We start from the raw sequence: 56,941 nt of genomic DNA, 5'->3' as shown, positions 1-56,941 counted from the left end.
TCCACGCCCACCGACAGCAGCGAGATTGCCTCGTCCTCGCTCAAGTTCCGCATCGTCATAAGAAAGCGCCGCGCCTTGCGGAAGCAGTCGCGCATCGCGCTGTCGATGGAGGAGCGCTTGTAGACCTCGCTCTGCGCCTTCGACCCCAGATCGCGAAGGTAATCGGGATTGGAAAAGCCCAGGATCACCCATTCGGTGGCGGTCTCGATCATCGGATAATCAAGCTCGCGGATGTAGGGCTGCGATGCCTTGGCCGGGTGCAGGATCACCTGGATCACCGCCGTCATCGAACATTCGATCGCGGTGCCGCACAGCTCGGAATCACCCTGGCTCGCATGCGGGTCGCCCAGCGAAAGCAGCCCGCCCGGCACCGACACCGGCAGGAACACGCTCGCCCCCGGCCCCAGCCGCCAGTTGTCGATATTGCCGCCGAAATTGGCGGGCGGAACCGAATCGACCAGATCGGCATGCGCCGGCGCAAGCGCGACAACGCCGAAATGCGGGCGCACCGGAATTTCGATGTCGCGCAGCACGTTGAAGTTCTTCTCGATTGTCTCGGGATCGACCGGCACGCCGGGGTAATCGTACATCGGGTGGATCACTCCCGATGGGTCCTTCTGCGGCGTCCAGCGATAGTTGTAGACCGCATGTGCCACCGCCTGGCCGTGGCCCTTTTCGACCTCGTAGATCGTCACGACCTCGCGCTGCTTCGGCTCGGTCAGCAGGTCGGAATAATGGAAGCCCCAGTAAGCCGACACGTTGCTGCCGAAGGCGCGGCCCAGATAGCGTGGATTACGGCTGGGCCGCGGATCGATATCGAGGATGCGCACCTGCACCACGTCGCCCGGTTCGGCACCGGCGATGTGGATCGGTCCGGTGCAGATATGCACGCCGAAGCCTTCACCGGGCCCCCGGCCAACCACCGAGGCGTCGAGCGGCCCCGCCCCGCGCCGGTCCACCACCTTGCCCTCGGCGGTCCAGCGATAGATCGCCTCGGCCGCGGCGTCGCCCTCGATCATGCGCTCGGCATCGTCGTTGGCGTGGTGGGTCAGTGTTTCGATAGTGACATAGTCACCTGACCGGACGTTGAGCGCAGGCTTCAGGTTCCGGCTGAAATAGCCCCAGTGGATCGTGTCGGGCCGCACCGGCAGCATGTGGTGGCGCACGCCCGGCCCCTCGTCGACCTGCACATCCTCGACCGCGTCGCCTGCCTCTAACGATAGCGCGGGGCCATCGTCGCGCTCTTCCCCTGGATTTTCGCCGCCGGTATCGCGCGCGTTCTCGCGCCGCACGCTGGGGCGGCCGCGCCGGGGATTGAGCGCATTTTCATCGGGTAGCGCACCAACCTTGCGATATTCGCGCGGGCTCATCCCGTACTGTTCGCGGAACGCCCGGCTAAACGAGGCCGAATCGTTGAAACCCCACTGGAACAGGATTTCCGAGATCGACCTTTGCGCATGGAGCGGACTGCCAAGGTCCAACCGGCAACGTTCCAGCCGGCGCACCTTGACGAACTGGCTGAAGCTTTCGCCCGCACTTTCGAACAGCTTCTGCAAATAGCGCGGCGAGATGCGGTGCTCGGTCGCGATCTGGTGGATCGACAGGTTGGGATCGGACAGCCGCATCTCTATCGACTGGAACACACGCTCAAGGATTGCGGCACGCGCGCCGGCCGCGCCGCCCAATTCCTTGACCGGCGCCTTGTCGAGCAGCGTGGCGGCGATGAATTCGGGCAGCGCCAGTTCCACCGGGCGAATCTGATCGTCGGACACGTCGACGATGGTATCCGCCACCGAACGCAGCAGCGCCGAAAGCATGCGGCCAATGGCCTCGTCCGCGATCAGGTTGCTGATCTGCGATGGCAGTGCCGAGCGGGAGCGCAGCGCGGGCAAGGCATGCGGCACCTTGACCAGCAGAAGGCGATGGTCTGCCGGAAGGTCAATCTCGGTCCGGCTGTTGCCCCCGCCATAGACCATGTCGCCTTCAGCGAGGTCCATCGTCACCGCGCCCTGCCGTGCGGTCAGTTTCCCTTCCAGCAGCAGGACGATCCAGAAACATGGTGCCTCCTGCGCGAAATCGATCGCCAGGCGCTGCGCGGTGCCGGTAATGCGGCAGAAATGGATGCCCTGCCCGCTGGTGAAGCTGACCAGTTCGCCATAGACGTCCTCGGCCACCTCGACGAGTTCGAGCGAAACGCGGCGCAGCGAAAAGCGCCAGGCGTCCTGTCGTTGCTCGCGGGGGTAGGCATTGGTGGTAAACCGCAAGGGTCTTGTCCCTCATCCGATGGCGCGACCGCGTCAGCCCGTTCGGGCTACGCTTATTGTGCAATGCAGCATACGCCGCGCGACGCGGTCGGCAACACCGCGATTTGTCGTATTGCGATCCGTCCGGATACGAGACAGGTCCGGCGTCACACCGCCCTAACCGCACCCCGCTTCTTGCCGGTCAGCCGGTCGTAGGTTTCGCGATAGCGGTGCACCAGCCACTTGTTGAACTGCCCTTGCGCGCCTTCCTGCCAGGAATAGCGACCGCGCGGGGCAAACCGCGATCGCAGCCCCACTTGCACCAGTTCGTCGACATGCAGGTCCTGCGCGATGATATGGCCAGAGGCGCGGACGTTCATGTCGAGCTTGTGGTCGAATGCCGGGTCAGCCATCGCGCCGGGCGCGAACAGGAAGCCGGTGTCCATCTCCAGCGTCTCTGGCCCCGTTGGGCGCAGGATCAGGTAGATCACCATGTCGCTCATCATGACGAGACTGAGCGTCGGCGGGATGTTGGCGAAGGTCATCCGCATGCGCGCTTCGTCGGAAAGGCCGGGGAACACCGGCAACACCGCCCGCTGCGTGGCGTTGAAGCTCGCATCCATGTGCAGCGTGCCGTTGAAGCGCAGGAAGCCGGCATCGGCGGGATCGGCATCGGGAAACTCGGCAAGGCCCGAGGGCACGAAATCGTGCAGCGGCCCGTGGTGCAGGCGGCTGGCGTGGTATCCGTCGTTGTTGTTTTCGAACATCACCTTCCAGTTCCACGGCAACGTCGGCGCGGGATCCGGGCGCGGCCCTTCCGCGCTGGCAAGGTCATATCCCGCGATCGCGTCGGCAACAGCCGTCAGCCGGGGTGTCAACGGCGCGGCATCGGCATCGAAGTTGATGAAGATGAAACCGTTCCACAGCTCCACCTTGAAGTTTGGCAGCCCGAACTGCGCGCGGTCGAAGTTGCAGGTCTTGTTCATCGCCGGCGCCGCGACCAGTCTGCCATCCAGCGCGTAGCTCCAGTGGTGGTAGGGGCAAAGGAAACCGCGCGCGTTGCCGCTGCCTTCGGCCACCAGCATGGCACGGTGCTGACATACTGCCGACATCGCGCGAATTTCGCCTTCCTGAGTCCGCGCCACGATGATCGGTTCGCCGATGATCTGCGTGGTGAAGAAGTCGCCCGCGTTGGCAACCCAATCGGCCCGGCCGACGCAAAGCCATTCGTGATTGTAGAGCGCTTCCTGCTCGAAAGCGTAGAAATCGGCATCGGTGTAGCATTCGCTCGGCAGGGTTTCCGCATCGGCCAGGTCGACGGCCGAGCTTTCGAGCGAGCGGATGAAGCTGTCGGACGGAAGGCGCACGCGAAGTCTCCTGAAATCAGTTGCCGTTCGGGATCGTCCTTCCGCTCTAGATCGCCGGCTCGGGTCCGGTCTTGCGTGTCAGGGCACGGATTCTTGAAATCCCTGCCCTGACGCGAAGCTGCACTTGTATGCGCCGCAGGCTAAGGTGTCGCCGCCCTATTCGCGGGTGTAGTCGGCGGGCACCTGCGGATCGGGCCCGGCCTTGCCCCACAGCACGATCTCGTTGCCCCACGGATCGCGGAAGGCGTGGTTGTAGCCGTTGAACGTCTGCCAGTAATGGTTGCGCCACAGCGTCACCGCCCCGCGCTCCTCTGCCGCCGCAAGGATACGCTCGGCGCTGTCGCCGTCGCCGATCAGGATCCAGATGCGCGGGGCGCGGCCCCCGCTTGAAAGCGTGCGCGGTTCGACGCCGGCGCTGTCGGGATGAGGACGGGCATTGGCGGCATCGAAGATGCCAAGGTGCAGGTTGCCGATCTGGCTTTCGCTGCCATCGGGATTGAGGAACTGCCCGCCCGGCACCATGCGGTGGTAGACGCCCGCCGGCTTCTCATCGTTCTGCCAGCCGAACACTTCGGCATAGAATCTGGCGGCGGCGGCGGGATCGTCGCTGGGCAGATCGACGAAGATCAGGGTGTTGGGCGTGGACATCGCGGCGCTTTGCTCCGTTGCAATTGCTGGGTTTCGCCTTGTGCCGGACCGGCCTCCTGGGCGGCTTGGCAGCGCGCGCCTCGATTGTTGATTGCACGTCCATCGCGGACGCATCGTTCGCACCTGCAAAATCTATGGGCGCACCCGAACAAGACCGGAGCGGGGCTCACGGCCGACAAGGACAGCCGTTTACCGCTCACCACCAACGAGGCACAGAGGCATGGGTCTGGTCTGTTCACACGGCAAGGAACACGGCACGCACGCACCGGGCGCGCTGCATCATCTCAAGGCGACACCGCAAACCGTGCACTGGGGCTACTTCTCGCCCGACCTTGCCCCCGCGCTGACGGTCAAGTCGGGCGACCTGATCATGGCCGAGGCGATCACCCACCATGCCGGGGACGCGCCCGAACTGATGTTCGACGAAGGTGTCGAGCGCATCTTCCGCGAAATCGACCCGACCACGCGCGCGCCCGGCGTGCACATCATGACCGGGCCAATCTACGTGGAAGGCGCGGAACCGGGCGACATGCTCGAAGTGCGCTACCTGCAGATGACGCCGCGCAACAACTACGGGTCGAACCTCGCCGCCAACTGGGGTCACCTCTACCAGGAATTCGGCGAAAAGGAGCGGGTGACGATCTACGAGCTGGACCCCGTCGCCAACACCGCCCATGCGCTCTATGCCTATGACTTTCCCGGCAAGTACCTGGTGCCGGGCACGATCACCAACTGCCCGGTGTGCGATCGCCAGCCGGCGCTGCCCGGCATCACCATCCCGGCACGCCCGCACCTCGGCACCGCCGGCGTGGCCCCTGCGGTGAACGAGCCCGTCAGCACCATTCCCCCCGGCCTGCACGGCGGAAACATCGACAACTGGCGCATCGGCGCGGGCGCGACGATGTACTACAAGTGCCAGGTCGCGGGCGGACTGTTCTCGATCGGCGATCCCCACGTCAGCCAGGGTGATGGCGAAATTTCCGGCACCGCGATCGAATCCTCGCTCAACTGCCTGTTCCAGATCGTGCTGCGCAAGGACTTCGATTTCCCCTCGCCCCTACTGGAAACCCCGCAGAACTGGATCGTCCACGGCTTCGGTGAAGATCTCGACGCGGCCATGAAGAATGCGTCGATGGACATGCTCCACCTGCTCCACGAACATCAGGGGCTCAGCAAGGACGATGCCTATTCGTTGATGAGCGTGGCGACGGACTTCGGCGTGACCCAGGTGGTCGATGGCACGCTGGGCGTCCACGCCCGGATCGAGCGCCGCCTGTTCCCGCAGAAGGGCACGGTCACGGATATAAGCTGACCATTGGGACTAACCGGCGGCGGCGCCTCGTCAGGACCGGACGAGCGCCGCCTCCACTTCGGCGCGGGTTGGCATCGAAGCCGCCGCGCCGACCCGCTGCACGGACAGCGACGCCGCGATGCAGGCAAGCTGCAGCGCTTGCGCCATGCCCGCCCCTTCCGACAGGCGCGCCGCCAGAACACCGCAGAACGTATCGCCGGCACCGGTCGTATCGACCACAGCGACCTTCGGTGCGGCAATCCGCAGCGTTTCGCCGGGACCGCAGGCGAGCACGCCCTCGCCACCCAGCGTAACCACCACCCATTGCCGATCCCGCGCCATCAACCGGCGCGCCGCCGCTTCCACCGCGTCGTCGCCCTCGGACACATTGCCGCCAGTGAAGAAGGCAAGCTCGGTTTCGTTGAGCACCACCATATCAGCCAGCGCGATCAGCGCCGCCCCCTCGGCATTGGCCGGCGCCGGATTGAACAGCGTGCAAGCGCCGGCATCGCGCGCCAAGGCAAGAAAGCGGGCAACTTCGGACGCGGGTACTTCGGCCTGCGCCACCGCGACGGCATGATCCGCGCAGGATGGAAACGCCAGCGGCGCCCTCGCCTCACCGTTCGCGCCCGTGACGATCACGATCTGGTTCTCGCCTTCGTCAGAGACGAACACGTGGGCGAGGCCGGTCGGCCCTGCGACCTGCACGATCGCGCTGCTATCAACGCCCGCCGCCGTCAATCCGGCGAGCATGGCCGCGCCGTGCGCATCATCGCCGACCGCGCCGATCAGCAGAGTCGGAGCGCCGTGCAATGCGCTGGCGGTCGCCTGGTTGGCACCTTTGCCTCCGGGCAGCAGTTCCAGCCCATAGGCCGCAACCGTTTCGCCCGCCAGCGGCAGGCGCCGCACGCGCATCACCAGATCACGGTTGATCGATCCGAACACCACCACCGTCATGCGAGCACAACCGCCGCGCGGCCATTTGCGCCTTCGTCCAGCGCCGCATCGCTTGTGCCGTCGAACGCGTCGGGGTGCGGCATCAGCGTCAACAGGGCGATCCCGAAAACCAGCGCCACGACGATCGCCAGCGCCGCGATGGTGTAGGAACCCGAACGGTCGAAACTTACGTCCATCAGCGCTGGGGTCGCTCCCTGCGTGAAAGCCACCACCGCATAGAATGTCCCGATGATCGTGCCGTAATGCTTCAGCCCGAAATAACGCGACACGAAGTAGGACAGCGCGCCGTAATCCGCGCCCATCCCGATCCCCAGCAACACGCCCGCCGTCATGATCTGGCCAGTGCCGTGCCCGAACTGCAACAACAGCAGGCCGGCAATGGCGCTCGCGTACATCGGGACAACGATGCGTGGTGTGCGCAGCGCATCGAGCAGCGCGCCCGTCACCACCTGCCAGCCGGCGCAGACCAGCGCGAACACGGCCAGCACGCTGGTCGCTTCACCCAGCGAAACGCCGTGGTCGGTCAGCATCGGCACGACGTGGGTGAACACCGCGGTCATCCCGCCCGCACCGGCTGCCACCGCCAGCAGCATCAGCCAGAAGACGCGCGTTTGGGCAGCTTCGCGCAAGCTCATTCCTTCGACCGCGGGCGCCGCGACTTCGGGCGACGGCGCCACGACTGGCGCATCGCGCAGCCACAGCAGCATGACCGGCGCGCCCAGCGCCGCAACGAGAAGGCCGATCAACACATAGCTTTCGCGCCAGCCATAGGCGGCAAGGAAGATTCCTGCGAGCACCGGCATCAGCGTTGCGCCCACCCCATTGCCCAACCCGGCGGTTACGCCCAGCATAAGTCCTCGCCGCGCGTCGAACCAGCTCGACACGACCTTGCACAGCATGCCCGTGCTGGCGAGCGTGCCGAACACCCCGACCAACGCGAAGCGCAGGTAGAAATCGGTGATCGTCCCGCTCGCCTGCGAAAGCAGCGCGATCGAACCGGCCAGCCCCAGGTTGCCGATCAGCAGCGGCCAGCGTGATCCGAAGCGGTCCATCGCCTTGCCGATCAGCGGATAGGTCACCGCGCTGATGATCGAGATCATCCCCAGTACGCCGGAAACCGCGGCGCGCGGCCAGTGGAATTCTTCGGCGATGGGCACCAGAAACACGCCGATCGTTGCCGATATCGCGGCGGTGATGCACACCATGTTCGCAACGGTGGCGGCAACCGCCACCTGCGCGGCGGACCGCGCATAAGATGCCTTGCTCATCGGCGGCTTTCCTTGGGTGATACCTTGCTGATCGGTCGAATAGACCCCAGCCGGGCCGCGCTGAAAAGCACCTGCGCGCACCCTTTTAGCCTGCGGCAAGAACAAGGGCGTGCACCGTCAAGTCGCCGCATGGCAACGCGGCCCGTGCTGTGCAAGTTTGCTTGCGCGGCGGATCAAGACGGCAGGCGGGCTAGCGCCTAGCCGCAGGACGTGCGGACGGATCCGCCGCCACCTTGTTGCAGACGGAGTGCCCGCCAAGATGACCACCAGGATGCCGACCCTGTTCCTGCCCCACGGCGGTGGCCCCTGCTTCTTCATGGACTGGACGGCAATGGGCGGCCCGGCCGATGCTTGGGACCGCACCGCAGCGTTCCTGCGCGGACTGATCGCCTCGCTGCCCGAACGGCCCAAGGCCATCATCGTGATCTCGGGACACTGGGAGGAAGACGCCTTCACTGCTTCCACTGCCGCGCAGCCGGAGATGATCTTCGATTACTACGGCTTCCCGCCGCATACTTACGAACTCAGCTTCCCCGCCCCCGGCGCGCCCGCACTGGCCGAGCGCATCGTCGAATTGCTGGGCGCCGCCGGACTGCCCGCGCGCACCGATGCGACGCGCGGATTCGATCACGGGGTTTTCGTCCCTTTCCTGCTGATCACGCCCGCAGCCGACATCCCGGTCGTGCCCCTCTCGCTCAAGCGCGATCTTTCGCCTGAAGAGCACTTGCGCGCTGGTGCCGCGCTTGCCCCCTTGCGCGATGAAGGCGTGCTCATCGTCGGTTCGGGCATGAGCTTCCACAACATGCGCGCGTTCTTCTCGCCCGCCGCAACCCAGCCCTCGGCCGCCTTCGATGCCTGGCTGACCGAAGCCATAACGGCCGAACCGGACGCGCGCTGGGCCGCCCTTGCGCACTGGGCCGAAGCGCCCGCCGGCCGCCAGTCCCATCCGCGCGAAGAACATCTGATCCCGCTGATGGTCGCCGCCGGCGCGGCGCGGGACGAACCCGGAAGCCGCCCTTTTACTGACAACGTGATGATGGCCGACATTTCGGCCTTCCGCTTCGGCTGAGGGTCGGCGCACTGGACATGATCCACGTCGATACCCTGATTGCGGGCGCCACGCTGGTAACGATGGACGAAACCCGGCGCGTCATCGCCGATGGCGCCATTGCCATGACCGGCGACCGCATCGTCGCGGTGGGCAAGCGCGCCGAGATCGAGCCGCAGTGCATCGCCCGCGAACGGATCGACGGACGCCGCTTCGTGGCGACGCCGGGCTTCATCAACGGCCACGTCCACCTGACCGAAACGCTGATCAAGGGCTTCATCCCCGAACACCTGCCCTTCGACGAAGGGCTGAACCGCTGGGTGATCCCGCTTTATCAGGGGCATACGCCCGAAGAACAGGCGATCGCCGCGCGCCTTGCCGTCCTCTCGATGCTGCGCACCGGCACGACGACCTTCCTCGAAGCCGGCACGCTGATCGCCTTCGATGCGGTGGCCGAAGCCGTGGCCGACACCGGCATGCGCGGGCGCATCGGCCGCTGGACGATGGACCGCGCATTCGCCCCCGATAAGGATCAAACCGCGCTGACCGATGACGCCATCGCCGCACTGGAACGCGATCTCGCCGCGCATCCAGACGACGGGCGGCTGATCGCGGCCTGGCCGCTGCTCGTCGGCCATAACACCAACACCGCGCCGCTGTGGCAGGCGGCGACCGCCCTCGCCCGCCAGAACGGCCTTGGCATTTGCGCGCACATGGCCCCGGCGCAGGACGATCCGGACTGGTATCTGGCGACGTTCGGCAAGCGCCCGGTCGAATGGCTGGCTGACCTCGGCGTGCTGGGTTCGCACCTCTCGCTCGTCCACATGGTCCATGTCGATCAAGCCGAAGTCGAGCTGCTGGCGCAGAGCGGAACCCATGTGGTCCACTGCCCCGCCGCCGCGCTCAAGGGCGGCTATGGCGCAACATCCTGCGGCCTTTTCCCTGAAATGGCGGCGGCCGGCGTCAACCTCCTGCTCGGCACAGACGGCGGCGATACGCACGATCTGATGCGCGCCGGCACCGCCATCGCCGGGCTGTTCAAGGACGCCCGGCGCGATACCGCGCTGTTCCCCGCCGAAGCCGCGCTCGAAATGCTGACCGTCAACGCCGCCCGCGCGATGGGCCTTGCCGGAACTATCGGCAGCCTTGCGCCAAGCCACAAGGCCGACATCGTCCTCCACGATACCAATCGGCCCGAATGGCGCCCGCTGCACAATCCGGTGGCGCAGCTCGTCTGGTCGGCCGACGGGCGCGGGGTGCATAGCGTGTGGGTCGATGGCCGCCGCGTGATCGATAACTACCGCTGCACCACGATCGATGAAGATCGCCTGCTGGCCGAAGCGCAGTCGGCTGCCGAGGGCCTGATCGCCCGCTCCGGCCTGCCCCGGCAGTCGGCTTGGCCAATAAGCTGACCGTTCACCCGATCCCTCTTCACGGAACCGCCCTTTCAGGAAACCGCAATGTCCTACAACACCATCACCGTCAGCAACCTCACCCCCACGATCGGCGGCGAGGTTTCCGGGATCGACCTCACCGCGCCGCTCCCGGCGGAACAGGTCGAGGAACTGCACGCCGCCATGGCCGACCGCCTGGTGCTGTTCTTCCGTGACCAGAAGATCGGGCACGAAGACCATATCCGCTTTGCCAACCTGTTCGGCGGCGTGCACATCGCCCCCAGCACCAAGCCCTGGCAGGTGCCCGGCCACCCCGAAGTGACGATCATCCACGCCGACGCGGACAGCAAGTTCGTCGCGGGCGAAGACTGGCATTCGGACATGAGCTGCGACGAACACCCGCCGATGGGCTCGGTGCTCTACATGCACACGATCCCGCCGGTCGGCGGCGACACCGTCTTCTCGAACATGTACGCCGCCTACGATGCGCTTTCGCCCGGCATGAAGGCCTATCTCGACGGACTGACGGCCGTGCACGATTCGGCGGTCGGCTTCGGCGGCATAACGCCCGAAGGCATGAAGCTGCCGCGCCACAGCCACCCAGTGATCCGCACCCACCCCGTCACCGGGCGCAAGTGCATCTACGTCAATCGCGGCTTCACCACGCATATCGAGGACGTGCCCGCGGTCGAAAGCCGCGCGATCCTGTCGTTCCTGTTCGAACACGTGCAGCACCCGCAGTTCCAGTGCCGCTTCCGCTGGCAGCCGCACTCGATCGCCTTCTGGGACAACCGCTGCGCCCAGCATTCGGCGATCTGGGACTATTTCCCGCAAACGCGTTCGGGCTTCCGCGTGCAGATCCTTGGTGAAAAGCCGGCGTGAGGGCGCCCCTCCCAACCACGCCCGCAAAAACGCCGTCCGACCAATTCAGGCACCGCGAACGCGCGGTGTTCATCGCCTGCTCGCTCGCACTGTTCTTCGGGCAGGGCGTGGTCTTCGCAGGGCTTGGCGTGGCGTTGCAGGCAATGGCGGCGGAAGGGGGATGGAGCGCGGGCGAGGCCGGGGCTGCGTTTACCGCGATGATCGTTGCGGCCTGCATCGCCGCGACATTGCCGGTCTGGTCGATCGGCCGGTTCGGCGGTCGCAGGACGATGACCGCAGGCGCGCTGCTGATGGCGACGGGGTTCCTCGTCGCGGCGCGGGCCGAGACACCGGCCCTGGCCTGCCTCGCCACGGCGCTCGCCGGGGGCGGCTTTTCGCTGCTCGCCAACACGCCGGCGTTCACGATGATCTCGGGCTGGTCGGGCGATCGCGCCGGCCCGCGCTTCGGACTTTACCTGACCGCCGGAGCGCTCGGCAACGCCGTCGGTCCCATCGCGGCGCAAGCGGCCACCGCCGCGCTCGGCTGGCGCGGCTACTGGTACGGCACGGCGGCGCTCGCCCTGCTGCTCGCCGCCGTCCTGCACAGCCTGCTGCGCGAGCCGCCCGCACGCGCGGCCAACGCAGGCGCCCCGCGGCAACCGCTGCGCGCGCTGCGCAGCTACGCCTATGGCGTGATGGCCTGCGCCATGATCCTGACCCAGACCGCGCTGATGACGGTGTTCAGCGCGGCGCCGGGGCACCTGTCCACGGCCGGCTGGGCTGCCGGCGCCAGCGCGGCGGCGCTGGGCGCGCAAGGTATGTTCGGCGCTGCCGCCACCGCGATCGGCGGTTTCCTCCTCGCCCGCACCGGCACCCGCGCGATGCTGATCGCTGCCCTCGCCGCACAGGCGGTCGGACTTGTCGCCCTTGCCTTGGCCACGCGGCCAGCCGTGACGCTGCTTTTCGTCCCCGCTTTCGGCCTTGGAACCGCGCTGGTGACGCTCGCGGTCACCGTCATGCTGGTCGAACACTTCGGCCGCCGCGCAGGGACCGCAGGTCTTGCTCTGATCTGGACGCTCGCTGGCGCGGCCTCGGCCGGGCCGTGGGCCGCAGGTCTGATCGCCGATGCGACCGGCAGCTACGCCCCGGCGTTGTGGGCCCTTGCCGCCTCGCTCCTGCCGCTCACCGTTGCATCCGCGCTGATCCGCCGGCCGGCGGACCCGAGCGCGAACGCGATCATCTGAAAGCTCAGGAGATCAAGCGCGGCACCGCCGCGCCGCGCACATGGAAGCATGCATCGGGATGTTCCGCCGCACCGTCGCGCGGCGCCGCGCGATGCTGGACAACGCCATTCTTGCCGAAGCCCGGAACGACCGGCCGAACGCCCTTGCTCGATAGCCACAGCCGCAGCAGATGCCGCTTGCGCTGCGGTTCGGGCCAGTCCCAGAACGTGGTGCGCGCATGCAGCGCGGCATAGTTCGACAGCCACTGGATGTCGCCGGGGCGGAAATCCATCTCGATCGCCATGCCCGGCTCATAGGTAATCTCGTCGAACAGGCGCAGCACCTCGATCTGGTCGTCGGTCAGCTGCGGCACGCCGGGATATTCCTGCGCGGTCAGGATATAGAGCGATCCGGCATACATGCTGAACACGCCCTCCTCGATGCTGACGATCGGAGAGGTATAGGTATCGGCGGGCGCTTCGTGGTCCTGCCGCCGCCAGTCCCAATGGAACGGCTCGAACAGCAGCGGGGCAAGGTCCGGCCGGCGCGCAAGGATCTCGTTATAGATCTGCGCTCCCGAAACCAGGCACGATGCGCCCCCTTCCTTCGCACCGCGCAGGCACATCAGCGCGACGATGTCGGAACTGTCGGAGTGATAGACCAGCTTGTCGCGCACCTTCGACGAAAGCGCGGTCGGATCGTCCATGGTCTTGTCCGACGTTGCGTAGACGTGGTCGATCAGGTCGCCCATCTCGTTTTGTCGGATAGGATCGCCCATGTGCAGGCCCAGGATGTAGTAGATCGCGCTCGACAGCGCGTCGGAATAGAGCTCGGCGCGCAACCCCCGCACCAGTACGAAACCGCGCCCGAAGTCGACTTCCTGCCGCCAGGCCTCGCACGCCTCTGCACAGGCGACCAGCGGATAATCCTCCGCCTGGACGGTGCGCAGGTCCGGATCTTCCGCCATGAACCGCGCGCCCAGCGCCTCCAGCTCGGCCAGCTGGGCTCCATCCAGCTCATAGATCCAGTCCTGCCCTGTGGACAGCTCGTCGCCACGCCAGGCGGCGCGGGTCAGGACGGGGGCGAAGGTCGTGGTCACGGACAAGGTTGCTTCCTCACGATGGCAAATGGCGTGTGGTCTTGCCTGTGACATAAAGTCGCGGGCGGTTCTTGTCGCACTGCGCAGGATTTTGTGCCGATCCCTTTACGCCTCCATCCCGATCACCTCGCCTTGCCCGCCCCCGCACGGACAAGGGTGTTATAGGGCATTTGCAAAGCGCGCTGGATGTGGCAGGCGGCGCGGCGTTCAAGGGGGAACCGTCAATTAATCGTGCGTAGTGGCGCAAGACCCGCAACCCTCCCGCGCAGACATTCAAAGGGCAAGTCAAGGCGGGCCCGGCAGAAGGCGTGCCAAGGGAGAGCAATCAGCAAAAGCTGCCTGAGGGGATGGATCAAGCCAGCAATGAGGGGGGAACCCATGCGCAAGTCTTCCATCCTGTTAACCGCCACAGCATCCCTTCTCGCCCTGTCCGCCACGGGCGTGCGGGCTGCGGAAGTGTCCGCCGACGACCAGTCGACCGAAGCCATCCCGGCAACCGCAGACGATGCGGGCATCGGCAGCATCACCGTCGTGGGCGAAAAGCGCGAAGTGAACCTGCAGGCAGCGCCGCTGTCGATCACGGCCGTGTCGCAGGATGCCCTGCGCCAGCGCAACGCCACCGAGCTTGCAGATCTCAACGGCTTCGTACCCGGCCTGACCGTGACCAAGAGCGAAGGCAACGAACGCGTCATCGCCATCCGCGGCATTGGCTACGAAACCGCCCAGAACCCCAACTCGCAGCCCGGCGTCGCCTTCCACATCGACGGCGTCTACATCGCCCACGTCGTCGCGCTCAACCAGGACCTGCTCGACGTCGACCACGTCGAAGTGCTGCGCGGACCGCAGGGCACCGTGTTCGGCCAGACCTCCACCGGCGGCGCGGTCAACGTCATCACGCGCAAGCCCAAGCTCGGCGAGACCAGCGGCGAAGCCAACGTTTCGTACGGCAACTACAACTACGTGCGCGGCTACGGCACGCTGAACCTGCCGATCGGCGATACGCTGGCCGTGCGCGCCACGGTGCAGTATCTGCGCCACGATGGCTATGGCTATGCCACGCAAGTTCCCGGCTACGACAAGTATCCGCTCGACGATGCCGACAACCTTGGCGCGCACGTTTCGCTGCTGTGGCAGCCGTCGGACGATTTCACCCTGACGCTTTCGGGCCAGTCGTTCGATGCCGATCACAACGGCGCGCTGCAGAAGTGCCTGCTGTGCAGCACCGATCCGGCGAACGGCAGCACCACCTACGTGGCCGATCCGCTGTCCAACCCGCGCGCCGTCTACCAGGACTTCCCTAGCACCTACAAGACCAAGACCCGCATGGCCTACCTGTCGATGGCCAAGACGCTGGGCGATGTCGCGGTGCTCAAGTCGGTCACCGCCTATCAGTACCTCAACAAGAACCAGACCGGCGACAACGATCGCTACACCTACGCCAACTACTACGACAACCTCGTCAAGTGGCGCGACTATTCGAGCACGTGGACGCAGGAAATCTCGCTCTCGTCCACGCCCAACAAGTCCATCGAATGGACGCTGGGCTTCTTCTTCCTGCGCCAGAACGCGCTGCAGGACATTCTTGAATACGCCCCCACAGGGTTCGCGGTCGATCCGTCGAACGGAGAGCGCGTCACCTTCCAGACCAACAGCCCCTACCAGCACTCGACGCTGGCGGGCTATGGCCAGGTCATCATCCACGCGACCGACAAGCTCGACATCATTGCCGGTGCGCGCCACAACTGGGACAAGATCACCGCGCAGCCGGTGCAGTATTTCGCGACGGTCCCGCCGCGCGAATCCAAGAGCGACGCGGTCACCGGCAAGCTGAGCCTGCAATACCAGCTTTCGCCCGAACACATGGTCTACGTCACCGGGTCGAAGGGCTACAAGCCCAGCGGCGTGACCTTCGCGGGCGATTCAATCTACGTGAAAAGCGCGTACAAGAAGGAGACCGTCTGGGCGGCCGAAATCGGCTCGAAGAACGAATTCTTCGACAAGACGCTGCGCTTCAACGCCTCGGCCTACTACTACTGGTACAAGAACTTCCAGTTCACCGCCGAAGATCCGGTCCCCTTCGCCGGCGGCACGGCAAACATTCCCAAGGCTGAAACCTACGGCGTCGAATTCGAAACGACGTGGGCACCGGTCACCGGACTGCGCTTCGACGGCAACCTCGCGCTCGCCAAGGGCAAGTTCAAGGGCGACTATTACACCATCGACAAGCAGACTGCGCAGGACATCCGCGCCACCACCTTCGCGGCCCTCGGCTACCCCGCGGCCTATTACTTCGATCCGCGGATCATCGGGGCGGTCATCGGGGCTTCCGCCAACACCAACGGCAAGAAGATCCCCAAGCTACCCGGCGTCCAGGGCAGCTTTGCCGCCACCTACACCGCGCCGGTCGGTCCGGGTGAACTGACCCTGCGCGGCGAAGTGATCTACCGCGGCAAGTTCAACTCGCGCATCTTCAACGTGCCCGCCTACGATACGGTGCCCGCCTACACGATCGGCAACCTGTTCGTGCAGTATCAGCCGGAAAACTCGCCGTTCACCTTCTCGGTCACGGCAACCAACATCACCGACAAGGCCGGCATCAGCAACAAGTTCGCCGATCCTTACGGTTCGGGCACCACCAGCGTGGAATACATTCCCCCGCGGCAGGTCTTCGGCACCATCGCCTTCCGCTTCTGAAGCGGCCCGTACCTGAAAATATTTGCAGGCGGATCGTCCCCCGGGGTGGTCCGCCTGCAGCTTTTGCGGATCACCCAGCCTTGGCGCCCGCCAGGCTGCGGTGGCGGGCATAGAGCAGGTAGAACACCAGCCCCGCCGCATTCCACGCCAGGAACGACTTCTGCGTGATCGCCTGCAACCCGGTGAACAGGTACAGGCAGCCAAGGATCGCCACCGGACACACCACCCAGGCCAGCGGCGTGCGGAACGCCCGCCGCGCCTCGGGCTCGCGCCGGCGCAGGATCAGAACGCACAGCGCCACCGCCACGAAGGCGCACAGCGTGCCTGCGTTGGCAAGGCTCGCGATCAGGTCGAGCGGAAGCAGCGCCGCGATCGCGGCCACGAACAGCGCCGTCGCCCCGGTGATCCGCGCCGGCACGCCCCGCGCCGAAACCCGCGCCAGGCTTTCGGGCAGGAACCCGTCGCGCGCCATCACCATGAAGATGCGGCTCTGGCCATAGAGGAAGCCCAGGATCACCGTCGGCAGTGCGATCACCGCCGCGCCCGCCACCACCGTGGCCACACCCGGGCTGCCGATCGACCGCAGGATCAGCGCGAGTGGTTCGGCACTCTTGCCGAATGCGGTGTAATGTAACGCACCCACGGCAGCGGTCGCGACCACGATGTAGATCGCGGTGCAGGCCGCCATCGACCCCACGATCGCGATCGGCAGGTCGCGGTCGGGGTTGCGCGCTTCTTCCGCCGCAGTGGAGATCGCATCGAAGCCATAAAAAGCGAAGAAGATGATCGCCGCTGCCCCCAGCATCCCGTACTTCACCCCGCCCTCGCCCGGCGTGCTGCCATAGCCATGCGGGGCAAACGGCTGAAGGTTCGCCGCGTCGAAGTGCGGCGCGGCCACCGCAACGAACAGCGCCAGCGTCACCAGCTTGAGCACCACCAGCGCCGTGTTGATCCGCGCACTTTCCTGGGTCCCGCGCATCAGCAGCGCAGCCACCACCGCGATGATGAACACCGCCGGCAGATTGACGCCCAGATGCGTCAGCACACCGTTCTCGACCGTCGGCCCCTGCACAAGTGCATCGGGCAAGTGCACGCCCAACCCGATCAGGAAACCGTTGGCATAGCCTGACCAACCGACCGCCACGGTGGAAACCACCAGCGAGTATTCCAGGATCAGCGACCACCCCACGATCCACGCGAAGACCTCGCCCAGCACCGCGTAGCTGTAGGTATAGGCGCTGCCCGAAGCGGGGATCGCGGTCGCCATCTCGGCATAGGCAAGCGCGGCGCAGGCGCAGATCACGCCGGCGACCACGAACGACCACAGCACCGCCGGGCCCGCCCGGTCCGCCCCCACGCCGATCAGCGTCAGGATACCGGTCCCGACGATCGCACCCACGCCCATCGCCATCAGATGCGGCCACGAAAGCGTGCGCGCCAGCCGCTGGTGCTCGGGCAGCTCATGGCTCGCCGGAATTGCCTTGCGCCGCAACAATGATCGCATCGGTATGGTCCATCCCCTTGCTTTGCCAACGCTTATCGCGGGCCCGGTCCGAAAGCCAGCTGGCGCACTGCCAGCGGCACAGCCAGTCCTGGATGGTGCTTGCAAGGGAGGGAGTTGGTGCGCCCGACGGGATTCGAACCCATGGCCCCCAGATTAGGAATCTGGTGCTCTATCCGGCTGAGCTACGGGCGCGCCGGGGTTCCTTTAGGGGGCTCTGGGGCAAGGGGCAACGCCTATGATGGCGCGCCCCGGGCTCAGTTCGCCTCGCCCGGCGGCACCACCGGTACCAGCAGCGGCGCGATCTCGACGCCTTCCTCGAACAGCTCGCGCGCTTCGTCGAGCGTCGCCTGGCCGTGGATCGGCGCGGCGTCCTTTTCGCCATAGTGCATCGCACGCGCGTCCTCGGCGAAGCGATCGCCCACCCATGTCGAACTCTTCAGCGCCTCGGCCTGCATCGTGGCGACCGCCTTCATCATCTCGATCGCTTCGGGCGGCATGGCGTGCGCCATCGGCTGCGGCTTGTTCGCCAATGCCGGCTGCACGGGCGCAGGCGCGGGCATCTGGTTGCCCTTGCGCGTCAGGCGCGGCGCCATCACCGCCTTGGTCACATCGGCCGATCCGCACACCGGGCACGTCACCAGCCCGCGCTCCTGCTGCTGCGCAAAGTCTTCCGACGATCCGAACCACCCTTCGAAACGGTGGCCGGTCCCGGCGCATTCAAGGTCGAAAACGATCATGATCCGCGCGATCTAGGGATTTCGCGCTTGTTGGCAAGACTTGGCAACTGCCGCCGCACTTCGGCGATGCGGGCAAGGTCTATTTCGGCAAAGCCCAGCCCAGCACGCTCCCCGCCCATGTCGAGCACCACATCGCCCCACGGGTCGATCACCAGGCTGTGGCCATAGGTCTCGCGCCCGTCCTCGTGGTGGCCGACTTGCGCGGCAGAGATCACGAAGGCGCTCGCCTCGACAGCACGCGCGCGCTGCATCAGGTGCCAGTGCGCCTTGCCGGTGGGCACGGTGAACGCGGCGGGGATTGCGATCGCATCGCACCGCTGGCGCTCCAGCTCCTCGAACAGCGCGGGGAAGCGGATGTCGTAGCAGATCGCAATTCCCAGCTTGCCCACCGGGCAATCGACCGTCACCACCTGCTCTCCGGGGCGATAGGCGGCGGATTCGCGCCAGCTTTCGCCGGTGGCCAGATCCACGTCGAACATGTGGATCTTGTCGTAGCGCGCGGCGATGTCGCCCGCCGGATCGATCACGAAGGCGCGGTTAGCCCAAAGCGCCCCATCCACCGGCACGCCCAGCGAGCCGATGTGCACCCACAGGCCCGCCTTCGCCGCCGCCTCGCGCACGGCGGCGAGCACCGGGCTCTGATCTTCGGGCACGACGTGCGCGCTCCCACGCTTGCGATCGCGGTCGATCAGGCCGGACATTTCGGGCGTGAACAGCATCGCAGCGCCTTCGTCGGCGGCCCGCTTCACCGCGCCAACCATCGTCGCTGCATTGGCAAGCGGGTCGATGCCGCTCGTCATCTGCAGCAGCGCGACCTTTACTCCCGAAGCGCCCCCATCGCTCATGCAGGTCAGGCCTTGCCCAGCAGCATGTCGAGCTTGCCCTGCCGGTGCAGCGCGGCAAGGTCGTCCGATCCGCCGATGTGCATGCCGTCGACGAAGATCGATGGCACCGTGCTGTGGCCGGGCGCGCGCTCCATCATCTCGGCCTTCTTCGGCCCGCCCATGGTCACGTCGTATTCTTCATAAGCGACCGCCTTCTGGTCGAGCAGCGCCTTGGCGCGCGCGCAGTAGGGGCAGCCCCACTTGGTGTACATCTCGACCTTCGGCGTGGTGTTCGGCTCGCTCATTTCGACCCTCTTGATTTCCGGTTGCCCAAGCACACATGATGTTTCGTGCCGGTCGCCGCAAGCGGGACCGTACACATCAAACCCGCACGGACGCCAGATGGGTCCGGGGCGGAAAAGTGCAGATTGCTCATCAAGAGGATATTGCCATGAACCGTTTCGATTTCACCCCCTATCGCCGCACCACCGTGGGTTTCGACCGGCTGTTCGATCTGCTCGAACGCCAGGCCCGCGCGCAGGGTGGCGACAACTATCCCCCCTTCAACATCGAACGCCGCGGCGATGACAGCTATCGCATCACGCTGGCGGTCGCCGGCTTCAAGCCCGAAGAGCTCGACATCACCGCCCAGCAGAATCTGCTGGTGGTCAAGGGCAGCAAGGCCGATCTCGACGAAAAGCAGCAGTTCCTCCACGTCGGCATCGCCAACCGTGGCTTCGAACGCCGCTTCGAACTCGCCGATTTCGTCCGCGTCGAAGCTGCTGACCTCGCCGATGGTCTGCTGACTATCGACCTGCTGCGCGAAGTGCCCGAAGCGATGAAGCCGAAGAAGGTGCTGATCGGCGCGCAGAAGCAGCTTTCGGTGATCGAAGGCGACGCCAACGCCGCCTGAGGCATTGGCGACACGATGATCGGGGGCGGGTTCGCAAGGACCCGCCCTTTCTGCATCCGCTTGCCCTCGCCTCGCCAGGCGCCTATCCTCGCGTGCAATACTGCTGGAGTTTCAAGGCCATGGACCACTTCCCGATCGCAAAGCCCGCCCGCATTGCCTTCCGGAAAGTCGCGACCCATGCCTTCTTTAACCACGCCAGCTTCGATCGCCCTCGCCAACCTCTCCTGGTCCACGCCTGAAGGCCGACCGGTCCTTTCCGGGCTGGACCTCGCCTTTCCGCTCGAACGCACCGGCATCGTCGGCCGCAACGGCTGCGGCAAGACCACGCTCCTCCGCCTGATCGCGGGCGATCTCGCCTCCACGGGCGGCGCGGTTGTTCGCCACGCGACCATCGCCACGCTGCGCCAGATCGTCGCGCGCACGCCCGGCGAAACGCTGGCGCAGGCACTCGATCTTGCCGAACCGCTCGACCGCCTTGCCCGCGCCGAAGCGGGCAGCGCGACTGCCGAGGATCTGGCCGAAGCCGACTGGACGCTCCCCAGCCGGCTGGAAGCCGCGCTCGCCGCTGCCGGCCTCGATGCCGATGCGCAGACGCAGGTGGAGCGCCTTTCGGGCGGGCAGCAGACGCGCGCCGGCCTTGCCGCCGCCATTCTCGCCGATCCCGATTTCCTCCTGCTCGATGAACCGACCAACAATCTCGACGCCCAGGGCCGCAGCGCGCTTGCCGCGTTCCTGCGCGGCTGGCGCAAGGGAGCGCTGGTCGTCAGCCACGACCGTGCACTGCTGGAAGAGATGGACGCCATCGTCGAACTGACCTCGCTCGGCGCAACGCGATACGGCGGCCCCTACAGCGCCTACCGCCAGCAGAAAGCGCTCGAACTCGCCGCCGCACAGGCGCAGCGCGACCATGCCGAACAAGCCCTGCGCACCGTACGCCAGGACGTCCAGACCGTTCGCGAACGCCAGGATCGTCGCGACAGCGCCGGTGTCCGCAAGGCGCGGAAAGGCGATAGCCCCAAGATCCTGCTCGGCGCGCGCAAGCAGCGGGCCGAAGCGACCAGCGGCCTTAACGCACGCAAGGCAGAGCGGCTTGAAGGCGAAGCGCAGGCCCGGCTTTCAGAGGCACGCGGCAAGCTGGAAGTGATCGAACCGCTGATTGTCGACGTCGCGCCAACCGGTCTCGCCCCTTCGCGCAGGGTGCTCGAAATCGCAGGGGTTGTCGCAGGCTACGGCACCAATCCCGCCGTGCTCGATGACTTCAACCTCATGATCACCGGCCCAGAACGCGTCGCGATCACCGGCCCGAACGGCGCGGGCAAGTCCACCGCGCTTGCCCTGATCCGTGGCCTTCTCGCACCCCGCGCGGGCAGCGTGCGCGTTCACGTTCCCTTCGCCACGCTCGACCAGCACGCCAGCCTGCTCGATCCAGCGCAAAGCATCGTCGCCAACCTGCGCCGGCTGAAGCCCGATCTGGACGACAACGCCGCGCGCGCCGCACTGGCCCGCTTTCGCTTCCGGGGCGCCGCAGCCGATGCGGCCGTGGGTACGCTCAGCGGCGGGCAGGCCGTGCGCGCGGCGCTCGCCTGCGTCCTTGCCGGCACGCCACCGCCGCTGCTCCTGCTCGATGAACCGACCAACCATCTCGATCTCGAAACGATTGCGGCGCTCGAAACCGGCCTTGCCGCCTACGACGGCGCGCTCGTCGTCGTCAGCCACGACGAAACGTTCCTCGAAGCGCTGGGCATCACCCGTCGCATGGCGCTCGAAAAGGCAAGTTGACACGGCTCTTGCATATGCAAGGGTTTCCTACATGGGGCACCCTGACTAAAATTCCGCTCTTCGCTCTTTGAAACCCAGTCAAATCAGCATCTTCGGGTGAAAAGCTGGCAAACCGCCTCCTATCGCGATTTTCGCCATTGTAGTCTGTCAACTTTGTCAACTTGGGGCCTCGATCAGGCCCTCTGCCAAGGGTTTCGAATCGACCGCAGGCGGATCACTTCGCCGGCGTGATCGACCAGCCCCAGCCTTTCAGCGCGCGCCGCCCGATCCCGGGCAGCGTTATGCTCGCCGGCTTGGGCGAAAGGTTGACGGCCACCGTCACGCGGTCCTTGCCCTTCACCCGGCGGAAGGCAAAGACCCTGGCATTGCCCGTCTCGATCAGCTGCATGTTGCCGGGCTCCATCCCGCTTTCGAGCGCGGGGTGGTCGTGCTTCAGCTTCAGCAGCCCGGCATAGAACGGTGCGCGGCCGAACTTGCCCCATACGATCGGGTCCTTGTCGAAGAACTTCAGCCGCTTGTTCACGCCGTCTTCCTGCCCGCTGTAGACCAGCGGCATGCCGGGCAGCGTCGCCGCCAGCACCGCCATCGCATCAGCCCCCTCGCCGTACAGCTCGCGGTCGGTGCCGTTCCACGAATTCTCGTCGTGGTTGCTGGTGAACGTCATCCGGTAAGCGCCCTTGGGATACTTGCGCGGAGGATCGGTGTAGAGTTTCGCAAGGTCGCCTGCCCCCGCCTTGCCCTTCGCCACGTCGATCAGCAGGTGGTACAGCTTCCAGTCGTACGTCATGTCGAAGGCACGAACCTGCATCTCCGGCGTATCCGCCTCGGCCAGCATGAACACCGGCTTCACCCGGTCCAGCTCGGCGCGGGCCTGGTCCCAGAAATCCACCGGCAGCGTCCAGGCAACGTCGCAGCGGAAGCCGTCGATGTCGGCCTCCTTCAGCCAGAAGCGCATTGCGTCGATCATGCCGTCGCGCACCGCCTGCTTGCCGTAGTCCAGCCCGATCACGTCGGCCCAGACCTCCTCGTGATGATCGGACAGGTCGGTGTAGTGATAGCCTTCCAGTTCACCCTTGGCGTTGCGCTTGTACCAGTCGGGATGCTCGCGCGTCCAAACGTGGTCCCAGCCGGTGTGGTTGGCAACCCAGTCCAGGATCACCTTGAAGCCTTGGCGGTGCGCCGCATCGACCAGGTGCCTGAAGTCGGCCATGTCGCCGAACTCGGGATTGACCGCCCTGTAGTCGCTCACCGCGTAATAGCTGCCAAGCGATCCCTTGCGCTCCTTCTTCGCGATGGGATTGACCGGCATGATCCACAGCACGTCGACACCCATCTTGCGCAGGCGCGGCAGGTGCTTTTCGAACGCCTTGAACGTGCCTTCGGGCGTGTACTGGCGGATGTTCACTTCGTAGATATTGGCCCGCGCCGCCCACGGCACGTGGCGCACTTGCGAAACGCCCTCGGTCACCGGCAGCAGCGGTGCTGGCGCAGCCAGGACGGGCGTGCCCGCTGCCAGGGCTGCCACGCCCGCCAAAAGCCCGATCCGCCGCATGTCCGTCTCCCCAGCCGCCGCGTCCGTCGCGGGCGTTCGAGCGGACCCTAGCCGCACATGCCAGCGCGGCTAGTCGGCATTCGTATACGCATTATGCATTGGCTCCGGGGCGTTACCAGGCCTCGGCAATGTCGATCAGCGCCTGCCGGTCGAGCACGGTGACCCGCCCGGTCTTCAGCGCCACGATCCCGCTGTCGGCCCAGGCGGAAAGCTGGCGGTTGATCTGTTCGCGCGACATGCCGGCGAAGTTGCCCAGCTCCCCCTGGCTCAGCGCGATCTTGAGTCTCGCCTCCCCGCCAACGTCCTCGCCCCCCATCATCAGCCGCAGCAGGAACCGGGCAAGGCGCGGGCCGCTGGTATAGGCCCGGTCGGCCTCGATCACCGCGTTGTTCTGGCGCAGCCGGCGCGCCATCGCCTTCAGCAGCCGCAGCGCCAGCCCCTTGTGCCGCTCGATGATGTCCTCGAACGCCGCGCGCGACAGGCTCAGCACCTCGACCGGATCGATCGCATCGACGCTTGCCGTCCGTTCACCGCCATCGAGGAACGCGATCTCGCCCAGCACGTGGCCGGGTTCGGCATAATCGAGCACGATCTCGCGCCCGTTGGCGGCGACCATGCTGACCCGGGCGAGGCCCTTGAGCACGATGTACAGCGTATCGCCCTTGTCGCCCTGCGCCAGCAGCGGTTGCCCGGCCTTGAACTGGCGGACCTGCCCGCGCGCCACGATGTCGGCCAGCTCGTCCGGCTCGCAATCGGCGAACAGGCTCTGCGCGGTCAGTGTCTCGGCGAGTTTGGTCGCATCCATTGCTTGAAGGTCCCCTCGTTTCAGCGCAGCGATAGCGCGCTAGAGGGGTGACGTCCAAGCCCGTCTCGCGTAAGGGCCGTGCGATGTCCCCATCCGAAAAAGACGCTGCTCCCCGAGAAGGCGAACGCATTGCCAAGCTGCTGGCCCGCGCCGGCATCGCCTCGCGCCGCGAGGTGGAGCGGCTGATCGAGGCCGGCCGCGTCGAGCTGAACGGCGTTGCCGTGACCACGCCCGCCACCGTGCTCACCTCGCTCGCCGGGATCACCGTCGATGGCAAGCCGGTCGGCGCGGTTGCCGCCACGCGCATCTTCATGTTCCACAAGCCGTCGGGCCTGATCACCGCCGAGCGTGATCCGGCGGGGCGCCCGACGATCTACACCGCGCTGCGCAATGCCCTGCCCGAAGGCGCGGGCCGCGTGATGCCGGTCGGGCGGCTCGACCTCAATACCGAAGGTCTGCTGCTGCTGACCAACGACGGCGAACTGAAGCGCGCGCTCGAACTTCCGGCCAGCGGCATCCCGCGCACCTACCGCGCCCGCACCTTCGGCGACATCAACCAGGAGCAGCTCGAGGAACTGAGCCAGGGGCTGGAGATCGACGGCATCCGCTACGGCTCGATCGACGCCAACATGGAGCGGCGCACCGGACGCAACCAGTGGGTGGAACTGACCCTGACCGAAGGCAAGAACCGCGAAGTCCGCCGCGTGCTGGAATACTTGGGGCTTCAGGTTTCGCGCCTGCTGCGCACGTCCTACGGCCCCTTCCATCTGGGCGCGCTTCAGCGCGGCTCGGTCGAGGAAGTGCCGCCCGCAATCGTCGAACGGTTCTTGAAGGCGATGAAGCTGGACAAGCCGGTTATCGGCCGCGGCGCCGCGCCCCGCCCCAGACCCGTCGCATCAGCTGCACCGGCGCCGGCCCGGCCCGAGCAAGCGCCGCGCACCAAGGCTTTCCCCAAGAAGAAGCCGGTCCGCCAGCGCGAGGTCCGTGAGGAACTCGATACCCGCAAGCCCGGCAAGCCCAATCAGCGCACCGGCTGGGGCGCCAAGACCGCCGAGCGCAGAGCCGCCCAAACGAAAACGGGGCAGGCCGACAAGCGCCGCTCCGCTCCCACCAGTGACCGTCCGAGCAGTGAGCGACCGATCAGCGAGCGACCAACCAGCGAGCGACCGGCCCGTCCCGCCCGCCCCGGCACGCGGCCTCCCACCGGAAAACCGCCGCGCGGGCCGCGGAGGCCCGGCTGATGCTGCGGATCATCGCCGGCGAATGGCGCGGTCGCAAGCTGGCCGCGCCTGAAGGGGACGCCACCCGCCCCACCGCCGACCGTACCCGCGAAACGCTGTTCTCGATGCTGACCAGCCGGCTCGGCAGCTTCGAGGGGCTGAAGGTGGCCGACCTGTTCGCAGGATCCGGCGCACTGGGCCTCGAAGCCCTGTCGCGCGGGGCGGCGCACGCGCTGTTCGTCGAACAGGACCCGGCCGCGATCCGCGCGATCCGCGCCAACATTGCCGCCTTGCGCTGCGCCCCGCAATGCGACGTGCGCGCTTCGTCGGTGCTCTCGCTCGGCCCGGTCAAGGAGCCGCTCGACGTGATCCTGCTCGACCCGCCCTACCGGACGGGCGCCGGCGCCGTCGCGATCGACAAGCTGGTGCGACTGGGCTGGATCGGCGAAGGCACCTGGGTGAGCCTTGAGACCGAAGCCAAGGAAGTGCCGCAGATCAAGTCGCTCGAGATCGAAAGCGAGCGCACCGTCGGCAAGGCGCGGCTGACGCTGCTGCGCCTCAAGTCCTGAACATCAGGTCCTGATTTTCGGGGCGAAGACCACGCCCGCGAGCGTCAGCGCACCAGCCAGCGTCAGGAACAGCCCAACGTAAGGCGTGCCGCCCTTCGCGGCGAGCAAGGCGGCGGCAAACGGTGCCAGCGCCCCGCCGATGATGCCGCCCATGTTGAAGGCAAGGCTGATCCCGGTGTAGCGCACCGGCACGGCATAGAGCGTTGGCAGCCAGCCGCCCAACGGCCCGTAGACCAGCCCCATCACCAGCAGCGACAGCGCCAGCGTGGCGAAGACCACCGGCAGCGAGCCTGAGCCGAGGCCCGAGCCGAACAGCAGCCCGACGACCGCCGTCAGCAGCGCGCCCTTGCCCAGCACGTTCTTCGCGCTGGTCTTGTCGGCCCAGTAGCCAGCGACAACGATGCCGACGGCGAGGAAGGTGTTGGCGGCGAGCTGGACTTCGAGGAATTCCTGCTTGGCATAACCCAGCTTGGTCGTCGCGAAAGACAGCGCGAAGGTGGTGGCGAGGTAGAAGATCGCGAAGCAGGCGACGACGCCCGCGATCCCGGCCACGACGGCGCCGGGATGTTCGCGCAGCAGGCGGCCGATCGGCACGGCGGGCGGCGCTTCGTGGGCAAGCGCTTCCTTGAACGCCGCCGTCTCTCCGATCTTGAGCCGCACCCACAGCCCCAGCCCGACGAGCAGCGCGCTCGCCAGGAACGGAATACGCCAGCCCCAGGCGGTGAAGTCGGCTTCGGACAAGGTGTAGCTGAGGATCAGGAACAGGCCGTTGGCGAACAGGAAGCCGAGCGGCGCGCCCAGTTGTGGCGCCGACCCGAAGCGCGCTTCCCACCCCTTGGGCGCGTTTTCCACGGCCAGCAGCGAAGCGCCGCCCCATTCGCCGCCAAGGCCGAAGCCCTGCCCGAAGCGCAACAGGCACAGCAGCGCCGGGGCGATCGGCCCGGCCATGGCATAAGTCGGCAGGAACGCGATCAGCAGCGTCGACCCGCCCATCAGCATCAGCGATGCGACCAGCGTGGACTTGCGCCCGATGCGATCGCCGAAGTGGCCGAACGCAATGGCCCCCACCGGCCGTGCGAAGAAGGCGAGCCCGAAAGTCATGAACGCCAGCAGCGTCTGCGCCGATTCGCTTTCGGCGGGGAAGAATAGCGGCCCGATCACCAGCGCGGCGGCAGTCGCGTAGATGTAGAAATCATAGAACTCCACCGCCGTGCCGACGAGGCTGGCGGTCAGGATGCGGGCGTTCTGGCGGATCGGGTTCATCGGCGCGGCATAGCGCGCGCGCGGCATTTGCACACACGAAAAGGGCGCCGGCATCGCCGGCGCCCTTCCCGCTTGCGACCCGAGAGGGGAGGCTCGGGCTTGTTATGCGGTCAGATCATCCGATCTTTCGTGGCCGATCACACACCGCCACGGTTGCGGCAGTTGTCCTGCAGCTTCTTGGTGCAGACCGGGTACTTCTTGTTCATCGTATCTGCCGGCGGCGGGGGCACGGCATTGCTGGTGGTGGTGGCGGCATACTGCTGGCCGGCCGGTGCGGTGCCGGCGTCAACCACGCCCGGTGCGTTCGGCGCCGGCGTGTTGGCATCCATGCTAGCGTCCGCCATCGGCTTGCCGGTCGACGCGCCGCTCGGCGGAGTTGCCGGATCGGCCGGGGTTGCCGGCGTGCCGGTACCCGGGGCCGGCTGGGCCGGCGTGGCAGGGGCCGCGCTGCCCTTCAGCTGGGCGGTGATGGTCGGCCAGACCTGCGTGCGCTGCTCGGGCGTCATCGCATAGATTTGCCCGCGCTGCTCGTCGGTCAGCGCCCACCAGCCCTTCTGCTGATCGGCATCGAGGCTCCAGTAGTATTCCTGATACGTTGCGGGCCAGGCGTCATACTTGGTGCGCTGATCGGCCGGCCACGCGCCATACTGCGTCTTCTGGTCGGCGCTCATCGAGAAGGTGCCCGTTGCCGGGGCAGCCGTCGTAGCGGCAGGCGCCGCCGGAGCCTGGGCATAGATCGCCGCAGGCACGCCCGTCATAGCAAGCGCCGCAGCGCCAAGAAGAAACATCTTTCGCATCGAAAGTCTCCTGTTCGTTATCTTGTAACCCGAAGGCTTGGGGCGAGTTACGCGAGACAGACGATGCCGTTCCATGTTGTTCGTTGAATCGAGACAACCAAAAGACGAAGCGACCTATCCGGACATCAATACCATCCGGTCGCCATATTTTACATTAGATCAGAAGTAATCTGAACCGATGTTCATCCACATTAATGCCATATGAATGACATTACTTTGCTTTGACTCGGCTTTCCAGAAACAACGCAGCGACGCGACCGTTCCCGGCAGGCGTTGCAAAGGGAGGCGACGGGTTGCACAGCCCCCTTCAGTTCCCTACTTGTTCCGGGTGAACAGACCCGATTCCCCCGCATCCCCGAACATCGCCGTGCCCGCATGGCTCGATGGCCTGAACCCGCCGCAGCGCGAGGCGGTGGTCACCACCGAAGGGCCGGTGCTGATGCTGGCGGGTGCCGGCACGGGCAAGACTGCGGCGCTGACCGCGCGGCTGGCCAACCTGCTACGTCAGCGGCTGGCCTGGCCCAGCGAGATCCTGTGCGTCACCTTCACCAACAAGGCCGCGCGGGAAATGCGCGAGCGGGTGGGCCAGTTGATCGGCCCGTCGGTGGAAGGCATGCCGTGGCTGGGCACGTTCCATTCGGTCGCCGCCAAGATGCTGCGCCGCCACGCCGAACTGGTCGGGCTGCAATCGAACTTCACGATCATCGACACCGATGACCAGATCCGCCTGCTCAAGCAGCTGATCGTGGCCGAGGGGCTGGACGAAAAGCGCTGGCCCGCGCGCCAGCTCGCCGGGCTGATCGACAAGTGGAAGAACCGCGGGCTTAACCCGGCGGACCTCGATGCGGGCGAAAACGAAGCCTATGCCAATGGCAAGGGGCAGCGCTTCTATGCGCTCTACCAGAACCGGCTGAAGGATCTGAACGCCTGCGACTTCGGCGACCTGCTGCTCCACATGCTCAACATCTTCCGGCGCGAGCGCGACATCCTCGAGATGTACCAGCAGCGCTTCAAGTACGTGATGGTGGACGAATACCAGGACACCAACGCGGTCCAGTACCTGTGGCTGCGGCTGCTGGCGCAGACGCGCAAGAACATCTGCGTGGTGGGGGACGACGACCAATCGATCTATTCCTGGCGCGGCGCGGAAGTCGCCAACATCCTGCGCTTTGAAAAGGACTTTCCCGGCGCCAAGGTCATCAAGCTCGAGCAGAACTACCGCTCCACCCCGCACATCCTGGGCGCGGCGTCGGGCCTGATCGCGGAAAACGCCGAACGGCTCGGCAAGACGCTGTGGACCGAGCGCAATGGCGGCGACAAGGTCCGCGTCATCGGCATCTGGGACGGGCCGGAAGAAGCGCGCCGCATCGGCGAGGAGATCGAGCGGCTGGAACGCGAGGGGTGCAGCCTCGATGCCGTGGCCATCCTCGTGCGCGCACAGTTCCAGACGCGCGAGATCGAGGACCGCTTCATCCAGATCGGCATGGCCTACCGCATCGTCGGGGGCTTCCGCTTCTATGAACGTGCGGAAATCCGCGATGCGCTCGCCTATCTGCGGCTGATCGCCAGCCCTTCGGACGACCTCGCGTTCGAACGGATCTACAACACCCCCAAGCGTGGGCTGGGCGACAAGACGCTGGAGAAGATCCACCGCTTTGCCCGCGCGCAGGGCATGCCGTTGCTGCGCGCGGCGCTCGAGATCTGCGATACCGACGAACTGCCGACGCGAGCGCGCAACACGCTGCTGGCGCTGGTGCGCGACTTCGCCCGCTGGCGCGATGCGGCGGGCACGCTGGTACCGGCGGAACTTGCGCGCACGATGCTGGATGAAAGCGGCTACACCGCCGCGCTTCAGGCCGAAAAGAGCGCCGAGGCGAATGGTCGGCTCGAAAACCTGTCCGAACTTGCCCGCGCGATGGAAGAGTACGACACGCTTGGCGACTTTCTCGAACACGTCAGCCTGGTCATGGACAACGACCGGAGCGAGGACGAGGAGAAGGTCACCGTGATGACCATCCACGCCGCCAAAGGTCTGGAATTCGACCAGGTGTTCCTGCCCGGCTGGGAGGAAGGCGTGTTCCCCAGTCAGCGCGCGCTCGACGAAGGCGGGCTCGCCAGCCTGGAGGAAGAACGCCGCCTCGCCTACGTGGCGATCACCCGGGCAAAGAAGCGCTGCACCATCCTGCACGCCGCCAACCGGCGGATCTATGGCCAGTGGACCAGCTCGATCCCCAGCCGCTTCATCGGCGAACTGCCTGGCGACCATATCGAGGAGGAAACCACGCTGTCGGGCGGCGCGTCGCTGTGGCGGGCGCAGTGGTCCGAACATTCCGATCCCTTCGCCGACGTGGCGCGGGCGCAAGCAGGGCGTGCGGCATCGCGCGGTCCCGGCTGGCAGCGCGCTGCGGCTCAGACCTATGACCCCACGCCGAAGCGCATCGCCGAACCGGGGCGCAGCGCGGCAAGCTTCGCCTCGAAGCCCCGCGCCGACATCGCGCTGGGCGCGCGGGTGTTTCACGACAAGTTCGGATACGGCACCGTGGCCGCGCAGGAAGGCAACAAGCTGGAGATCGATTTCGAGACGGCCGGACGCAAGCGGGTGATCGACAGCTTCATCAAGCCGGCGTGAATCCCTTCCTCGGCGGTCAGGGCAGGTTGAGCGCCACCGCCCCGCGCGCATCGAACCAGGCCGCGCCGTTGGCCACCATCGCCTGCCCGTTGCGCACGAACATCTCGTGCGGGATCGCATCGCGCAGCAGGGCGACGTAGCGGGGCGCCAGCACCTGCTTGCAGTATGGCGCGAACGCTGCCGCTGATCGCACGGTGACGTGCTTGCTGCCATTGAGCGTCAGCGGGTACGACGCGGCCGAAGCCACGCCCTTGCAATCGCCCCTGCCCACGGCGGCGAGGAAACGCCGCACGCGCGCTTCGAACGCAGCGTCGCTTTCGGTGGTGACGTCGCCATACCAGCGATCCGGCGATGGCCCCTGCAGCACCATGCCGAAGCCGAACTTCGTGGGCAGCACTTTCGCAACGCTGGTCCAGTCTCCTGCAAGCCCGGTCGATGTGCCGAAGTTCAGCGGGCGCGGTTCCTTGGGATCGGCGTTGGTCAGCACCAGCGCCAGGCGCGCGCCGCCGGGCTCGTCGAGTAGCACCTTGTCGCCCACTTGCGCCACCTTGAGTGGGATGTCCTTCCCGGAGCTGGCGTAATAGTAATGCGCGGCGACGACCCGTGTGCGATCCTTGATCGTGAGGTTGAGCCCGGCGCGGTAGGGACCGACGCTGCCTTCGGTCACAAAGGTCTCGAGCCCTGCGTCGTCTTGCGCGGGACTGCCGGTGGGCACCAGGGCGAGCAGGGCGGCGGCGACAAGGATGTGGCGCTTCATGCGGGCAAGCTAAGCAAATCGGGCGCGACTTGGGAATGCTTCCCTTGCGCGGCATTGCCGCCTAGCCTGCACCGCAAAACAAATCCGGAGAGGACGCCGATGACTGAACCCTTCGACACACCCATCACGCGCGAGGGCACCCTGCTGGTCGGTCCGTGGCGGGGTCCCCGGCAGATGCTGGCCGAACAGCATTACGACGGCCACGCCTCGATCCACGACGATGCCACCGCGCAGAAGCTGGGCTTCAAGGGCGGCACGATCGAAGGGCCGACGCACTTCACCCAGTTCGAACCACTCGCCTTCGCGCTGTGGGGCGAACGCTGGTTTCGCGAAGGCTGCCTGTCGGTCCACTTCCGCGCGCCGGTGTTCGAGGGCGAAGAAGTGCGCGCGACGATCGAGGCCGATACGGCGATGCCGTCTCGCGCCAAGGCAAGGATGGAGCGACTGGACGGCACGGAAATCCTGACCGGATCGATCGAGGTGGGCACCGGCAACGGGCCCACGGCGCTGGAACAGCGGCTGGCGAGTCTTGCCCCGCTGGTCGATCCGGTGGTGCTGCGCGACGTTCATGTCGGGCTGACGTCGCAGCGCATACCGGTGCGGATGGGCGCGGACGATCACATGGGCAATTACTACCCCTTCACGCTCGCCCAGAAGCGCCTGCGCATGACCGAGACATCCGACCGGTTCGCCACGGCCATCCCCATGGAGATGATCAGCGTGCTGATCCAGCACAAGGCGGGAGAAGACCGGTTTCCCGTGCGCGGGCCGCACGTGGGGCTTTTCGCCGATCAGGAAATACGCCTGATTGACGGGCCGCTGGAGGTTGGCGCCGACTACGAGGTGGAGCGCGAGATCGTCGGCCTGTCGGGCAGCAAGCGCACCGAATCGATGTGGGTGAAAAGCCGCGTCTATCGCCCCGGCGGCACGTCACCCGTGGCCGAAATGCTGCTCAATTCGGCAATCATGAAGGAAAGCTATGCCACCTACGCGGCAGAGCACGCTGCGCTTTACGGCAGCTGAGCTACCGCAGCTGGCCGATCAGTCGGCCAGCGCGGAGACGTTGAGGAAGCCCGGGATCGGACCGTTCCATTCGCCGGGCTTGCTCGGCGGTTCGGAGGGCTGCTGGCGCCGGTCCTCGCGATAATCCGGGTTGTAGTCGGGCCGTGCGGCGCGTTCGCTGCGCGCCGGTCGTTCCTGCCGGACGGCACGCTCTTCGCGCGGGCGTTCGTCGCGTGCGCGTTCCTCGCGCGGCTGTTCGTCGCGGGCCTTGCGTCCGCCTCTGCGCTCCGTGCGCTCCGGCCGTTCGCTCCGCTCCTCTGCGGGCTCTTCGCGGCGCTTGCGCTCGGTGCGGGCCGGCCGGTCCTCGCTCTTGTCGATTTCGACCTTAAGCTCAGGAATCTTGCCGCCGGTCAGCTTCTCGACATTGGCGATCGCCTCGGCGTCCTCGCTGCTCACCAGCGTGAAGGCGCGGCCGGTCGCTCCGCCGCGGCCGGTGCGGCCGATGCGGTGGACGTAGTCGTCCGGGTGCCAGGGCGTGTCGAAGTTGAACACGTGGCTCACGCCCTTCACGTCGAGCCCGCGAGCGGCGACGTCGGAGGCGCACAGGATGCTGATGACCCCATCCTTGAACTTCTGCAGTTCGGCGTTGCGCGCGGACTGATCCATGTCGCCATGGATCTCGCCCGCCGAAAAGCCGTGGCGCTGCAGGCTCTTGGCGAGTTCGCGCACCGTGGTCTTGCGATTGGCAAAGATGATCGCGGTGCTGACGTTGTCGGTGCGCAGCAGGTGGCGCAGCACTTCGCGCTTGCCCCGGCTGGTGGTCGACACCTTGAACTGCGCAATATTGGCGTTGTTCGAAGCGGGCCGCGCCACTTCGATGTACTTGGGATTGGTCAGGAACTTGTCCGCCAGCTTCTTGATCGGCGGCGGCATGGTGGCCGAGAACAGCAGCGTCTGGCGCTGCGCCGGAAGCTTCGAACAGATCGTCTCGATGTCCGGGATGAAGCCCATGTCGAGCATGCGGTCGGCTTCGTCGATCACCAGCAGATCGCAACCCGTCAGCAGGATCTTGCCGCGTTCGAACAGGTCCATCAAGCGGCCGGGCGTGGCGATCAGCACGTCGACGCCGTCCTGCAGCGCCTTGACCTGGTCACCCATCTGCACGCCACCGATCAGCAGCGCCATCTTGAGATCGTGGTTCTTGCCGTACTTCTCGAAGTTCTCGGCCACCTGCGCCGCCAGCTCGCGCGTCGGTTCGAGGATCAGCGAGCGCGGCATCAGCGCGCGGCGGCGGCCGTGCGCCAGGATGTCGATCATCGGCAGCACGAAGCCGGCCGTCTTGCCCGTGCCGGTCTGGGCGATGCCGATCAGGTCCTTCATCATCAGGACGGCAGGAATCGCCTGCGCCTGGATGGGAGTCGGCGTGTCGTAGCCGGCGTCGAGGACCGACTTCAGCAATTCATCGGAGAGGCCGAGGTCGGCGAATTTCATGCAGTTGCGATTTCCGAAAACAAAGCGTCGCACATCAAAGGTCGCGCGCATGCCGAGGGTTGCGACAACCCGGCATCCGGCACGCCGCTATGCCGAAACCCGCGCCAAGTCAAGAAAACCGGAAAGGGAAGCCCCCTTCCCGATCATTCGCCCGGGATCAGTTCGCGCAACTTGCTGACCGAACAGGTTGTTCCCGATCGGGAATGGATCGAATCCCGCCCGACGCAGAGCAGCCCATCCTGCGTCTGCTGGACATAGAAGCCCATGTAGAAATCGGCCGCCCTGCACTGCTTGTCGAGGCTGGCCCCTACGATCCGCCGATCGCGCATGAACAGGAGCAGGCGGCTGTCTGTCGTCGCCTGAACCCCGGCGATGCCGAGCACCGGCAAGCAATTGGCCATCTTGCGTTCGCGAAAGCGGATCGAGCTGAAGGGCGGTGGCTGGGCGATTTCGCGCCCGGCGCTGCGCGGCGGCGCGATGCGGATGACCAGCCGCTGTTCGATGCGCACCTGGTTCCACACATCGTTGGAAAGCGCATCGAGAATGTCGGGCATGGCGCCCGATCGAGCCGCGTTCGGCAGCATAGGAGGGCCTTCCGGCTCCATCGCCGCGCGCCACACGTCGGCACGCACCGCGTGCTCCGCCCCGACCGGGCCGGTCACGCTCAGCGCCAGAACGCTCAGGAGGTGGGCCAGGCTCAACATCATCGGGCGTTACGGTTTTCAAGGTCTCCCAACAGCCGTGATTCCGGCCGCTCTTCGGTGTCTATCCCCGATAGCCCGGCTTGTTGAACGCGTGCTTAACCCGCTGCCAAGCAAAAATGAATTGCCCTTCTTGGCGACCGACCATAGCCCCGCTTTCATGACGCAGGAACGCAACACCTTCATCGCTGCGGCACAGGCGCTGCTTGGGCCCAAGGGCTTTACCACCGATGCCGAAACGATGGCACCGTGGCTCACCGACTGGCGCGGGCGCTTCACCGGGCGCGCCTTGGGCATGGCCTCCCCCGCCAGCACGGAAGAAGTGGCGGCGCTTGTGCGGCTCTGCCGCGAACACGGCGTGGCGATCGTGCCACAGGGCGGCAACAGCGGCATGTCAGGCGGCGCGACCCCGGACGAAAGCGGCGAGGCGCTGCTGCTGACGCTGCGGCGGATGAACGCCAGCCCCCGCATCGACAGCGAAGGCCGCACCGCAACCTGCGAAGCGGGCGTCATCCTGCAGGTGCTGCACGAAGCGGCGGAGGCGCAAGGCTTGCGCTTTCCGCTGTCGCTGGGCGGCAAGGGCTCGGCTACGATCGGCGGCCTGATCTCGACCAACGCCGGCGGCACGCAGGTGCTGCGTCACGGATCGATGCGCGCGCTGGTGCTGGGGCTGCAGGCGGTGCTGCCCGACGGGCAGGTGCTCGACCAGCTGACCCCGCTCAAGAAGGACAATCGCGGTTTCGACCTGAAGCAGTTGCTGATCGGATCGGAAGGGACGCTCGGCATTGTCACCGGCGCTACGCTGAAGCTGGAACCCGCCGTCGCGGCACGCAGCGTGCTGTGGGCGGGCGTCGCCTCGCTCCGTGCGGCGCGGGCCCTCCTGCTGCACGCCGAAAAGATCGCCGGCGATGCGCTCGAAGGGTTCGAGGTGATGCCGGACCACGCCATCGACGCCACGCGGGAATACATGCCCAGCATCCGCACGCCGATCGAAGGCCAGCACCCCTGGCACGTGCTGATCGAACTGGTGGCCGACGCGCAGGGAGCCGAGGCGCTGCCTGCCACCGCCGAGCGCCTGCTCGTCACCGCGTTCGAGCAGGAACTGATCGCCGATGCCGCGATCGCCGCGAACGAGGCGCAGGCCGATAAGTTCTGGCAGATCCGCGAGACGATCCCCTCGGCCGAACGCGCGCGCGGCCCCGCAGTGCAACACGACATCTCGGTCGCTGTCGCGAAGATGCCCGAATTCGTGGAAAGCGCGGTGCCCGTGATCGAGGCGGAATGGCCCGGCACGCGCGCCGTCGGCTTCGGCCATCTGGGCGATGGCAACATCCACTTCCACGTCATCGCGCCCGATGGCGTCGATCCCAAGGCCTGGCAGCTGGGGGACGGCAAGGCGATCAGCCGCCGCGTGCACGATCTCGTCACGCAGGCGGGCGGTTCGATCTCGGCCGAGCACGGCATCGGCCAGTTGAAGCGCGACGAGCTGGCGCGTCTGGGCGATCCGGTGGCCCTGGGCCTGCTGCGTGCGGTCAAGCAGGCGCTCGACCCGCAGGGGCTGCTCAATCCGGGCAAGCTCGTCTGACCGGCAGGCGCGCCCGCCCCGTCGCGCTGCGCCACGCGGCGCGGGGGAGAGCGAAGCGCGCGGCCTTGCCACCCACCGTGCGAGCCCGTAAAGCCGCCACTCCCGTGGCGGGCGTGGCACGCGCGCGCTGACGCGACAGTTTCTACTCGGAGAGTGACGATGGCCAGCGCGCCGCAAGCCAACCTGCCCCTTTTCTACAACGATCTCATGCCGCTCAACACGCGTGATCACGCAGGCTGGCACGCCCGCGGCACCGGCAAGGCGCCGTGGCTTTCGACCCAGCACGCGATCCCGCTGACCGCCGAGGAATTCCCGCAGGCCGGGCGCCATTACCCGATCGTGTTCGCTTCGGGCGACAACCCGGTTCCGCTGGCGCTGATGGGCCTGAACGAAGGCGTGAACGTGTTCGTGGACGCCGAAGGCAACGTGGCGCCGACGGTGTACCTGCCGGCCTATGCCCGCCGCTACCCGTTCATGCTCGCCAAGCTCAACCCGCAGAGCGAAGAGCTGTCGCTGTGCTTCGACCCGACCAGCGGCCTGGTGGGCGAATTCGACGAAGGCGGCCCGCTGTTCGACGGCGCCGAGCCGACCGACACGACCAAGGGCATCCTGCAGTTCTGCGAACAGTTCGAGCAGGCGGGCCAGCGCACGCAGGCCTTCATCGACGAGATCAAGAAGCACAACCTGCTGATGGAAGGCGAAGCTGCCATCCAGCAGCCGGGCATCGAACAGCCGTTCATCTATCGCGGCTTTCAGATGATCGACCAGGAAAAGCTGCGCGAAGTGCGCGGCGACGTGCTGCGTGGCTGGGCGCAGAGCGGGCTGCTGCCGCTGCTCTATGCGCACATCTTCTCGCTCGACCTGATGAGCGTGATCTTCGGCCTGCAGGCTGAACAGGGCAAGGCTCCGACGCCGGCGATCGCGCCGGTCCCCGCGCTCTGATTCGCGCGAGCTGATTGTTCTGCCGGAGGCGACGGGCCAGACCCCGCCTCCGGCGCACCTTCGCTGCAATGCAAGGTGCCCGGTCCGGCAAGGAGTCGACCGGACGACTGCCCTGACCGGCAGGTGACTCAAATTTCACGCGAAACCTCTTGCGTGGCCCCAACCCCTCCCCTATCTTTGGATTGTTGCGTCGCGGCTCCCCTCATGGCCCGGCGTGACTGGTGCACTTCGTGCACCTCCTCCCTGAACCTTGGCCACCTGGAGCTTGCTCCAGGTGGTTTTTTTATTGGGTCGTCTTGGAAGGCAGGGGATTATTCCGCTGCGGTGCGCCAGCTCTGGCGGTTGCGCCCGATCGCGGCAACGTCGTCCGCCACGCGCCGCACCAGCGTGGTCACGATCTCCACCACCGCATCGAACCCGGCGCCCGGTTCGGCCAGCCGCGAATCGAGATAGCAGGTGCGGTCGATTTCCAGTTGCAGGCAATGGATGCCGTCGCGCCGCCGTGCGTGTCGTTCGAGCACGTAGCCGCCCGCATAGGGGCGGTTGTGCGCTGCGCGCAGCCCCGCCTGCGCGAACAGGGCAAACACGGTCGAAACCAGTGCGCCATCGCATGCTGCGCCGAAGCGGTCCCCCACGACATACTGCGGCGCCGGTTCGCCCGCGCTGCGCGCGGCAAGCGGCGGCATCGAATGCAGATCGATCAGCAGCGCCGCGCCCCAGCGATCGCTCAGCCCGGCAAGCTCCGCCGCCAGCGCGGCGTGGTAGGGTTCGTGGATATCGGCGATACGGCGGTCCAGCTCGCCGCGCTTCATCCGCCGCTTCCACAGCTCACCGAGCCCCGGAAGCCGGCGCGGAACGAGCCCCAGCCCGCTGCGCGCCCGACGCATGACCCCACCACCGCCGCAGTCGCCCGCTGGCGGTCGCGAATCCGAAACCATGTCCCAGTCGACATCGTCGCTGCTGCGGTTGAGATCGATCATCGCCCGCGGCGCTTGCGCCAGCAGCAGCGTCGCCCCGGTACGCCGCGCCGCCTCGATCGCGACCAGATCCACCAGACGGTCCTCGAGCCGGGGCGCAGCGAAGGCGGGATGGCGCATGCCTTCGACCAGCATCGGCGGATAACTGCGCCCGGCGTGGGGCACAGCGATCATCACCGGGATCGGCGATGGCTCGCACCGCGTCAGCGCATAGGCAGGCGTGCCCGCCAGTCCCGGCACGGCGCCGCCGGTTTCGATGCTCGAATCAAAACGCGGGAAATCGATGCGCGGCGAATCAAAGCCCGACGAATCAAAGCGCGGCGTAGCGTCCTCCTGCATTGGGACACGCTGCATGGCTTTGCCCTGCCTGTCAAAACGCACCTTCCGTCGTCTTTGCGTCTACTTCCGGTGCATTCGCCGGAGATTCTTAACCGCCGCAGGTGTAGGAGACCGTCCCGCGCGCAGGGCGCTACCGCTGCGCGGCTCGAAAAAGGTTGATCATGATCCGGATTCTGCTGGCCGAAGACGAAGAAGCAATGCGCACCTACCTTGCCCGTGCGCTCGAAAATGCGGGCTACGAGGTCGTGTCGGTCGACCGTGGTACCGCGGCGGTGCCGCTGCTCGAATCGCAGCACTTCGACCTGCTGCTGTCCGACATCGTGATGCCCGAAATGGACGGCATCGAACTGGCCCAGCGCTGCGGGGAAATCAGCCCGTCCACCAAGGTCATGTTCATCACCGGCTTTGCCGCCGTGACGCTGAAGGCCAACCGCGAAGCGCCGCAGGCGCGCGTGCTGTCAAAGCCGTTCCACCTGCGCGATCTGGTGCTCGAAGTGGAGCGCGTGTTCGCGGATTCGCCGCTCGCCGGAAACGGTGGTCCGCTGCACTGAGCCGCGCTTGCAGGGGCATGTCGGAAAAGCGAATTTGCCCCCTTGCGAAGCACAGGAAGCGCGGCTAATGGGCGGCTCCCGGCGCGGAAACGGCCTTGCTGTTCCAATCCGGCCCGTTCGATGGTGCGGGCGTATAGCTCAGTGGTAGAGCACTATGTTGACATCGTAGGGGTCGCAAGTTCAATCCTTGCTACGCCCACCATCGAAAAGCCCCGCTTCGGCGGGGTTTTTTATTGCCTTCAGGGCACCGGCCTCTTTGCCATTTTCACGCGTATCGTGCATCCTGAAATGATCCGGTCAACCGATCTATATTACTGAATATCAAGCCTTTTCCGGCGAAGCAGGCAAGTCCGTGCGGCTTGGGCGCGGTGGCGCAAGATCGCGCAGGAAGCGTTCGAGGCGGGCGCGGAACCGGGTGCGGTTCTGGGGTTCCAGATAGAACATGTGTCCGCCGGGATAGCGGACCGCGCTGGCCGTGCCAGGCGGCAGACCCAGGCGCGACAGCAACAGGCGATCGGCGCCCACCGACCCGACGCAATCGAACAGTCCCCCTGCCACCAGCAGCCGCGCCCCGCTTGTACGCAGAACCGTGCCGAGGCGATCGGCCAGCCCGTAGGCACCGCCCGGCGTCGGCTGCCACGTCGCGCGGATCAGCGGATCGTAGAGCACGTAGGCGGAGCCATCGACCGGTGAGCGCATCAGGCCCAGCAGGGCGCGATTGTAGCGGGGCACGGCGTGCGACATCGCCTGCAGCAGCGGCGCGAGCGAAGGGTCCTGCCAGCCGCGACGTGGATCGACGGGCGCCGTGCGGCGGCTGTCATACATGCCGAGGGCGCGCTGCCGGTCCTGCAGCGCCACCATGCGGTAGGCATTGCGGCTGATCGGCTGCGACCCGTTCGCGAAAACCGCCTTCGTTGCCAGCGTGTCCGAAGCGGCGGCCTGTTCGGCACAGGCATCGGGATCGTGCGCAGCGCCATCCACGAGGCGGTGATAGCAGGCGGTTGCGGCTACCGTGGGAAGGCCCGTCGCCAGCGCAAGGGCGCGGTCTTCCTGGCCGAGCGCGAATTCGTTGAGGACCGTCTGCGAGATCAGCACCAGCCCGGCAAGATGGATGCCGGCACCCGTGCGTTGCCAGGCATCCGCAACAGCGACCGCGCGCTCTGCCCCATAGCTTTCGCCGACCAGCACTACCGGCTGGCCGACGCGATCGTGCCGCACCAGCCAGAGCGCGATCGCCCTGGCGAGATAATCGCCATCGGCATCGAGCGTGCGCAGCCGCTTCGCCTCCACGGTCGCGGCGCGCCGGCTGAAGCCGGTGTCGAGCGGATCGACAAAAAGAACGTCGGCCAGATCCCCGATCCGGCCGGGCGCGGCACGAAGGCGGGGTTCAGAGGGGATCGGCACGGCGGGATCGGCGGGCAGATCGGCCTGCAGGGGCCCCAGAAGGCCCAGTTGCAGCCATGCCGAGGATGCTCCCGGCCCGCCATTGAACACGATCAGCGTGGGCCGCTGCGCATCGCTGCTGCCGGAGCGGAGGATCGAGGAGACGACCAGCGTGCCAAGCGTCCTGCCCTGGCTGTCCTGCGCGGGCAGCATTTCCCATGACAGCCTGTCCGTGCGCCCCGCCGGCAAGGCGGCGCCCAGCATCGCGAACATGAGCAACACGAGCGGAATGCGGCGGCGCGCAGTGCCCTGCGCCGCCTTCATTCGGGCCATCCGAAGCATTGCGCCCTTCCCGATGCTGGAAAGCCTGCCGGACACTGTGCGACCACTGATGCTATGCGTGGAGGGAGGCCGCAGCGGCATACGCTCCCCCTCCGCCCGCCGCAGCCAGTTCAGGTCAGAAGGTCACGCCCACGCGGGCATAGTAGAACCCGCCGCTCAGGCCGAACGGCGCGAAGCTGCCGTAAGCGCCCGAGCCGTCCGTCGCCGCAATGAGTCCATTGCGATCGGGATAGGTGTCGAACAGGTTGTTGGCCCCGACCGACACTGTGACGTGGTCGGACAGGTTGTAGCCGACTTCAAGATCGGCGATCCACTTGGCGCCGAACGTGCGGTCGCTGGCGGCGGTCGAACTGGATTCGGTGTATTTGCCGTAGCGCGTGGCGCGGGCCAGGATCCGCGCCTTACCCAGATCCCAGTTCACGGTCAGCACGACCTTGCTCTTGGGCACCGCGACCAGCAGGTCGCGCTGGACCTGCCGCCCGAACAGGACGACGTTGAGCGCCGAAAGCTGGGCCGGATTGTCGATCACCTTCAGGATCTTGGTGTCGAAGTAGCTCCACGCCGCGTTAAGGCGGACGGTGCCGAGGCCACCCGTGCGCAGGGTATATTCGCCGACGACATCAACGCCGCGCGTGCGGGTGTCGATGGCGTTGGTGAAGAACTGCGCGCTATCCACATTGGCAACGCCATTGGCCACGAGGATCGCCTTGATCGCCGAACCGCCGTTGCTGGAGGTGCCGAGGAAGTCGGTCTTCACAATGCGATCATCGATGCGGATCTGGTAGCCATCGACCGTCAGGCGCACCGGACCCCGTTCGAACGTCAGGCCGGCGGTGAAGTTGAGCGACTTTTCCGGCTTCAGCGGCTGCGCGCCAAGCGCCAGCGCCGCCGCGCTGTTGACCGGCAGGAACTTGGACGTGGTCAGCACGCGTTCGTTGCCGACGACCGTGACGGTGTTCTGCGTGGTCGAAAATGCGGTCTGGGCTAGGCTCGGAGCGCGGAAGCCCGTGTTCACGCCGCCACGCAGCGCCAGCCCCTTGGCCAGTTCGAAGCGGGTCGACACCTTGCCGCTGAAAGTGTTGCCGGCGCTGTCGGTGTAATGTTCGAAGCGCCCGGCGACGCCGATGAACCAGGCCGGCACGATCTTGGTCGAAAGATCGATATAGGCGGCAATATTCCCGCGCGAGATCGAGGAAGCATCGGCCGGCGAAGTGCCGGTGAACGAGACAAGGCCCGGCGATGGCGACTTGCCGCCATAGAGGTTGCCGAACGGAGTGCCGTCCTTGGGCACGACATAGCCGCCGTCACGGTAGCTGTCAGGCTCGCCGGCGATGTTCTGGAACTTTTCCCAGCGCTGTTCGACGCCGACCGCGACTTCCAGCGGCGCGGCAAGGCCGACGTCATAGGTGCGCGACAGGTCGAGATTGTTGACCCACAGCGTCTGGATCTGCTTGCCCATGAAGAAGCTGGTCGGGCTCGTTGGCCCGATTGAGGGGTTCAACGTGTTTTCGGCACCGAGCTTGACGTTGTCCCGCCCGAAGCTGGTCGAAAGATCGGCATCCCAGCCGCCGAGCTGTGCCTTCAGCCCCCACGTCGTCTGGAAGTCCCATTCCCAGATGCGGCGATAGGCCTGGAAGCCCGAGGGATAGATCTGCGGCAATGCGCCGATGCTCGTTGCCGGAACATAGGCGCCGCGCGCATCCTTGATGTTGCGATAGGACAGCGTCGAGAACGTGTAGCCCTTCAGCGTATCGGAGAACGGCAGTTCGGCGTTGACGCTGGAGTTGACGATCTTGTCGCGGTTCGAACGGCCATAGCCGCCTGCGATCACGTGGTCGACGCTGGCCTCGCGCGGGTCGGGCTGGCCGTTCACCAGCGGGAACACGCGGGCGATCGGGTCGGCCGAGCTGTCGGCGCGATCGTGGAACTTGCCCTCCACCGCGAACCGCAGGAAGCCGCCATCGCCCAGCCGCGTGCCATAGCCGAGCGACTGCTGGATCAGCGCGCCCCCCTTTTCATAGAGCTGGCCCGCCGTGGTGGTGAATTCGCCACCTTCGGGGCTGGAATCGAGGATGAGGTTGATCACGCCCGAGATCGCGTCCGAACCGTATTGCGCCGCCGCGCCATCGCGCAGCACTTCGATCCGGCCGACCGCGTTGGTGGGGATGAGGTCGATATCGACCGGGGTCGAACCGCCAGAAACGCGCGAGAGGTTGTTGATCAGCGACGTGGTGTGCCGCCGCTTGCCGTTGACGAGAACCAGCAGGTAGTCGCCCGAAAGACCGCGAATCGAGATCGGTCGCACGCTGGCCGAAGTACCGCCCCCGCCCAGCGCCGGCATGGTCAGCGACGGAATGATGTTGCCGAGGATTTCCTTGAGGCCGGTCCGCCCGGTGGCCTTCAGTTCAGCGGGCGTGATCACGTCGATCGGCACCGGGCTGTCGGCCACGGTGCGTGGGCTGGCACCGCGCACGCCGGTGACGATGATGGCATCGCTGCCGACGTCGCCTGCGGCTGAGGCGTCGGCGGCGGCATCGGGCGCCGACGCCACCGGCGGCGCTTCCTCTGCCGCGCGGGCTTGCGAGCACAGCAGCGTCGACGCGAGCAGCGCCGAGACGAAAACACGTTGCATTGATGGACTCCCCGAACAGGATTTCGTTGTTCGGATCGACCCTGCCGGGGTTAACTCTACTCTTCCAATTGAGTTAACTCGTCCGGTTATTGGTATTCGTCATGCGGTCAGACCGGCGCGAATGCATCCTTGATCGGGCGTGGCGAAACAAACTCGCCCGCGTTGCGGAAGGTGTCGAGAATGACCTGCTGCTGCGCGATCAGCGGCGCGTCGATCGGCACGCGCAGCCGGCTGTTGAGCCGCACGGTTGCCGTCGCCACCGGCAGGGGAAGTCCGGTTTCGGCAGACAGGATCTTGGCATAATCGGCTCCATGATCGTTCGACCAGGCCAGAGCCTTGGCTTCGCGCGCCAGGAAATCGGCGAGGATCGCCCGCTTCTGCGCCACGGCAGAAGCACTGGCGACATCGAAGGCCACGCCTTGCGAGAACTGGCGCCCGTCAACCACGATGCGCGCGCCTTCGGCCAGCGCCGCCGCGGTATAGGGCACCCAGGTCGACCAGCCTTCGATCGCGCCGGTCTGCAGCGCCGCCTTGGAATCGCTCGGGCTGAGGAACGTCAGCTTCACCGCATCCGGTTTCAGGCCCGCTTCGGCCAGCGCCCGCAGCACCAGGTAGTGGCCAATGCTGCCGCGCGTGGTGGCAATGCGCTTGCCGGCAAGGTCGCGGATCGACCGCGCGGGCGAGGTCTTGCCGACGATGACCGCCAGCGCGCCCGGTTCGCGCGAGGTGGCCTTCATCGCGGCAACGGCGCGAGCCGGGCTGCCGCTCTGGTAGGCGAACTGGAACGGCCCGTCGCCGACAAGCCCGACATCGACCGCATCGCTGCCGATCGCTTCGAGCAGGTTCTGCGCCGCGGGGAAGTCGGACCATTCGATCTTGTACGGGGCTCCATCAAGCGCGCCAGAGGCGAGCATCAGCGCCTTGGTCCCGCCCTTCTGGCTGCCCACGCGCAACGTCGAGGCGCCTCCCCCGCCCTTGCCGCACGCGGCAAGAGCGAGAAAGGCGCCGGACGTCAGGATGGCATGACGTCGGGACAGCATTGTCAGAGGTCACCCCACAGTGGTTCGTCGGCAATCAGGATGCGGTGCAGCTCACGCGGGAAATTGCCGTAGTTGCGCACGGCATAGTGCACCGCCGCGCGGTTGTCCCAGAACGCCACCGAGTTCGGGCGCCAGCTGAAGCGGACCTGCAGTTCGGGGCGCTTGTACTGGCGCAGGATCTCGTCGAGCAGCGCCTTGCTTTCGGCGAGTTCGACCCCGAGAATCTGCGGTTGCTGCGAGAAGTTGACCCACAGGATCTTCTGCCCGGTTTCGCGGTGCGTGCGCACGATCGGATGCGCCACGATCGGATATTCATGGCCCACGGCCTTCAACGCGCCGAGGAAGTTGTGCGTTACGTGCAGCCCTTCGAGCCGCGCCTTGAGATCGTCGGACAGCGCCTCGTAGGCAAGGTTGGCATCGACCCAGATCGTGTCGCCGCCCACCGCGGGCAGGGTGATGTCGCGCAGCACCGCGCCCCAGGTCGGCACGAGCCGCCAGCTGGTATCGGTGTGGTAGGCATCGCCCGAATCCAGCACCGCCTTGAAGCGTTCGCCATATTCGCGATCGTCCACCGCCGCGATCGAGTGGACCGGCGGCAGGTTATCCTGACGCTTGGTGGTGGGGTGGGTGTAGAGCGGGCCGAACTGGCCGGCGAAGGCGGCGTGCTGCTCGTTGGTGAGCGGCTGGTCGCGGAAGAAGATGACCTTGTACTTGAGCACGGCGGCGCGGATCGCCGCGCGCTGGGCATCGTTGATCGGCTTCGAAATGTCGATGCCGAAAATCTCGGCGCCGATGGTCGGCTGCAGGCGGCGTATTTCCAGGCCGCTGATGGAGGTGTCGATTGCGGTCGTTGCCATTGGTCTCTCTCCTCTTGCGAAATCAGGCGGCGCTGCGCTGCAGGCGCGCGGCGGTGTTGCGATTGACCGGAACGTCGAGGCCGAGCGTCTCGCGGAAGGTCGCACCGGGGTACTCGGTCTTGTAGATCCCGCGCTGCTGCAGGATCGGCACGACCTGATCGACGAACACATCGAGCTGGCCGGGCAGGCTTTCGAACAGGTTGAACCCGTCGGACCCACGCTCGTTCAGCCAGGTCTCGAAGCGATCGGCGATCTGTTCGGGCGTGCCGACGAAGTTTCCGCGCGGGGTGGCATGGCGCAGCGCGATTTCGCGCAAGGTGAGCCCTTCGTCGGCGAGCGCGAGGACGCGCGCGGACTGGCTCTGGTTCGACTTGTGGCCTTCCGCGGCGACTTCGCGCGGAAACGGACCATCGGGATCGTAGACGCTGAAGTTGTGATCGTTGAACCCGCGCCCCAGCGAGCGCAGCGCGTTCTCGAGATTGCCGAGCGAGGCCAGCTCGCGGTACTTCGCCTCGGCCTCCGCCTCGGTCGATCCGATCACCGGCCGCGCGCCGGGCACGATGAACAGCTTCTCGGGATCGCGCCCGAAGCCCTTTGCGCGGGCCTTGAGATCGGCGTAGAACGCTTGGCCCTCGGCAAGGCTGTCCGCGTGGGTGAAGATCGCCTCGGCGTGCTTGGCCGCGAAATTGCGACCGTCTTCCGACGATCCCGCCTGGAAGATCACCGGCTGCCCTTGGGCACTGCGCGAGATGTTGAGCGGCCCCTTGACCTTGAGGAACTCGCCCTTGTGGTTGAGCTCGTGCAGCTTGTCGGGATCGAGGAACTGGCCGGTTGCCTTGTCGCGGACCAGCGCATCGTCCTCCCAGCTGTCCCACAGCCCCTTCACCACGTCGAGGTACTCCTCGGCGAGGCGGTAGCGCACGTCGTGGGCGAAGTGTTCGTCGCGGCCATAGTTGGCGGCGCTGCCTTCGAGCCAGCTGGTCACCACGTTCCAGCCGGCGCGGCCGCCGCTGATGTGGTCGAGCGAAGCGAACTGGCGAGCCAGATTGTAGGGTTCGATGTACGAAACCGTCGCCGTGCCGACCAGGCCGATGTGGTCGGTCACCGCCGCCAGCGCCGACAGGATCGTCAGCGGCTCGAAGCGGTTTAGGTAGTGCGGGCTGGAGCGCGCGTTGATCGAAACGCTGTCGGCCACGAACAGGTAGTCGAACTTGCCCCGCTCGGCCACTTGCGCCTGTCGCTTGTAGAACGACAGGCTGGTGCTGGCATCGACTTGCGCATCGGGATGGCGCCAATCGTCCCAGCCGGGGCCGACGCCGTGAAGAATGAAGCCGAGCCGCAGCTGGCGCTTGATGGACATGGGTGCCTCCTGATTCCGTTGGAAAAAGGGTGCACCCGCCACCTGCCGCCAGCCATCGCGGAAGGCTGATAGCAGTTCAAGTAATGCTCAAGCCGCGATCGGTTCGCCTTCGTCGAGCGCGTTGTAGCGATCGAGATCGAGGATGCCTTCGCGCCGGGCGACGATTACCGGCACGAGGATCTGGCCTGCGACGTTGACCGCGGTGCGGCCCATGTCGAGGATCGGGTCGATCGCGAGCAGCAGGCCCACGCCTTCGAGCGGCAAGCCCAGCGTCGAAAGCGTCAGCGTCAGCATCACGGTGGCGCCGGTGACGCCGGCAGTGGCGGCGGAGCCCAGCACCGACACGAGCACGATCAGCAGGTAGTCGGTCGCCACCAGCGGCACGTGGAAGAACTGCGCCACGAAGATGGCCGAAAGCGCGGGGTAGACCGCCGCGCAGCCGTCCATCTTGGTAGTGGAGGCAACCGGCACCGCGAAGGCGGCATAGGCGGGCGCGACACCAAGCCGGTCGGTCGTCACCGCTTCGGCCACCGGCAGCGCCGCCATCGACGAGCGCGAGACGAACGCCAGCTCGATCGCCGGCCACGCCTTGCGGAAATAGGCGAGCGGGCTGAGGCCATGTGCCTTCAGCAGGATCGGATAGACGACGAAGAGCACGAGGCCGAGCCCGACGTAGAGCGCGATCGCGTATTGCGCGATGCTGGACAGCGTGTCCCAGCCGTACTTGACCACGGCATTGCCGATCAGCCCCGCGCTGCCGATCGGGGCGAGCCGGACGACCCAGTTGAGCAGCTTGCGCACCACGGCAAGGAGCGTGTTCGCGCCTTTGAGAAATGCATCGCCCGCCTCGCCCGTGCGCAGCGCGGCAAAGCCGAGCGCCAGGCCGATGACCACCAGTTGCAGCACGTTGAAGCTGATGCTGGTCTTGGCACTGTCCCCGTCGATCTCGGTGCTGGCGGCAAGGCCGAGAAAGTTCGACGGGATCAGCCCCTTCAGGAAATCGAGCCAGCTGCCCACCGTATGCGGCTTTTCAGCAGCGGCTGCGGACACCGCCGTGTTGACCCCCGGCTGGAACACAAGCCCCAGCGCGATGCCGATCGACACCGCGATCAGCGCGGTGATCGCGAACCACAGCACGGTCTGGCCGGCCAGTCGCGCCGCGTTGTTGAGATCGCGCAGGCGTCCGATCGAGGCAATGATCGCGGTGAGCACCAGCGGCGGCACAAGTGCCTTGAGCAGCTGCACGAAGCTCGACCCCACGAGGTTCAGCGTGACGGCCAGCGCGTTGGGCTGATCGGGACCAACCGGGCCGAGCTTGCGTGCGACCAGCCCCAGAGCGAGGCCGACGGCCATGCCGATCAGGACGTTGCGGCCGAAGTGACTCTTGGAACGGGGGACGGCGGGTTCGGTCATGGTCTGCTCTGGCTGGAGGTGGTCGGGCACGAGTGCAGTGCCTTTCGGAAATGCAGCGGCCGGCCCATACGCCTATCGACGTAGAGCCGGCCGGTTCCCCGAAAATCTGCGGGGTGTGTCAGGTGTCGAAGCCGGGAAGCGTGCGGGCCACCTTGCGCAGGACCGCTTCCCAGACGAGCTGGTCGTGCGGCTTGCGCCCTTCGCTCGCAGCGGCGGCGGCGGGCCGTTGGGCGATCTGGCGCAGCGCCTCGTCCTGCGCTTCCTGCGGAGCGATCAGCACATGGTCACGCCCGCCGGCCAACGCCGCGACCTGCGCCGAACACGCTTCCTCAAGCTGGTAGATACCGCTCCAGGCTTCACCCGCCGTGCGGCCCAATGCCAGCGTGCCGTGATTGCGCAGCAGCATCAGCTTCTTGTCGCCAAGGTCTGCCTGCAGCCGCTCGCGCTCGTCGAGGTTGAGCGCCACGCCTTCGTAGTCATGATAGGCAAGGCGCGGAATGATGTAGAGCGCGCGCTGCGTCAGCGGCAGCAGTCCTTCGGCGTGCGCCGACGCGCCCATGCCGTCCCGCGTGTGGAAATGCGCGATCCAGTGGGCATCTTCGCGCGCGGCGTGAATGGCCGAATGGATGACGTAGCCGGCGTAGTTGATGCCGTATTCGCTGTGCCCAATCACGTTCCCGTCGAGATCGACCTTGACCAGGCTCGAGGCCGTGATTTCATCGAAGGTCAGCCCGAACGGGTTGATCAGGAAGTGGTGATCGGGCCCCGGCACGCGCGCCGAGATGTGGGTGTAGAGGAAATCGTCGTAATCGTGGATCGCGGCGATGCGATAGAACGCGGCGAGGTCGACGCGGGTCTGCCATTCGGCATCGGTGATGCCTTCGGGGCGGACATCGTCGGCGCCGGAGCGCGGGCGTTCGAGAATGGTGGCCATCTTTGCGTTCTCCCTCAGCTTGCCAGCGCGACGGGGCGCGCATCGCGTTCGGCAACCTTGGCCTTGACCAGTGGCAGCAGGTGCTCGCCATAGGCGATCGCATCAGCCAGCGGATCGAAGCCGCGGATCAGGAAGTGGTCGATGCCGATGTCGTAGTATTCGAGCATCCCTTGCGCGACTTGCTCGGGAGTGCCGACGAGGCCGGTGGAATTGCCCTGCGCGCCGGTAAGCGCGGCGACACCCGTCCACAGGCGGCCATCGCGGCGGTTGGCACTGGCGGTTTCGAGCAGGCGCAGCGAGCCCGCATTGGCCGGCCGGTGGCCGCTGACCGGAAGGCCGGCGGCTTCACGCGCGGCGCGAACCTGATCCTCGATCTCGGCCGCCTTCTTCCACGCCGCTTCCTCGGTATCGGCGATCACCGGGCGCAGCGACAGCGAGAAGCCGGGCGAGCGGCCATAGCGCGCCGCCGACTGGCGGACCTGCCGCAGCGAATCCCCGACCTGCTCCAGCGTTTCGCCCCACAGCGCGTAGACGTCGGCATGGCGCCCGGCGACGTCGATCGCCTCGGGCGAGGAGCCGCCGAAGAACACCGGAAGGTTGTCCGGCTTGATCGCGCTGAAGCCCTGGCGCACTTCATAGAAGCGGCCCTTGTGGTCGAACGGGCGCGCCGCCGACCATTCCTGCTTCACGATGTCGAGATATTCGTCGGTACGGGCGTATCGCTGGGCCTTGTCCGGGCCGACATCGCCATCGCGCGCCATTTCCTCGTCAGCGCCGCCGGTGATGATGTGCACGGCAACGCGCCCGCCCGAAAGCTGGTCGAGCGTCGCCAGCTGGCGCGCGGCCAGCGTCGGCTGGGTGAAACCGGGCCGGTGCGCGACGAGGAAGCCCAGCGTGTCGGTGATCGCGGCGGCGTGCGCGGCAACGATCTGGCTTTCGGGCGAGCTCGATCCGAACGGGATCAGCACGCGGTCGAAGCCGCCCTTTTCCTGCGCGCGCGCCGCTGCATCGACATAGTCGCGGTCGAGCACGCGGCTGCGCTGGCCGGCGTGGATTTCCGAGGTGTTGTTGAAGCCGATATAGCCGATGAACTTGACGGGCATGGAATGACCCTTCCTGAAGCGGTGAAAATCAGATGACGTAGAAGCCGTGCGTGCCATCGCGGCGGAGCTGTTCGACAAGGCCGAACTCCCAGTCGAGATAGGCCTGCATCGCGGCGGCGGCGTTGTCGGTGCCCTCGTAGGGGCGCTTGTAGCGGCCCTCGGGCCCGCGCGGGCTCGGCGCGCCATCGCTGTCGGTTTCGAGCGCGACGCCTTGCGGCCATTCGACCACAAAGACTTCCCAGCCGAGCTGGGCGAGCCACGAGGCGGTCATGTCGGCGCGCGGGCCGAGATCGTCGGCCAGCACGATGCGCGCGCCGCGCACCGGGGCGAAATGGTCGGTCTCCTGAACGAGCTGCCCGCCCTGCGCGTTGCGGAAGCCGGGCAGGTGGCCGGCGGCAAAGTCTTCGGGAAGGCGCACGTCGTAGAGGTACAGCGTGCGCGCCGTGTCCTGGCGCAGGTGCTCGAGCTCATCCCAGCGAATGCGGCGAACGCCGGCGCGGTAGGCGACTTCGCGCGCCTTCTCGCGGGCTTCGGCCACGAACGGGCTCGGGGGCGCAGGCGCCCGACGCTGCTGCCCGGTCTCAAGTTCCTGCCCGGCAAGCGTCCATCCGATGGTGCCATTGCGCAGCGCGAAAATCCGGTTGGGCAGCCCCGCATTGACCAGCGACTGCGCACCGATGATCGAACGCGTGCGCCCGGCGCAGTTGACGATGATCGTCGTGTCCGGATCGGGCGCCACCGCGCGGGCGCGCAGCACCAGTTCGGCACCGGGGGTGCTGACACCGCCCGGGATGCTCATCGTGGCATATTCCTCGAACCGCCGCGCATCGAGGATGGCGATATCCGCCTTCTCGTCGATCAGCGCCTGCACGTCGTTGGCCGGCAGCGAAGGCGTGTGTCGGCGATGCTCGACCAGCTCGCCGAACGCCTTGGAGTAGCTGTTGACGTCCTCGAACAGCTCGTACCCCGCATCGCGCCAGCCCGAAAGTCCGCCTTCAAGCGCATCGACCTGCGTGAAGCCGAGCGCGCGGAGCTGCTCGATCGCCGGGCCGACGAGGCCTTCGCCCCCAAGGCCTTCGCTATCGTCGTAGACCACGATGCGCGTGTCGGCGCGCGGGATGCGCCAGCGCGCTTCCGCCTCGATCCGGCGCAGCGGGATCTGCGCGGCGAACAGCGGGTGGCCGCGCGCGAATTCGGCTTCCTCGCGCAAGTCGATCAGCGCGATTTCCTCACGCGCCAGCAGGGCGCTGCGGATATCCTGGGGCCGGACGGTCATGCGCGCACCGACCGGTCCCACAGGTTGGGAAGTTCCGTGTTGGCGTAGCCCGAAACGAAGCGCTTGGCCCGCCCGTCGAGATCGTAGGTCGCGCGCTCGATCGCGCCGATGTTGCCTCCATAGACGTGGATCGAGATCGAGGCATGCCGCGTCTCGGCGTTCGAGACGCGGTGGATGTCGCCGATGCGTGGGCTCACCGCCTCGACTTCGCCTTCGTGCAGCACGTCGGTGCCGGCGTGCTTCAGGCTGCCGTCGGGGTTGCGAACGAAGCGTTCCGAGCGCTCGCTGCCGCGCAGCACGCCGACGAGGCCCCAAGTGCGGTGGTCATGGATCGGCGTGCCCTGCCCCGGCCCCCAGACGAAGGAAACCACGCTGAAGCGCTCGCGTGCGTCGCAGTGGAGCAGGTACTGGCGATAGCGATCGGGATCGGGCTGGGCGTAGGCTTCGGGCAGCCAGTCGTCCTGGTTGACCAGCCGCGCGAGCAGCTTGGCCCCGCTTTCCAGGATCTCGCGTTCGCCACGGGTGCTGTCGATCAGCTCGGCAAGATTAGTGACGAACCCGCGCAGGCGGGCGAGCCCGGCGCCGGGCAGGACCGGCGGTGCGACCAGCGCGTTCACTGGTGACCTCCCGCCGGGAACGGGATCACGGCGTCGCTGGGCGCGGAGCCTTCGAGGATCCGCAGGAACTTCTCGCGGTAGGGCCGGGCAAGCTCGCCCCGCTCGCCGCGCGGGATGGCGATGCGGTCCTGCGCGCAGATCCGCCCGGCATCGAGCACCAGGATGCGGTCGGCGAGCGCCACCGCCTCGTCCACGTCGTGCGTCACCATTAGCACTGCCGGCCTGTGCGCGCGCCACAAGTCGAGCACGAGGCGGTGCATCTTGATCCGGGTCAGCGCATCGAGCGCAGCGAAAGGTTCATCGAGCAGCAGCAGCTTGGGCTCGCGCACCAGCGCGCGGGCCAGCGCGACGCGCTGCGCCTCGCCGCCCGACAGCGTCAGCGGCCAGGCATCGACGCGGTGGGCAAGACCCACTTCGTCGAGCGCGGACAGCGCGCGATCCTTGATATCGCCGCCGCGAAGGCCGAGCGCCACGTTGCGCCATACCTTCTTCCACGGCAGCAGACGCGCGTCCTGGAACACCACCGCGCGCGAATTGGGCACGGTCACGTCCTGGTCCTCGGCGCTGTCGAGCCCGGCGAGCGTGCGCAGCAGCGTGGTCTTGCCCGAGCCCGAGCGGCCCAGCAGCGCGACGAATTCGCCGGGCGCGATGTCGAGGTTGAGGTCCGACAGGATCGTGTTGTCGCCAAAGCGGCGGGTGAAGTGCCGCAGCCTGACGACCGGCGGCTCATCGCCGGCGGGCGGGACGATCGGGGCTTCGAGGAAATTGAGGCGGGCGTCCATGGGTGGTTCTCCGCGTGGGGGAAATCGGGGGGAAATCAGGCTTTGACGAGGCTGGGCCGCCAGACGAGCGCGCGGTTCTCGATCGTGCGGACGATCCAGTCCGCAGCGAGGCCGAGCACGGCGTAGACCATCAGGCAGACCACGATGATGTCGGTGCGCATGAAGTCGCGCGCATTGTTGATCAGGTAGCCAAGGCCGGCCGAGGCGTTGATCTGTTCGGCAACGACGAGCACCAGGATCGAGATCGACAGCGAATAGCGCAGGCCCACCAGCAGCGACGGCAGCGAGCCCGGCAGGATCACGTGCCACACCTGCTCCGCCCGCGTCAGGCCGAAGCTGCGCGCGCCTTCCAGCAGGCGCAGGTCCACCCCGCGGATGCCGCTGTAGAGGTTGAGATAGACCGGGAACATCGAGGCGAACGCGATCAGCGCGATCTTGGGCGTTTCGCCGATGCCGAACCAGACGATGAACAGCGGCGTCAGCGCGAGCGTGGGGATCGTGCGCTTGATCTGCATCAGCGGATCGATCGCCGCTTCGCCCTTGCGCGACAGGCCGGCAACGAGCGCAAGCACGATGCCCAGCGTCACGCCGATGGCGAGCCCCGACAGCACCCGGCCGAACGACACGGCAAGATTGCTGGGCAGTTCGCCCGAGGTCAGCATGCCCAGCAGGGTTTCCGCAACGGCCGACGGTGCCGCCAGCGTGCGTTCGGGAATGAGCCCGAGGCGCGAGCCCGCTTCCCACACGGCCAGGAGGGCGAGCGGACTGAACCAGCGACTCTGCGCGAGCTTTTGAAGGACGGACATGGGACGGTCGAGACTCTTGCCGGGATGACGGGTCCCGGAAAATCCCGCTTAAACTCTACCAAGGCAATTGAGTATTGAGCGGGACGTATCAGCAATCCTCATGGAACCGGCAAAATTGCGCATTTTCGCCGCCAAAGCGTGCGGCAATCGCGGCCAGCGCCAAATCGGCTCTTGCCATTGCGTGCATTAAACTCTACTATTTTGATTGATAATCAGCGTCACCCCACGAAGGCGCTGCATGGATCGGCGGACCACCGCAATCCCTCCCCCCTCTCCAGTTCCCGAAGGCCCTTAGCCATGCCGGTCAATCTGCCGACCAATCTCCTGCGCTCGTTCGTTGCGATCGTCGACACTGGCTCCATGCTCAATGCATCGGAGAAGGTCTTCGTCACCCAGTCGGCGCTCAGCCTTCAGATCAAGCGGCTGGAGGAGCTGCTGCAGCAGACGCTGTTCCACCGCGACGGGCGGCGCCTGACTCTCACCCCGGCGGGCGAGCTGATGCTCGATTACGCGCGCAAGGTGCTGACTCTGCACGATGAAGCCGTGGCCGCGGTCGCCGCCGGGCAGTTCAGCGGCCCCGCGCGGATCGGCATGGTGCAGGACTTTGCCGAAATGCTGCTGTCGGGCCTGCTGGCCCAGTTCGCCGAACTGCACCCCGATGCGCAGATCTATTCCCGCATCGCCGGCACGGCCGAACTGGTCGGCCTGCTCGAGCGGCGCCAGCTCGACATCGCGCTGGGCTTTGCGGCGCCCAACGATCCGGCCGCGGTGACCCACGCGCCGATGGCCTGGTACGGCGACCCCGTGCTCGCTGCTCGCGATACGATCCCGCTCGCCGTCCTCGAACAGCCCTGCCGCTTCCGCGAGGCGGCGATCCGTGCGCTGGAGGATTCGGGCCGGCGCTTCCGCATCACCGTGGAAACGCCCAACCTGACCACGCTGCGCGCCGCCGTGCAGGCCGGGCTCGGCATTACCTGCCGCACCCACCTGTTCCTGCGCGATGCTCCGATCGAGGATGCGGGGTTGCCCGAACTGCCCTCGGTTTCGTGCATCCTGCAAACCGCCAACGCACTCGACGCCGCCACGCAACGGCTGGCCGATCTGACCCGCGAAACCGTCGAAAGCCTTGGCCAGGCGGCCTGAGCGCCGCCGAGCATATCAGCAACACTCAAGGAGAACGGGCTCGTTCTCGTTTTTCCGGCGTGCGCCGCCGTCCTAGCTCCATCCGTCCGGATCAAGCGAAAGGATCACACGGATGAGCACGAAGTCTCTCGCGGCGCGTTTTGCCGAACTCCAGGCAGAGCGCGAGCGGACCTGGTCGAAGGAACAGCTCGAAAAGAATGCCGCGCAGCGCCGCATCCTCGTGGAGCGCTTCGATCCGGCCAGCCGCCCGAAAGCCGGGGACAGGCTCGCCCCCTTCACGCTGGTCGATGCCGACGGCGGCACGATCGAGAGCACCGCGCTGCTGGCGAACGGCCCGGCGGTGCTCGTGTTCTTCCGCTTCGGCGGGTGCCCGGCCTGCAACATCGCGCTGCCCTATTACAACGAGACGATCGCCCCCGCGCTCGCCGATGCCGGCATCCCGCTGCTCGCCGTCAGCGCGCAGATCCCGGTGGACAAGGGCCCGACCGAACGCCACGGCCTGACCTTCCCGACCTATGGCGATCCCGGCTACGCGCTTGGCCGCCAGCTCAAGCTGACCTTCCTGCCCGAAGACCAGCCGGCGGTGCAGCCCGGCCAGCCGTGGATCGGCGCAACGCTGGGGACCGACAGCTACGAGATCACCGAGCCTGCCGTGGTCATCATCGAAAGCGACCACACCATCCGCTTCATCGATGCCAGCCCCGACTGGCTGGCGCGCAGCGAAGCCGATGCCGTGCTGGCGCATCTGCCCGAAGTCGGCGTGGAGACCTCACAGGCCGCCTGATCCGCGATACCGGGCGGGGATCAGTATCCCCGCTCGGGCAGCACGATGTCGCTCGGCTTCTGTCCAGCGGCAAAGCGGGTGAGATCGCCCATGATCTTCGCCACCAGCTTGCCCCGGGCCAGCGTGTAGTTCGACGAGATGTGGGGTGTCAGCCGCACATTCGCATGGGTGTAGAGCACATGGCCTTCGGGCAACGGTTCAGGCTCGGTCACATCGAGCGTGGCAAAGGCCAGCCGACCTGAATCGAGCGCCCGCACCAGCGCCTCCTGATCGACCACCGACCCGCGCGCCACATTGATGAGATGCGCCCCGGGTTTGGCCCGCGCAAACAGCGCATCGTCGAACAGGTGGCGCGTTTCGGGCGTAGCCGGCACCGCGACGACGATATGGTCCGCATCGCGCACCACGTCGGCCACATGGTCGCGCAGTTCCACCCCGATCACGCCCAGCGCGGCCTCGCGGCTGCGCCGCACGGCCAGAACGCGCGCGCCCAGCGCCGTGGCGCGACGCGCCACCGCGCGGCCGATCGCGCCGAATCCGACGATGCCGACCGTGCTGCCATTGACCTGTCCGAGCGCGCGATAGCGCCACTGCGTGGGTGAGGTGACCGCCGCTTCGGCGAGGTCCTTGGCCTGGCGATAGATTGCCGCGATCACGTAGTCGGCAATTTCCTCGGACGCGGTGCCGCGCGCGCAGGAAACGATCGGCGCATCGAGCAGCCAGGGCGGATAGAAGTCGATCCCGACCGAAGCACTGCACACCCAGCGCAGCCGGCCCGGCCACAGATCCGGCTGCTCCTCGCCGCGCGCCTCGCGCCACACCGGCGTTGGCCGCACCACCAGCACGTCGGCCTCGCGCGCGGCGCGCCAGGGTTCATCCTCGGGCACGGCGATGATCTTCGGGCGCGATGGATGGCGCGCGAGTTCCTCGTTGATCGCGGGTTCGAGCTGGCTTGCAACGACAAGGCTCATCGACCTGCCCCCTGCGCCAGCCCGGCCCCCCGCGCCAGCCCGGCCCCCCGCGCCAGCCCGGCCCCCCGCGCCAGCCCGGCCTTGCCCGCGGCCACCAGCACCGTGTCGGCCTGCGGCGAATGGATCCGGCTGCACAGCACGTCGCGGTAATGGCGTTCGAGCGAGTTGCGCCGGCTGATGCCCGGATTGCCGGTCAGTTCGAGCCCGATCTCCACCGCGCGGATCGCATTGGCGTTGGCGATATGCTTGATCAGGTTCGCATCGGTCGCCGGCGGTACGTCACCCGCATCGGCCCGCCTTGCCGCCTGTTCGATCAGCACGCGATTGGACAGCAGCAGCGCTTCGATCTCGCCGAACTTTTCCTGCACGCGCGGCAGCGTGGCGAGCGAGGCGCCCAGATTGCTCGGCACGCGATCGTTGAGATACCCCGCCAGCCAGTCGCGCGCGGCACGGGCGACGCCGTCATAG

49 protein-coding genes and 2 tRNA genes (2 of these 51 cut by a window edge) are annotated in these 56,941 nt (G+C 66.7%); 18 read left to right on the top strand and 33 right to left on the bottom strand.

The window, feature by feature from the left end; all coding sequences use genetic code 11:
- The 3 genes from HHL27_RS06985 to HHL27_RS06975 form a co-directional block, all read right to left on the bottom strand.
- Positions 1–2,264, bottom strand: partial view of an acetamidase/formamidase family protein gene (locus tag HHL27_RS06985; RefSeq protein ID WP_169492643.1) — the 5' portion only. The gene continues 76 nt to the left of window position 1, outside the view; the window shows 2,264 of its 2,340 coding nt (coding positions 1–2,264); its start codon is at positions 2,262–2,264; its stop codon lies beyond the left edge, outside the window.
- Positions 2,265–2,410: 146 nt separating this feature from the next.
- Positions 2,411–3,610 (bottom strand): SRPBCC family protein, encoded by a 1,200-nt coding sequence (locus HHL27_RS06980; RefSeq protein ID WP_169492642.1) that lies wholly within the window; start codon positions 3,608–3,610, stop codon positions 2,411–2,413.
- Positions 3,611–3,766: 156 nt separating this feature from the next.
- The gene (locus HHL27_RS06975) at positions 3,767–4,258 is read right to left on the bottom strand and encodes a VOC family protein (protein ID WP_169492641.1); all 492 of its coding nucleotides are present in this window, start codon (positions 4,256–4,258) and stop codon (positions 3,767–3,769) included.
- A gap of 220 nt (positions 4,259–4,478) precedes the next feature.
- Between HHL27_RS06975 and HHL27_RS06970 the strand changes: the two genes are divergently transcribed.
- The gene (locus HHL27_RS06970) at positions 4,479–5,570 is read left to right on the top strand and encodes an acetamidase/formamidase family protein (RefSeq protein ID WP_169492640.1); all 1,092 of its coding nucleotides are present in this window, start codon (positions 4,479–4,481) and stop codon (positions 5,568–5,570) included.
- Positions 5,571–5,600: 30 nt separating this feature from the next.
- Here the strand turns inward: HHL27_RS06970 and HHL27_RS06965 are convergent, their stop codons facing one another.
- Positions 5,601–6,506 carry a ribokinase gene (locus HHL27_RS06965; protein ID WP_169492639.1) on the bottom strand — a complete coding sequence of 302 codons (906 nt, stop codon included), beginning with the start codon at positions 6,504–6,506 and terminating at the stop codon, positions 5,601–5,603.
- Positions 6,503–7,774 (bottom strand): MFS transporter, encoded by a 1,272-nt coding sequence (locus tag HHL27_RS06960; RefSeq protein WP_169492638.1) that lies wholly within the window; start codon positions 7,772–7,774, stop codon positions 6,503–6,505. Before HHL27_RS06960 ends, HHL27_RS06965 begins: the two co-directional genes overlap by 4 nt.
- A 259-nt stretch (positions 7,775–8,033) precedes the next feature.
- On the opposite strand from HHL27_RS06960, the gene HHL27_RS06955 reads away from it, so the two are divergent.
- Genes HHL27_RS06955 through HHL27_RS06940 form a run of 4 tightly spaced genes read left to right on the top strand, consistent with a single transcriptional unit; the run spans position 8,034 to position 12,321 of the window.
- Positions 8,034–8,843, top strand: a complete 810-nt coding sequence (locus HHL27_RS06955) for a DODA-type extradiol aromatic ring-opening family dioxygenase (protein WP_206069413.1) — start codon at positions 8,034–8,036, stop codon at positions 8,841–8,843.
- A 17-nt stretch (positions 8,844–8,860) separates the two neighbouring features.
- Positions 8,861–10,234 (top strand): amidohydrolase family protein, encoded by a 1,374-nt coding sequence (locus tag HHL27_RS06950; RefSeq protein WP_169492637.1) that lies wholly within the window; start codon positions 8,861–8,863, stop codon positions 10,232–10,234.
- 48 nt (positions 10,235–10,282) lie between these two features.
- A complete protein-coding gene (locus HHL27_RS06945) occupies positions 10,283–11,098 on the top strand; it encodes a TauD/TfdA dioxygenase family protein (RefSeq protein WP_169492636.1) in 816 nt (271 codons plus the stop codon).
- Positions 11,095–12,321 carry an MFS transporter gene (locus HHL27_RS06940; protein WP_169492635.1) on the top strand — a complete coding sequence of 409 codons (1,227 nt, stop codon included), beginning with the start codon at positions 11,095–11,097 and terminating at the stop codon, positions 12,319–12,321. The genes HHL27_RS06945 and HHL27_RS06940 overlap by 4 nt, the downstream gene beginning before the upstream one ends.
- 4 nt (positions 12,322–12,325) lie before the next feature.
- Here the strand turns inward: HHL27_RS06940 and HHL27_RS06935 are convergent, their stop codons facing one another.
- Entirely contained in the window at positions 12,326–13,399 is a 1,074-nt protein-coding gene (locus tag HHL27_RS06935) for a TauD/TfdA family dioxygenase (protein ID WP_420874030.1), read from the bottom strand.
- 378 nt (positions 13,400–13,777) lie between these two features.
- Here HHL27_RS06935 and HHL27_RS06930 point away from each other — a divergent pair, with 378 nt between their 5' ends.
- On the top strand, positions 13,778–16,093 hold the full coding sequence (locus HHL27_RS06930) for a TonB-dependent receptor (RefSeq protein WP_169492633.1): 2,316 nt from the start codon (positions 13,778–13,780) through the stop codon (positions 16,091–16,093).
- A gap of 70 nt (positions 16,094–16,163) precedes the next feature.
- On the opposite strand, the gene HHL27_RS06925 is transcribed toward HHL27_RS06930, so the two are convergent.
- From HHL27_RS06925 to grxC, 5 genes are all read right to left on the bottom strand, one after another.
- On the bottom strand, positions 16,164–17,597 hold the full coding sequence (locus HHL27_RS06925; RefSeq protein WP_169492632.1) for an amino acid permease: 1,434 nt from the start codon (positions 17,595–17,597) through the stop codon (positions 16,164–16,166).
- A 115-nt stretch (positions 17,598–17,712) separates the two neighbouring features.
- Positions 17,713–17,789, bottom strand: a tRNA-Arg gene (locus tag HHL27_RS06920).
- Positions 17,790–17,851: 62 nt separating this feature from the next.
- Positions 17,852–18,334 carry a DUF1178 family protein gene (locus tag HHL27_RS06915; protein ID WP_169492631.1) on the bottom strand — a complete coding sequence of 161 codons (483 nt, stop codon included), beginning with the start codon at positions 18,332–18,334 and terminating at the stop codon, positions 17,852–17,854.
- Positions 18,331–19,179: a carbon-nitrogen hydrolase family protein gene (locus tag HHL27_RS06910; RefSeq protein ID WP_169492630.1), complete on the bottom strand. Its 849-nt coding sequence runs from the start codon at positions 19,177–19,179 to the stop codon at positions 18,331–18,333. The genes HHL27_RS06915 and HHL27_RS06910 overlap by 4 nt, the downstream gene beginning before the upstream one ends.
- A gap of 5 nt (positions 19,180–19,184) precedes the next feature.
- Positions 19,185–19,463 (bottom strand): glutaredoxin 3, encoded by a 279-nt coding sequence (grxC, locus tag HHL27_RS06905; protein WP_169492629.1) that lies wholly within the window; start codon positions 19,461–19,463, stop codon positions 19,185–19,187.
- Positions 19,464–19,609: 146 nt separating this feature from the next.
- Between grxC and HHL27_RS06900 the strand changes: the two genes are divergently transcribed.
- Entirely contained in the window at positions 19,610–20,071 is a 462-nt protein-coding gene (locus HHL27_RS06900) for an Hsp20 family protein (protein WP_169492628.1), read from the top strand.
- Positions 20,072–20,248: 177 nt separating this feature from the next.
- A complete protein-coding gene (locus tag HHL27_RS06895; RefSeq protein ID WP_169492627.1) occupies positions 20,249–21,850 on the top strand; it encodes an ABC-F family ATP-binding cassette domain-containing protein in 1,602 nt (533 codons plus the stop codon).
- Positions 21,851–22,064: 214 nt separating this feature from the next.
- Here the strand turns inward: HHL27_RS06895 and HHL27_RS06890 are convergent, their stop codons facing one another.
- Positions 22,065–23,402, bottom strand: a complete 1,338-nt coding sequence (locus HHL27_RS06890; protein ID WP_169492626.1) for an alpha-amylase family glycosyl hydrolase — start codon at positions 23,400–23,402, stop codon at positions 22,065–22,067.
- A gap of 112 nt (positions 23,403–23,514) precedes the next feature.
- The gene (locus HHL27_RS06885; RefSeq protein WP_169492625.1) at positions 23,515–24,207 is read right to left on the bottom strand and encodes a Crp/Fnr family transcriptional regulator; all 693 of its coding nucleotides are present in this window, start codon (positions 24,205–24,207) and stop codon (positions 23,515–23,517) included.
- Between the two features lie 83 nt (positions 24,208–24,290).
- Between HHL27_RS06885 and HHL27_RS06880 the strand changes: the two genes are divergently transcribed.
- Positions 24,291–25,448 carry a pseudouridine synthase gene (locus HHL27_RS06880; protein ID WP_169492624.1) on the top strand — a complete coding sequence of 386 codons (1,158 nt, stop codon included), beginning with the start codon at positions 24,291–24,293 and terminating at the stop codon, positions 25,446–25,448.
- Positions 25,448–25,996 (top strand): 16S rRNA (guanine(966)-N(2))-methyltransferase RsmD, encoded by a 549-nt coding sequence (gene rsmD, locus HHL27_RS06875; protein ID WP_169492623.1) that lies wholly within the window; start codon positions 25,448–25,450, stop codon positions 25,994–25,996. Before HHL27_RS06880 ends, rsmD begins: the two co-directional genes overlap by 1 nt.
- A gap of 3 nt (positions 25,997–25,999) precedes the next feature.
- On the opposite strand, the gene HHL27_RS06870 is transcribed toward rsmD, so the two are convergent.
- Complete coding sequence (locus tag HHL27_RS06870) at positions 26,000–27,259, bottom strand: MFS transporter (RefSeq protein WP_169492821.1); 1,260 nt, start codon at positions 27,257–27,259, stop codon at positions 26,000–26,002.
- Between the two features lie 137 nt (positions 27,260–27,396).
- A complete protein-coding gene (locus HHL27_RS06865; RefSeq protein ID WP_169492622.1) occupies positions 27,397–28,056 on the bottom strand; it encodes a hypothetical protein in 660 nt (219 codons plus the stop codon).
- A gap of 361 nt (positions 28,057–28,417) precedes the next feature.
- Between HHL27_RS06865 and HHL27_RS06860 the strand changes: the two genes are divergently transcribed.
- Positions 28,418–30,685: an ATP-dependent helicase gene (locus HHL27_RS06860; RefSeq protein WP_420874033.1), complete on the top strand. Its 2,268-nt coding sequence runs from the start codon at positions 28,418–28,420 to the stop codon at positions 30,683–30,685.
- A 16-nt stretch (positions 30,686–30,701) separates the two neighbouring features.
- On the opposite strand, the gene HHL27_RS06855 is transcribed toward HHL27_RS06860, so the two are convergent.
- A complete protein-coding gene (locus HHL27_RS06855; protein ID WP_169492620.1) occupies positions 30,702–31,442 on the bottom strand; it encodes a hypothetical protein in 741 nt (246 codons plus the stop codon).
- Between the two features lie 99 nt (positions 31,443–31,541).
- Here HHL27_RS06855 and HHL27_RS06850 point away from each other — a divergent pair, with 99 nt between their 5' ends.
- Positions 31,542–32,465 (top strand): hypothetical protein, encoded by a 924-nt coding sequence (locus HHL27_RS06850; protein ID WP_169492619.1) that lies wholly within the window; start codon positions 31,542–31,544, stop codon positions 32,463–32,465.
- Between the two features lie 18 nt (positions 32,466–32,483).
- Here the strand turns inward: HHL27_RS06850 and HHL27_RS06845 are convergent, their stop codons facing one another.
- Together HHL27_RS06845 and HHL27_RS06840 are read right to left on the bottom strand one after the other, a co-directional pair.
- On the bottom strand, positions 32,484–33,935 hold the full coding sequence (locus HHL27_RS06845; protein WP_169492618.1) for a DEAD/DEAH box helicase: 1,452 nt from the start codon (positions 33,933–33,935) through the stop codon (positions 32,484–32,486).
- A 143-nt stretch (positions 33,936–34,078) separates the two neighbouring features.
- A complete protein-coding gene (locus HHL27_RS06840; RefSeq protein ID WP_169492617.1) occupies positions 34,079–34,642 on the bottom strand; it encodes a hypothetical protein in 564 nt (187 codons plus the stop codon).
- A gap of 154 nt (positions 34,643–34,796) precedes the next feature.
- Between HHL27_RS06840 and HHL27_RS06835 the strand changes: the two genes are divergently transcribed.
- Positions 34,797–36,221 (top strand): FAD-binding oxidoreductase, encoded by a 1,425-nt coding sequence (locus tag HHL27_RS06835; RefSeq protein WP_169492820.1) that lies wholly within the window; start codon positions 34,797–34,799, stop codon positions 36,219–36,221.
- A gap of 159 nt (positions 36,222–36,380) precedes the next feature.
- Entirely contained in the window at positions 36,381–37,163 is a 783-nt protein-coding gene (locus HHL27_RS06830) for a SapC family protein (RefSeq protein ID WP_169492616.1), read from the top strand.
- 311 nt (positions 37,164–37,474) lie between these two features.
- On the opposite strand, the gene HHL27_RS06825 is transcribed toward HHL27_RS06830, so the two are convergent.
- Positions 37,475–38,494, bottom strand: a complete 1,020-nt coding sequence (locus tag HHL27_RS06825; RefSeq protein WP_240959440.1) for an N-formylglutamate amidohydrolase — start codon at positions 38,492–38,494, stop codon at positions 37,475–37,477.
- Between the two features lie 146 nt (positions 38,495–38,640).
- On the opposite strand from HHL27_RS06825, the gene cpdR reads away from it, so the two are divergent.
- Together cpdR and HHL27_RS06815 are read left to right on the top strand one after the other, a co-directional pair.
- On the top strand, positions 38,641–39,030 hold the full coding sequence (gene cpdR, locus HHL27_RS06820; protein ID WP_169492615.1) for a cell cycle two-component system response regulator CpdR: 390 nt from the start codon (positions 38,641–38,643) through the stop codon (positions 39,028–39,030).
- A gap of 127 nt (positions 39,031–39,157) precedes the next feature.
- Positions 39,158–39,232: transfer RNA gene (locus HHL27_RS06815), tRNA-Val, on the top strand.
- A 119-nt stretch (positions 39,233–39,351) separates the two neighbouring features.
- Here HHL27_RS06815 and HHL27_RS06810 read toward each other — a convergent pair.
- The 12 genes from HHL27_RS06810 to HHL27_RS06755 all read right to left on the bottom strand — a co-directional run bounded on the left by HHL27_RS06810 (position 39,352) and on the right by HHL27_RS06755 (position 53,575).
- Positions 39,352–40,755: a S10 family serine carboxypeptidase-like protein gene (locus tag HHL27_RS06810; protein ID WP_169492614.1), complete on the bottom strand. Its 1,404-nt coding sequence runs from the start codon at positions 40,753–40,755 to the stop codon at positions 39,352–39,354.
- Between the two features lie 115 nt (positions 40,756–40,870).
- On the bottom strand, positions 40,871–43,387 hold the full coding sequence (locus tag HHL27_RS06805; RefSeq protein ID WP_169492613.1) for a TonB-dependent receptor plug domain-containing protein: 2,517 nt from the start codon (positions 43,385–43,387) through the stop codon (positions 40,871–40,873).
- Between the two features lie 107 nt (positions 43,388–43,494).
- A complete protein-coding gene (locus HHL27_RS06800; protein ID WP_169492612.1) occupies positions 43,495–44,427 on the bottom strand; it encodes an ABC transporter substrate-binding protein in 933 nt (310 codons plus the stop codon).
- 2 nt (positions 44,428–44,429) lie between these two features.
- The gene (locus tag HHL27_RS06795) at positions 44,430–45,284 is read right to left on the bottom strand and encodes a TauD/TfdA dioxygenase family protein (protein WP_169492611.1); all 855 of its coding nucleotides are present in this window, start codon (positions 45,282–45,284) and stop codon (positions 44,430–44,432) included.
- A 22-nt stretch (positions 45,285–45,306) separates the two neighbouring features.
- Entirely contained in the window at positions 45,307–46,644 is a 1,338-nt protein-coding gene (locus tag HHL27_RS06790; protein WP_169492610.1) for an LLM class flavin-dependent oxidoreductase, read from the bottom strand.
- Between the two features lie 87 nt (positions 46,645–46,731).
- A complete protein-coding gene (locus tag HHL27_RS06785) occupies positions 46,732–48,057 on the bottom strand; it encodes a dicarboxylate/amino acid:cation symporter (protein WP_169492609.1) in 1,326 nt (441 codons plus the stop codon).
- A gap of 118 nt (positions 48,058–48,175) precedes the next feature.
- Entirely contained in the window at positions 48,176–48,991 is an 816-nt protein-coding gene (locus HHL27_RS06780; RefSeq protein WP_169492608.1) for a class II aldolase/adducin family protein, read from the bottom strand.
- Positions 48,992–49,005: 14 nt separating this feature from the next.
- Positions 49,006–50,094 carry an LLM class flavin-dependent oxidoreductase gene (locus HHL27_RS06775; RefSeq protein WP_169492607.1) on the bottom strand — a complete coding sequence of 363 codons (1,089 nt, stop codon included), beginning with the start codon at positions 50,092–50,094 and terminating at the stop codon, positions 49,006–49,008.
- A gap of 28 nt (positions 50,095–50,122) precedes the next feature.
- Complete coding sequence (locus HHL27_RS06770) at positions 50,123–51,370, bottom strand: rhodanese-like domain-containing protein (protein WP_169492606.1); 1,248 nt, start codon at positions 51,368–51,370, stop codon at positions 50,123–50,125.
- Positions 51,367–51,987 (bottom strand): cysteine dioxygenase, encoded by a 621-nt coding sequence (locus HHL27_RS06765; RefSeq protein ID WP_169492605.1) that lies wholly within the window; start codon positions 51,985–51,987, stop codon positions 51,367–51,369. Before HHL27_RS06765 ends, HHL27_RS06770 begins: the two co-directional genes overlap by 4 nt.
- The gene (locus HHL27_RS06760; protein ID WP_169492604.1) at positions 51,984–52,769 is read right to left on the bottom strand and encodes an ABC transporter ATP-binding protein; all 786 of its coding nucleotides are present in this window, start codon (positions 52,767–52,769) and stop codon (positions 51,984–51,986) included. The genes HHL27_RS06765 and HHL27_RS06760 overlap by 4 nt, the downstream gene beginning before the upstream one ends.
- Before the next feature lie 35 nt (positions 52,770–52,804).
- Complete coding sequence (locus tag HHL27_RS06755) at positions 52,805–53,575, bottom strand: ABC transporter permease (RefSeq protein WP_169492603.1); 771 nt, start codon at positions 53,573–53,575, stop codon at positions 52,805–52,807.
- Positions 53,576–53,872: 297 nt separating this feature from the next.
- On the opposite strand from HHL27_RS06755, the gene HHL27_RS06750 reads away from it, so the two are divergent.
- Both HHL27_RS06750 and HHL27_RS06745 read left to right on the top strand, forming a co-directional pair.
- Positions 53,873–54,718, top strand: a complete 846-nt coding sequence (locus HHL27_RS06750) for a LysR substrate-binding domain-containing protein (RefSeq protein ID WP_169492602.1) — start codon at positions 53,873–53,875, stop codon at positions 54,716–54,718.
- A 112-nt stretch (positions 54,719–54,830) separates the two neighbouring features.
- A complete protein-coding gene (locus HHL27_RS06745) occupies positions 54,831–55,502 on the top strand; it encodes a peroxiredoxin-like family protein (protein ID WP_169492601.1) in 672 nt (223 codons plus the stop codon).
- Positions 55,503–55,522: 20 nt separating this feature from the next.
- Here the strand turns inward: HHL27_RS06745 and HHL27_RS06740 are convergent, their stop codons facing one another.
- Both HHL27_RS06740 and HHL27_RS06735 read right to left on the bottom strand, forming a co-directional pair.
- Positions 55,523–56,473 carry a D-isomer specific 2-hydroxyacid dehydrogenase family protein gene (locus tag HHL27_RS06740; protein WP_169492600.1) on the bottom strand — a complete coding sequence of 317 codons (951 nt, stop codon included), beginning with the start codon at positions 56,471–56,473 and terminating at the stop codon, positions 55,523–55,525.
- Positions 56,470–56,941: the end of an acyl-CoA dehydrogenase family protein gene (locus HHL27_RS06735; protein ID WP_169492599.1), read on the bottom strand. The gene runs 773 nt beyond the window's last position; only the last 472 of its 1,245 coding nucleotides appear in the window; the start codon falls outside the window, past its right edge; its stop codon occupies positions 56,470–56,472. Before HHL27_RS06735 ends, HHL27_RS06740 begins: the two co-directional genes overlap by 4 nt.

Origin of the sequence: Novosphingobium olei, assembly GCF_012927405.1 — a bacterium.
GTDB lineage: Bacteria > Pseudomonadota > Alphaproteobacteria > Sphingomonadales > Sphingomonadaceae > Novosphingobium > Novosphingobium olei.
The sequence above is the reverse complement of the archived record's forward strand: the minus strand, read 5'-3'. Positions and strand labels throughout refer to the sequence as shown.

Bases quoted from the DNA above. Each gene is read 5' to 3' on its own strand.
- HHL27_RS06750 (WP_169492602.1), top strand. From the start codon at position 53,873: ATGCCGGTCAATCTGCCGACCAATCTCCTGCGCTCGTTCGTTGCGATC.
- HHL27_RS06955 (WP_206069413.1), top strand. From the start codon at position 8,034: ATGACCACCAGGATGCCGACCCTGTTCCTGCCCCACGGCGGTGGCCCC.
- HHL27_RS06755 (WP_169492603.1), bottom strand. From the start codon at position 53,575: ATGTCCGTCCTTCAAAAGCTCGCGCAGAGTCGCTGGTTCAGTCCGCTC.
- HHL27_RS06950 (WP_169492637.1), top strand. From the start codon at position 8,861: ATGATCCACGTCGATACCCTGATTGCGGGCGCCACGCTGGTAACGATG.
- HHL27_RS06785 (WP_169492609.1), bottom strand. From the start codon at position 48,057: ATGACCGAACCCGCCGTCCCCCGTTCCAAGAGTCACTTCGGCCGCAAC.
- HHL27_RS06825 (WP_240959440.1), bottom strand. From the start codon at position 38,494: ATGCAGCGTGTCCCAATGCAGGAGGACGCTACGCCGCGCTTTGATTCG.
- HHL27_RS06970 (WP_169492640.1), top strand. From the start codon at position 4,479: ATGGGTCTGGTCTGTTCACACGGCAAGGAACACGGCACGCACGCACCG.
- rsmD (WP_169492623.1), top strand. From the start codon at position 25,448: ATGCTGCGGATCATCGCCGGCGAATGGCGCGGTCGCAAGCTGGCCGCG.
- HHL27_RS06745 (WP_169492601.1), top strand. From the start codon at position 54,831: ATGAGCACGAAGTCTCTCGCGGCGCGTTTTGCCGAACTCCAGGCAGAG.
- cpdR (WP_169492615.1), top strand. From the start codon at position 38,641: ATGATCCGGATTCTGCTGGCCGAAGACGAAGAAGCAATGCGCACCTAC.
- HHL27_RS06760 (WP_169492604.1), bottom strand. From the start codon at position 52,769: ATGGACGCCCGCCTCAATTTCCTCGAAGCCCCGATCGTCCCGCCCGCC.
- HHL27_RS06780 (WP_169492608.1), bottom strand. From the start codon at position 48,991: ATGGCCACCATTCTCGAACGCCCGCGCTCCGGCGCCGACGATGTCCGC.
- HHL27_RS06835 (WP_169492820.1), top strand. From the start codon at position 34,797: ATGACGCAGGAACGCAACACCTTCATCGCTGCGGCACAGGCGCTGCTT.
- HHL27_RS06895 (WP_169492627.1), top strand. From the start codon at position 20,249: ATGCCTTCTTTAACCACGCCAGCTTCGATCGCCCTCGCCAACCTCTCC.
- HHL27_RS06810 (WP_169492614.1), bottom strand. From the start codon at position 40,755: ATGCTTCGGATGGCCCGAATGAAGGCGGCGCAGGGCACTGCGCGCCGC.
- HHL27_RS06880 (WP_169492624.1), top strand. From the start codon at position 24,291: ATGTCCCCATCCGAAAAAGACGCTGCTCCCCGAGAAGGCGAACGCATT.
- HHL27_RS06945 (WP_169492636.1), top strand. From the start codon at position 10,283: ATGTCCTACAACACCATCACCGTCAGCAACCTCACCCCCACGATCGGC.
- HHL27_RS06900 (WP_169492628.1), top strand. From the start codon at position 19,610: ATGAACCGTTTCGATTTCACCCCCTATCGCCGCACCACCGTGGGTTTC.
- HHL27_RS06775 (WP_169492607.1), bottom strand. From the start codon at position 50,094: ATGCCCGTCAAGTTCATCGGCTATATCGGCTTCAACAACACCTCGGAA.
- HHL27_RS06890 (WP_169492626.1), bottom strand. From the start codon at position 23,402: ATGCGGCGGATCGGGCTTTTGGCGGGCGTGGCAGCCCTGGCAGCGGGC.
- HHL27_RS06975 (WP_169492641.1), bottom strand. From the start codon at position 4,258: ATGTCCACGCCCAACACCCTGATCTTCGTCGATCTGCCCAGCGACGAT.
- HHL27_RS06840 (WP_169492617.1), bottom strand. From the start codon at position 34,642: ATGATGTTGAGCCTGGCCCACCTCCTGAGCGTTCTGGCGCTGAGCGTG.
- HHL27_RS06960 (WP_169492638.1), bottom strand. From the start codon at position 7,774: ATGAGCAAGGCATCTTATGCGCGGTCCGCCGCGCAGGTGGCGGTTGCC.
- HHL27_RS06965 (WP_169492639.1), bottom strand. From the start codon at position 6,506: ATGACGGTGGTGGTGTTCGGATCGATCAACCGTGATCTGGTGATGCGC.
- grxC (WP_169492629.1), bottom strand. From the start codon at position 19,463: ATGAGCGAGCCGAACACCACGCCGAAGGTCGAGATGTACACCAAGTGG.
- HHL27_RS06845 (WP_169492618.1), bottom strand. From the start codon at position 33,935: ATGAAATTCGCCGACCTCGGCCTCTCCGATGAATTGCTGAAGTCGGTC.
- HHL27_RS06830 (WP_169492616.1), top strand. From the start codon at position 36,381: ATGGCCAGCGCGCCGCAAGCCAACCTGCCCCTTTTCTACAACGATCTC.
- HHL27_RS06740 (WP_169492600.1), bottom strand. From the start codon at position 56,473: ATGAGCCTTGTCGTTGCAAGCCAGCTCGAACCCGCGATCAACGAGGAA.
- HHL27_RS06855 (WP_169492620.1), bottom strand. From the start codon at position 31,442: ATGAAGCGCCACATCCTTGTCGCCGCCGCCCTGCTCGCCCTGGTGCCC.
- HHL27_RS06770 (WP_169492606.1), bottom strand. From the start codon at position 51,370: ATGACCGTCCGGCCCCAGGATATCCGCAGCGCCCTGCTGGCGCGTGAG.
- HHL27_RS06915 (WP_169492631.1), bottom strand. From the start codon at position 18,334: ATGATCGTTTTCGACCTTGAATGCGCCGGGACCGGCCACCGTTTCGAA.
- HHL27_RS06870 (WP_169492821.1), bottom strand. From the start codon at position 27,259: ATGAACCCGATCCGCCAGAACGCCCGCATCCTGACCGCCAGCCTCGTC.
- HHL27_RS06805 (WP_169492613.1), bottom strand. From the start codon at position 43,387: ATGCAACGTGTTTTCGTCTCGGCGCTGCTCGCGTCGACGCTGCTGTGC.
- HHL27_RS06930 (WP_169492633.1), top strand. From the start codon at position 13,778: ATGCGCAAGTCTTCCATCCTGTTAACCGCCACAGCATCCCTTCTCGCC.
- HHL27_RS06850 (WP_169492619.1), top strand. From the start codon at position 31,542: ATGACTGAACCCTTCGACACACCCATCACGCGCGAGGGCACCCTGCTG.
- HHL27_RS06795 (WP_169492611.1), bottom strand. From the start codon at position 45,284: ATGGCAACGACCGCAATCGACACCTCCATCAGCGGCCTGGAAATACGC.
- HHL27_RS06910 (WP_169492630.1), bottom strand. From the start codon at position 19,179: ATGAGCGATGGGGGCGCTTCGGGAGTAAAGGTCGCGCTGCTGCAGATG.
- HHL27_RS06800 (WP_169492612.1), bottom strand. From the start codon at position 44,427: ATGCTGTCCCGACGTCATGCCATCCTGACGTCCGGCGCCTTTCTCGCT.
- HHL27_RS06865 (WP_169492622.1), bottom strand. From the start codon at position 28,056: ATGCGAAAGATGTTTCTTCTTGGCGCTGCGGCGCTTGCTATGACGGGC.
- HHL27_RS06885 (WP_169492625.1), bottom strand. From the start codon at position 24,207: ATGGATGCGACCAAACTCGCCGAGACACTGACCGCGCAGAGCCTGTTC.
- HHL27_RS06790 (WP_169492610.1), bottom strand. From the start codon at position 46,644: ATGTCCATCAAGCGCCAGCTGCGGCTCGGCTTCATTCTTCACGGCGTC.
- HHL27_RS06925 (WP_169492632.1), bottom strand. From the start codon at position 17,597: ATGCGATCATTGTTGCGGCGCAAGGCAATTCCGGCGAGCCATGAGCTG.